Annotated in this window: 55 protein-coding genes (2 of these 55 only partly in view); 12 read left to right on the plus strand and 43 right to left on the minus strand. The window is 70.3% G+C overall.

The genetic code is table 11. From position 1 onward, the window contains the following. Positions 1-49, plus strand: partial view of an IclR family transcriptional regulator C-terminal domain-containing protein gene (locus IPG65_RS15715; protein ID WP_293191590.1) — the 3' portion only. Its footprint begins 755 nt before the window's first position; the window shows 49 of its 804 coding nt (coding positions 756-804); its start codon lies beyond the left edge, outside the window; it ends in the stop codon at positions 47-49. 142 nt (positions 50-191) lie between these two features. On the opposite strand, the gene IPG65_RS15720 is transcribed toward IPG65_RS15715, so the two are convergent. The 6 genes from IPG65_RS15720 to mltG are packed head-to-tail and all read right to left on the minus strand — an operon-like array spanning position 192 to position 4,844. Continuing rightward, positions 192-866, minus strand: coding sequence for an ankyrin repeat domain-containing protein (locus IPG65_RS15720; protein WP_293191592.1), 675 nt, complete (start codon positions 864-866; stop codon positions 192-194). Continuing rightward, positions 863-1,669, minus strand: coding sequence for a TatD family hydrolase (locus IPG65_RS15725; protein ID WP_293191594.1), 807 nt, complete (start codon positions 1,667-1,669; stop codon positions 863-865). The genes IPG65_RS15720 and IPG65_RS15725 overlap by 4 nt, the downstream gene beginning before the upstream one ends. Before the next feature lie 33 nt (positions 1,670-1,702). Next, a complete protein-coding gene (locus IPG65_RS15730) occupies positions 1,703-2,074 on the minus strand; it encodes a PilZ domain-containing protein (RefSeq protein ID WP_293191596.1) in 372 nt (123 codons plus the stop codon). A 21-nt stretch (positions 2,075-2,095) separates the two neighbouring features. Further along, on the minus strand, positions 2,096-3,106 hold the full coding sequence (locus tag IPG65_RS15735; protein WP_293191599.1) for a DNA polymerase III subunit delta': 1,011 nt from the start codon (positions 3,104-3,106) through the stop codon (positions 2,096-2,098). Beyond that, positions 3,097-3,840 carry a dTMP kinase gene (gene tmk / locus IPG65_RS15740; RefSeq protein WP_293191601.1) on the minus strand — a complete coding sequence of 248 codons (744 nt, stop codon included), beginning with the start codon at positions 3,838-3,840 and terminating at the stop codon, positions 3,097-3,099. Before tmk ends, IPG65_RS15735 begins: the two co-directional genes overlap by 10 nt. Beyond that, the gene (mltG, locus tag IPG65_RS15745; protein WP_293191603.1) at positions 3,837-4,844 is read right to left on the minus strand and encodes an endolytic transglycosylase MltG; all 1,008 of its coding nucleotides are present in this window, start codon (positions 4,842-4,844) and stop codon (positions 3,837-3,839) included. Before mltG ends, tmk begins: the two co-directional genes overlap by 4 nt. 33 nt (positions 4,845-4,877) lie before the next feature. On the opposite strand from mltG, the gene IPG65_RS15750 reads away from it, so the two are divergent. Further along, entirely contained in the window at positions 4,878-5,825 is a 948-nt protein-coding gene (locus IPG65_RS15750; RefSeq protein WP_293191605.1) for a folate-binding protein, read from the plus strand. A 21-nt stretch (positions 5,826-5,846) separates the two neighbouring features. On the opposite strand, the gene IPG65_RS15755 is transcribed toward IPG65_RS15750, so the two are convergent. The 3 genes from IPG65_RS15755 to IPG65_RS15765 all read right to left on the minus strand — a co-directional run bounded on the left by IPG65_RS15755 (position 5,847) and on the right by IPG65_RS15765 (position 8,837). Continuing rightward, on the minus strand, positions 5,847-6,911 hold the full coding sequence (locus IPG65_RS15755) for a porin (protein ID WP_293191607.1): 1,065 nt from the start codon (positions 6,909-6,911) through the stop codon (positions 5,847-5,849). A 66-nt stretch (positions 6,912-6,977) separates the two neighbouring features. Continuing rightward, positions 6,978-7,838 (minus strand): YbgC/FadM family acyl-CoA thioesterase, encoded by an 861-nt coding sequence (locus tag IPG65_RS15760; protein ID WP_293191609.1) that lies wholly within the window; start codon positions 7,836-7,838, stop codon positions 6,978-6,980. Between the two features lie 84 nt (positions 7,839-7,922). Beyond that, positions 7,923-8,837, minus strand: coding sequence for an alpha/beta hydrolase fold domain-containing protein (locus tag IPG65_RS15765; protein ID WP_293193025.1), 915 nt, complete (start codon positions 8,835-8,837; stop codon positions 7,923-7,925). 201 nt (positions 8,838-9,038) lie between these two features. Between IPG65_RS15765 and IPG65_RS15770 the strand changes: the two genes are divergently transcribed. Next, entirely contained in the window at positions 9,039-10,175 is a 1,137-nt protein-coding gene (locus tag IPG65_RS15770; RefSeq protein WP_293191611.1) for an iron-containing alcohol dehydrogenase, read from the plus strand. A 164-nt stretch (positions 10,176-10,339) separates the two neighbouring features. Here the strand turns inward: IPG65_RS15770 and IPG65_RS15775 are convergent, their stop codons facing one another. The 14 genes from IPG65_RS15775 to IPG65_RS15840 form a co-directional block, all read right to left on the minus strand. Next, on the minus strand, positions 10,340-11,101 hold the full coding sequence (locus IPG65_RS15775) for a DUF3011 domain-containing protein (RefSeq protein WP_293191613.1): 762 nt from the start codon (positions 11,099-11,101) through the stop codon (positions 10,340-10,342). Between the two features lie 51 nt (positions 11,102-11,152). Beyond that, complete coding sequence (locus IPG65_RS15780) at positions 11,153-12,751, minus strand: gamma-glutamyltransferase family protein (RefSeq protein WP_293191615.1); 1,599 nt, start codon at positions 12,749-12,751, stop codon at positions 11,153-11,155. A gap of 6 nt (positions 12,752-12,757) precedes the next feature. Beyond that, on the minus strand, positions 12,758-13,786 hold the full coding sequence (locus tag IPG65_RS15785) for a tripartite tricarboxylate transporter substrate binding protein (RefSeq protein WP_293191617.1): 1,029 nt from the start codon (positions 13,784-13,786) through the stop codon (positions 12,758-12,760). Between the two features lie 136 nt (positions 13,787-13,922). Continuing rightward, positions 13,923-16,322 carry a Tex family protein gene (locus tag IPG65_RS15790; protein ID WP_293191619.1) on the minus strand — a complete coding sequence of 800 codons (2,400 nt, stop codon included), beginning with the start codon at positions 16,320-16,322 and terminating at the stop codon, positions 13,923-13,925. A gap of 278 nt (positions 16,323-16,600) precedes the next feature. After that, complete coding sequence (locus IPG65_RS15795; protein ID WP_293191621.1) at positions 16,601-17,512, minus strand: SDR family oxidoreductase; 912 nt, start codon at positions 17,510-17,512, stop codon at positions 16,601-16,603. A gap of 44 nt (positions 17,513-17,556) precedes the next feature. Further along, positions 17,557-18,495: a glutathione S-transferase family protein gene (locus tag IPG65_RS15800; protein WP_293191623.1), complete on the minus strand. Its 939-nt coding sequence runs from the start codon at positions 18,493-18,495 to the stop codon at positions 17,557-17,559. A 22-nt stretch (positions 18,496-18,517) separates the two neighbouring features. Continuing rightward, entirely contained in the window at positions 18,518-20,164 is a 1,647-nt protein-coding gene (locus tag IPG65_RS15805; protein ID WP_293191625.1) for an isovaleryl-CoA dehydrogenase, read from the minus strand. A gap of 89 nt (positions 20,165-20,253) precedes the next feature. Then, entirely contained in the window at positions 20,254-21,270 is a 1,017-nt protein-coding gene (locus IPG65_RS15810; RefSeq protein ID WP_293191628.1) for an NADP-dependent oxidoreductase, read from the minus strand. 82 nt (positions 21,271-21,352) lie between these two features. After that, positions 21,353-21,772 (minus strand): PaaI family thioesterase, encoded by a 420-nt coding sequence (locus IPG65_RS15815; RefSeq protein ID WP_293191631.1) that lies wholly within the window; start codon positions 21,770-21,772, stop codon positions 21,353-21,355. A 20-nt stretch (positions 21,773-21,792) separates the two neighbouring features. After that, positions 21,793-22,587 carry an SDR family oxidoreductase gene (locus tag IPG65_RS15820; protein WP_293191633.1) on the minus strand — a complete coding sequence of 265 codons (795 nt, stop codon included), beginning with the start codon at positions 22,585-22,587 and terminating at the stop codon, positions 21,793-21,795. Positions 22,588-22,604: 17 nt separating this feature from the next. Further along, positions 22,605-24,434, minus strand: a complete 1,830-nt coding sequence (locus IPG65_RS15825; protein WP_293191635.1) for an acyl-CoA dehydrogenase — start codon at positions 24,432-24,434, stop codon at positions 22,605-22,607. Positions 24,435-24,504: 70 nt separating this feature from the next. Beyond that, positions 24,505-24,969 (minus strand): PaaI family thioesterase, encoded by a 465-nt coding sequence (locus IPG65_RS15830; protein ID WP_293191637.1) that lies wholly within the window; start codon positions 24,967-24,969, stop codon positions 24,505-24,507. 1 nt (position 24,970) lies between these two features. Beyond that, positions 24,971-26,146, minus strand: a complete 1,176-nt coding sequence (locus tag IPG65_RS15835) for an acetyl-CoA C-acyltransferase (RefSeq protein ID WP_293191639.1) — start codon at positions 26,144-26,146, stop codon at positions 24,971-24,973. A 60-nt stretch (positions 26,147-26,206) separates the two neighbouring features. Continuing rightward, positions 26,207-28,309 (minus strand): 3-hydroxyacyl-CoA dehydrogenase NAD-binding domain-containing protein, encoded by a 2,103-nt coding sequence (locus IPG65_RS15840; RefSeq protein ID WP_293191641.1) that lies wholly within the window; start codon positions 28,307-28,309, stop codon positions 26,207-26,209. A gap of 431 nt (positions 28,310-28,740) precedes the next feature. On the opposite strand from IPG65_RS15840, the gene xth reads away from it, so the two are divergent. Further along, positions 28,741-29,526 (plus strand): exodeoxyribonuclease III, encoded by a 786-nt coding sequence (gene xth, locus IPG65_RS15845; RefSeq protein WP_293191643.1) that lies wholly within the window; start codon positions 28,741-28,743, stop codon positions 29,524-29,526. 99 nt (positions 29,527-29,625) lie between these two features. On the opposite strand, the gene ntrC is transcribed toward xth, so the two are convergent. The 11 genes from ntrC to IPG65_RS15900 form a co-directional block, all read right to left on the minus strand. Then, complete coding sequence (gene ntrC, locus IPG65_RS15850) at positions 29,626-31,152, minus strand: nitrogen regulation protein NR(I) (RefSeq protein WP_293191645.1); 1,527 nt, start codon at positions 31,150-31,152, stop codon at positions 29,626-29,628. 37 nt (positions 31,153-31,189) lie between these two features. Beyond that, positions 31,190-32,215 carry a nitrogen regulation protein NR(II) gene (gene glnL, locus IPG65_RS15855; RefSeq protein WP_293193028.1) on the minus strand — a complete coding sequence of 342 codons (1,026 nt, stop codon included), beginning with the start codon at positions 32,213-32,215 and terminating at the stop codon, positions 31,190-31,192. Positions 32,216-32,309: 94 nt separating this feature from the next. Further along, positions 32,310-32,819 carry a hypothetical protein gene (locus IPG65_RS15860; protein ID WP_293191647.1) on the minus strand — a complete coding sequence of 170 codons (510 nt, stop codon included), beginning with the start codon at positions 32,817-32,819 and terminating at the stop codon, positions 32,310-32,312. A gap of 131 nt (positions 32,820-32,950) precedes the next feature. Further along, the gene (gene glnA, locus IPG65_RS15865; RefSeq protein WP_293191648.1) at positions 32,951-34,366 is read right to left on the minus strand and encodes a type I glutamate--ammonia ligase; all 1,416 of its coding nucleotides are present in this window, start codon (positions 34,364-34,366) and stop codon (positions 32,951-32,953) included. Between the two features lie 194 nt (positions 34,367-34,560). Continuing rightward, positions 34,561-35,394: a molybdopterin-binding protein gene (locus IPG65_RS15870; protein WP_293191649.1), complete on the minus strand. Its 834-nt coding sequence runs from the start codon at positions 35,392-35,394 to the stop codon at positions 34,561-34,563. After that, complete coding sequence (locus tag IPG65_RS15875) at positions 35,384-36,271, minus strand: EI24 domain-containing protein (protein ID WP_293191650.1); 888 nt, start codon at positions 36,269-36,271, stop codon at positions 35,384-35,386. Before IPG65_RS15875 ends, IPG65_RS15870 begins: the two co-directional genes overlap by 11 nt. Before the next feature lie 17 nt (positions 36,272-36,288). Then, positions 36,289-37,257 (minus strand): sterol desaturase family protein, encoded by a 969-nt coding sequence (locus IPG65_RS15880; RefSeq protein ID WP_293191652.1) that lies wholly within the window; start codon positions 37,255-37,257, stop codon positions 36,289-36,291. Between the two features lie 6 nt (positions 37,258-37,263). Then, the gene (locus IPG65_RS15885) at positions 37,264-38,070 is read right to left on the minus strand and encodes a polysaccharide deacetylase family protein (protein ID WP_293191654.1); all 807 of its coding nucleotides are present in this window, start codon (positions 38,068-38,070) and stop codon (positions 37,264-37,266) included. Positions 38,071-38,083: 13 nt separating this feature from the next. Next, the gene (locus IPG65_RS15890; protein WP_293193030.1) at positions 38,084-39,049 is read right to left on the minus strand and encodes a YncE family protein; all 966 of its coding nucleotides are present in this window, start codon (positions 39,047-39,049) and stop codon (positions 38,084-38,086) included. Between the two features lie 44 nt (positions 39,050-39,093). Further along, positions 39,094-39,309 carry a hypothetical protein gene (locus tag IPG65_RS15895; RefSeq protein ID WP_293191656.1) on the minus strand — a complete coding sequence of 72 codons (216 nt, stop codon included), beginning with the start codon at positions 39,307-39,309 and terminating at the stop codon, positions 39,094-39,096. Between the two features lie 20 nt (positions 39,310-39,329). After that, positions 39,330-40,058: a 16S rRNA pseudouridine(516) synthase gene (locus IPG65_RS15900; RefSeq protein WP_293191658.1), complete on the minus strand. Its 729-nt coding sequence runs from the start codon at positions 40,056-40,058 to the stop codon at positions 39,330-39,332. Here IPG65_RS15900 and IPG65_RS15905 point away from each other — a divergent pair. Next, positions 40,057-40,350 (plus strand): hypothetical protein, encoded by a 294-nt coding sequence (locus IPG65_RS15905; RefSeq protein WP_293191661.1) that lies wholly within the window; start codon positions 40,057-40,059, stop codon positions 40,348-40,350. The two genes, IPG65_RS15900 and IPG65_RS15905, sit on opposite strands and share 2 nt — an antisense overlap. Before the next feature lie 2 nt (positions 40,351-40,352). Here IPG65_RS15905 and orn read toward each other — a convergent pair whose 3' ends face one another. Further along, positions 40,353-40,943, minus strand: coding sequence for an oligoribonuclease (gene orn / locus IPG65_RS15910; RefSeq protein ID WP_293191664.1), 591 nt, complete (start codon positions 40,941-40,943; stop codon positions 40,353-40,355). Between the two features lie 95 nt (positions 40,944-41,038). Between orn and IPG65_RS15915 the strand changes: the two genes are divergently transcribed. From IPG65_RS15915 to IPG65_RS15935, 5 genes are all read left to right on the plus strand, one after another. Beyond that, entirely contained in the window at positions 41,039-42,343 is a 1,305-nt protein-coding gene (locus tag IPG65_RS15915; RefSeq protein ID WP_293191666.1) for a M48 family metallopeptidase, read from the plus strand. Positions 42,344-42,399: 56 nt separating this feature from the next. Further along, a complete protein-coding gene (locus tag IPG65_RS15920; RefSeq protein WP_293191668.1) occupies positions 42,400-42,684 on the plus strand; it encodes a 4a-hydroxytetrahydrobiopterin dehydratase in 285 nt (94 codons plus the stop codon). Between the two features lie 122 nt (positions 42,685-42,806). Next, positions 42,807-43,724, plus strand: coding sequence for a ribosome small subunit-dependent GTPase A (gene rsgA / locus IPG65_RS15925; protein WP_293193032.1), 918 nt, complete (start codon positions 42,807-42,809; stop codon positions 43,722-43,724). A 125-nt stretch (positions 43,725-43,849) separates the two neighbouring features. Continuing rightward, positions 43,850-44,059 carry a hypothetical protein gene (locus tag IPG65_RS15930; RefSeq protein WP_293191670.1) on the plus strand — a complete coding sequence of 70 codons (210 nt, stop codon included), beginning with the start codon at positions 43,850-43,852 and terminating at the stop codon, positions 44,057-44,059. 40 nt (positions 44,060-44,099) lie between these two features. Further along, on the plus strand, positions 44,100-45,017 hold the full coding sequence (locus IPG65_RS15935; RefSeq protein ID WP_293191672.1) for an SdiA-regulated domain-containing protein: 918 nt from the start codon (positions 44,100-44,102) through the stop codon (positions 45,015-45,017). Here the strand turns inward: IPG65_RS15935 and IPG65_RS15940 are convergent. The 3 genes from IPG65_RS15940 to IPG65_RS15950 all read right to left on the minus strand — a co-directional run bounded on the left by IPG65_RS15940 (position 44,966) and on the right by IPG65_RS15950 (position 47,474). After that, positions 44,966-45,601, minus strand: coding sequence for a hypothetical protein (locus IPG65_RS15940; RefSeq protein WP_366819645.1), 636 nt, complete (start codon positions 45,599-45,601; stop codon positions 44,966-44,968). The two genes, IPG65_RS15935 and IPG65_RS15940, sit on opposite strands and share 52 nt — an antisense overlap. Before the next feature lie 68 nt (positions 45,602-45,669). Next, positions 45,670-46,656 (minus strand): MlaD family protein, encoded by a 987-nt coding sequence (locus tag IPG65_RS15945; protein ID WP_293191676.1) that lies wholly within the window; start codon positions 46,654-46,656, stop codon positions 45,670-45,672. 5 nt (positions 46,657-46,661) lie between these two features. Continuing rightward, positions 46,662-47,474: an ABC transporter permease gene (locus IPG65_RS15950; protein ID WP_366932141.1), complete on the minus strand. Its 813-nt coding sequence runs from the start codon at positions 47,472-47,474 to the stop codon at positions 46,662-46,664. 258 nt (positions 47,475-47,732) lie between these two features. On the opposite strand from IPG65_RS15950, the gene phaZ reads away from it, so the two are divergent. Together phaZ and rsxB are read left to right on the plus strand one after the other, a co-directional pair. After that, a complete protein-coding gene (gene phaZ, locus IPG65_RS15955) occupies positions 47,733-49,052 on the plus strand; it encodes a polyhydroxyalkanoate depolymerase (protein ID WP_293191678.1) in 1,320 nt (439 codons plus the stop codon). Between the two features lie 205 nt (positions 49,053-49,257). Further along, complete coding sequence (gene rsxB / locus IPG65_RS15960; protein WP_293191680.1) at positions 49,258-49,923, plus strand: electron transport complex subunit RsxB; 666 nt, start codon at positions 49,258-49,260, stop codon at positions 49,921-49,923. Positions 49,924-49,929: 6 nt separating this feature from the next. On the opposite strand, the gene IPG65_RS15965 is transcribed toward rsxB, so the two are convergent. From IPG65_RS15965 to IPG65_RS15985, 5 genes are all read right to left on the minus strand, one after another. Then, positions 49,930-51,492: a DHA2 family efflux MFS transporter permease subunit gene (locus IPG65_RS15965; RefSeq protein ID WP_293191682.1), complete on the minus strand. Its 1,563-nt coding sequence runs from the start codon at positions 51,490-51,492 to the stop codon at positions 49,930-49,932. A 94-nt stretch (positions 51,493-51,586) separates the two neighbouring features. Next, positions 51,587-52,834: an efflux RND transporter periplasmic adaptor subunit gene (locus IPG65_RS15970; RefSeq protein ID WP_293191684.1), complete on the minus strand. Its 1,248-nt coding sequence runs from the start codon at positions 52,832-52,834 to the stop codon at positions 51,587-51,589. Positions 52,835-52,865: 31 nt separating this feature from the next. Further along, positions 52,866-54,857 (minus strand): efflux transporter outer membrane subunit, encoded by a 1,992-nt coding sequence (locus IPG65_RS15975; protein ID WP_293191686.1) that lies wholly within the window; start codon positions 54,855-54,857, stop codon positions 52,866-52,868. Between the two features lie 100 nt (positions 54,858-54,957). Then, the gene (locus IPG65_RS15980) at positions 54,958-55,419 is read right to left on the minus strand and encodes a VOC family protein (RefSeq protein WP_293191688.1); all 462 of its coding nucleotides are present in this window, start codon (positions 55,417-55,419) and stop codon (positions 54,958-54,960) included. A gap of 93 nt (positions 55,420-55,512) precedes the next feature. After that, positions 55,513-55,779 carry the final stretch of a serine hydrolase gene (locus IPG65_RS15985; protein ID WP_293191690.1) on the minus strand. 765 nt of this gene lie beyond the right edge of the window, so 267 of the gene's 1,032 nt are visible here — the last part of the coding sequence; its start codon lies beyond the right edge, outside the window; the stop codon is at positions 55,513-55,515.

The raw sequence follows: 55,779 nt of genomic DNA on the forward strand, positions 1-55,779 counted from the left end.
GGCAGCGGATGAGGTGTCCAGGCTGGTGGCGATGCAGCCGCGCCGATGAGTTCAGCCACGGTCATTGTGCAAGCGAGCATGTGATAACGCCATGGTATATTGACATAATAAACATCGTATGAAGTAAAACCAATGCCCGGCGCGTAGCCAGATTTGCGTACGGCCCCGTCAGCTCCCGGAAATTTCTTCCATCACCACTTCCCGCGCTGGCTGCGCGGACTGGCGCGCAGCGCCGTGGTGATGAGTTCGACGGCATCGCGGCGTTCGGCGCCCTGGGCGAAGTCCAGGGCGGTCAGGCCTTTCTGGTTGCGCATGTGGATGTCGGCGCCGGCTTCGATCAGCAGCTTGACGGCTTCGGGCGAGCCGTAGGACGCGGCCATCATCAGCGGCGTGGTGCCGTTGGGCGACTGGGCGTCGATGAAGGCGTGCTCTTCCAGCAGCAGGTCCATCACCTGCAGATGGCCATGGGTAGCGGCGTAGTGCAGCGGCGCCCAGCCCGGCTTGTTGACGTCGGCGCCCTTGGCGATCAGGCGCTTGGCGATGTCGAGCTGGCCCTTGAGGGCGGCCATCATGAGCGGGCTCTCGTCGGTGGCGTTGCGCTGCTCGGGCTTCAGGCGCGGCGAGTCGATCAGCACGCTGGCCACCTTCAATGCGCCGTCCTGCAACGCGACGTAGAGGCCGGGCGCGCCCCTGTCGTCGCGGAGGTTGGGGTCCAGGCCCTCGGCCAGCAGGCTGCGCATGGCCCGGTCGTTGTCCTGCTTGATGGCGCGAAAGAAGTCGCCGGCATCGGCGGCGAGCGCCAGCGGCGCCAGGCCGGCGGCGAGGCACAGGGCGGCGAGGCGTTTGGAGAGGATGGACTGCTTCATGGCGAAACCCTCGTGAACAGACGGGTGAAGTTGGCGCTGGTCTGCGCCGCGATGTGCGCCACGCTGGCGCCGCGCAGTTCGGCCAGGCGCGCCGCCACGTAGGGCACGTAGGCGGGCGTGTTGGTCTTGCCGCGAAACGGCACTGGTGCCAGGTACGGCGAATCGGTCTCGATCAGCAGCCGGTCGTCCGGGACCAGCGTGGCCACCTCGTGCAGCTCGCGCGCGTTCTTGAAGGTGACGATGCCCGAGAGCGAGATGTAGAAGCCCTTGTCCAGCGCCGCGCGCGCCACCTCGCGCGTCTCGGTGAAGCAGTGGAACACGCCGCCCGCGCTGCCCGGACCACCGTCCTCGCCCTCCTCTCCCAGGATGGCCAGCGTGTCGGCGGAGGCCGCGCGGGTGTGGATGACCAGCGGCACGCCGGCGCGCCGCGCGGCGCGGATGTGGGTGCGGAAGCGCGCGCGCTGCCACTCGAGATCGGCGATGCCGCGGCCGCCCTTGCGCGCCTCCATCTGGTAGTAGTCCAGCCCGGTCTCGCCGATGGCGACCACCTTGGGCTGGGCGGCGGCGCGCACCAGTTCGTCCTCGGTCGGCTCGTGCACATCCTCGCTGTCGGGGTGCACGCCGGCCGTGGCCCAGAAGTTGTCGTAGCGCTCGGCCAGGGCCTGGACCTGGGGAAACTCTTCCATCGTGGTGCTGATGCACAGCGCCCGCGTGACCCGCGCCTCGGCCATGGCGGCGCGGATGGTCACTAGGTCGGCCGCGAGTTCAGGAAAGGTGAGGTGGCAGTGGGAATCGGTGAACATGCGGAAACAGATGGTCGCCGGGCGACCCCGGCGTCATATCGTCTGCGTCGGCCGGTCGGAGCCGAGCGAGGCGCCCAGGATCTGCTCGATCTTGACCTTGAGCTGCTCGGATTTCTCGTCCTTCGGGAAGCGGATGCCCACGCCCTGGGTGCGGTTGCCCAGGGCGCGCGCGGGCGTGATCCAGGCCACCTTGCCGGACACGGGGTAGCGCTGCGGGTCGTCGGGCAGGGTCAGCAGCACGTAGATGTCGTCGCCCAGGCTGTGGTCGCGCGTGCTGGGGATGAAGATGCCCCCTTCGGCGAACATCGGGATGTAGGCGGCGTACAGCGCGGCCTTCTCCTTGATGGCGAGTTGGATGACGCTGGAACGCGGCGCGTGGAGGGCGGCGTGCTGGCTGGTGGACATGGACGACGGGCGTGGGGGGCGTCAGGCTCTTGAGTTTAGGGCTTGACGGGCCGCGCTGACCAGGAATTCCGTCGCCAATCCGGGGTTCAAGGGGTGTTCGGCCGTGCGCGCGGACTGCGCCAATTGGTTCCACCAGCGCGTCAGCGCCAGCAGGGACAGCGGCTGCGGCGGCAGGTCGGCGGCGTCGAAGAAGCGCGGCGGCGCCCCCACCTGCCGCGCCAGCAGGTCGTGGCAGAGCTTTTGCAGCCGCGCCACGGCCTCGGGCAGCGGCACGCCGGCCAGCGCGGCGGCGTCGCCCCGGCCGAGCGCGCGCGGCAGCAGCGCCCACTGGCGCGCGCTGTCCTTGCCCGTGCCCAGCGCCAGCGCGGCGGCGGGGCGCCCGCCGGCGGCGCGCAACAGGGCGGCGCCCTGCTCCGCCGCCACGCCCTGCCCGGCCAGCCAGGCCAGCGCCTCGCCGGCCTCGGGCCAGGCCAGCGTGTGGACCAGGCAGCGGCTGCGGATGGTGGGCAGCAGCAGGTGCGCGGCGTCGGTGGCCAGCACGAAGCGCACGTCGCCGGGCGGCTCTTCCAGCGTCTTGAGCAGCGCGTTGGCGGTCACCGGGTTCATGCGTTCGGCCGGGTAGACCAGCACGGCCTTGCCGCGCCCGCGCCCGCTGGTGCGCTGGGCGAACTCGATCGCGTCGCGCATGGCGTCGACGCGGATGTCGCGGCTGGGCTTGCGCTTCTTGTCGTCGATGTCGGCCTGCGCCTTCTCGGGCAGCGGCCAGCCGCGCGCGAGCGTCTCGGTCTCGGGCATCAGCACGGCCAGGTCGGCGTGCGTGTGCACGTCGATGGCGTGGCAACTGGCGCAGTGGCCGCAGGCGCCTTGCGGCGTGCAGGCATCACACAGCCAGGCGCGCACCAGGGCCAGGCCCAACTCGAACTGGCCCAGGCCGGACGGCCCTTGCAGCAACCAGGCGTGGCCGCGCTGGGCCAGCAGGGCCTGCAGCTGGCGAGCGATCCAGGGCGCGGGCGGCGCGTCGGTCACAGCCATCCCCTGCCCTGCACCGCCGCGTGGACGGCGCGCGAGACGGCGCCCCGCGGCTGGTCGGCATCGATGCGGACGAAGCGCGCCGCGTCACCCGCCTGCCGGCGCGCGTAGCCGGCGCGCACGGCCTCGAAGAAGGCGGCGGGCTGCGACTCGAAGCGGTCGGGCACGCGCGCGCCGGCCAGGCGCTCGGCGGCGACGCCCGGCGGCAAGTCGAACCACAGCGTCAGGTCGGGCTGCAACAGCGATTCATGAGTCAAATCGACCTCCAGCCCGCGCGTATCCTGCGCCATAAGCTCCAGTTTTAATAGCGAATCCCAATCGAAGCCACGCCCGCCGCCCTGGTAGGCGAAGGTGGCGTCAGTGAAGCGGTCGCACAGCAGTACGTCGCCGCGCGCCAGCGCTGGGGCGATGACCTGGCGGATGTGGTCGCGCCGCGCGGCGAACATCAGCAGCGCCTCGGTCAGCGCGTCCATGGGCTCGTGCAGGGCCAGGGCGCGGATCTTCTCGGCCAACGGCGTGCCGCCGGGCTCGCGCGTGCGGGTGACCTGGCGGCCGGTGGCGGCGAAGGCGTCGGCCAGGGCGTCGATGTGGCTGGACTTGCCGGCGCCGTCGATGCCCTCGAAGCTGATGAACAACGCCCCCACGCTCCCCGCTGCGCGTGGTTCGCTGCCCCCCGAGGGGGCGCTCGCCGCCTTGGGGCGGCCCGGCGTCGGCTCGGGCGGCTGGGCAACGCTCATTGCTGGACGCCCCCGCGCTGGTACTTGTCGACCGCCCGGTTGTGCTCGGCCAGCGAACTGCTGAAGTGGCTGCTGCCGTCGCCGCGCGCGACGAAGTACAGCGCCTGGGTGCGCGCCGGCTGCACGGCGGCCATCAGCGCGGCCTTGCCGGGCATGGCGATGGGGGTAGGCGGCAGGCCGCGCCGGGTGTAGGTGTTGAAAGGCGTGTCCGAGATCAGGTGGCTGCGCTTCAGATCGCCGTCGAAGGCCTCGCCCAGGCCGTAGATCACGGTCGGGTCGGTCTGCAGCGGCATGCCGATGCGCAGGCGGTTGATGAACACGCCGGCGATCTCGGGCCGGTCGGCACGCTGGCCGGTTTCCTTCTCGACGATGCTGGCCAGGATCAGCGCCTCGTCGGCGGACTTGAGGGGCAGGTCGGGCGCGCGCGCCTCCCACGCCGCCGCCAGGCGCCGCTGCATCAGTTGCATCGACTGGCGCAGCACGGCCAGGTCGCCCGAATCCTTGGCGTAGTGGTAGGTGTCGGGGAAGAAGCGCCCCTCCGGCGCCACGCCGGGCTGGCCCAGCGCCTTCATGATGTCCTCGGGCGACAGGCCGGCGGTCTCGGGCTTCAGGTGCTCGGCGCGCGCCAGCGCCTGGCGCACCTGCCGGAAGGTCCAGCCTTCCACCAAGGTCACGGCCAGCACGATGCGGTCGCCGCGGATCAGCTTGCCGAGCAGGTCGCCCGGCGTCATGCCGCGCGTGACCTCGTACTCGCCCGGCTTGATGGTTTGCTGGCGCGCGGCGAGGCGGAAGTAGGCGTACAGCAGGCCGGCCGGGGCGCGCACGCCGCCCTCCACGGCCTTGTTGGCGGCGGTGCGCAATGAGGCGCCGTTGGGCACGCTGACCTCCACCTTGTCGGCGGCCAGCGCCAGCGGTTGCGTCGTCCACCACCAGGCACCGCCGGCGGTGGCGCAGGCCAGGATCAGCAGCAAAGCCAGGATTCGGCGCACAGCCCTTGTCGTCATGGTGTGAATGGGGCGGCCATGATAATTCAGGGCATGACCACCGCATCCCTCGTCCCCGACACCGCCGCCGCGCTGAACGGCGTGGCCGCCCTGCCCCACCTGGGCGTGATCCGCGCCACGGGCGAGCAGGCGGCGACCTTTTTACAGGGCCAGCTCACGCAGGACATGGCGCTGATGGCGCCCGGCCAGGCGCGGCTGGCGGCGTTCTGCAACGCCAAGGGGCGCATGCTGGCCAGCTTCGTCGCCTGCCGGCGCACGCCGGACGACTTCCTGCTGGTGTGCAGCCGCGATCTGCTGCCGGCCATGCTCAAGCGGCTGTCGATGTTCGTGCTGCGCGCCAAGGTCAAGCTGAGCGACGCGACGGAGGCCGTGGCGGTGCATGGCCTGATAGGGAGTGCTGCAAGTTCGATAGCTGACAGCGCAGATTCGGCGGGGGCTGAGAGCCAGTTTGATACTCCATTCGTCGCCGTCCTTCCCCCCGCCGACGGCGCGGCCCGCGCGCTGTGGCTGGCGCCCGCCGGCACGCCCGCGCCCGCGGGCGGACTGGTGACCGCCGCGCTGTGGGACTTCGCCGCCGTGCGCAGCGGCGTCGCCACCCTCAGCGCGCCGGTGGCCGAGGCCTTCGTGCCGCAGATGCTCAACTACGAATCGGCCGGTGGCGTGAACTTCAAGAAGGGCTGCTACCCCGGCCAGGAGGTGGTGGCGCGCAGCCAGTTCCGCGGCGTCATCAAGCGGCGCGCCTACGTGGCGCACGTGGAGGGCCAGGCGCAGGCGGGCCAGGAGGTGTTCTGGTCGGGCGAGCCGGCCCAGCCGGCGGGCCTGGTCGCGCAGGCCGCGCCGGCGCCGGGCGGCGGCAGCGAGGTGATCGCGTCGCTGCAGGTGGCGGCGGTGGCGGACGGCGGCGTGTTCACGCTGGGCGCGCCGGACGGGCCGGCGCTGTCGGCGCCGCGCCTGCCCTACCGGCTGCTGGACGACATCTGAGTCACCCGGCGCGCCGGGCCGTCAGAACCGGTGGCGCACGCCCAGCCCCAGGCTGGTGCCGCTGCTGGTGCCGGTGATGCGGTCGTGCATCACGTTGGCGTACAGGTCGGTGCGCTTGGACAGGCTGTGGTCGTAGCCCACGGTGAGGGTCTGGCGCGTGGCATCCAGCGCGGTGTTGCGGGTGCGCGCGTAGGCCGCCAGCAGCTTGCCGGCGCCAAGCGGCACCGAGGCGCCCAGCGACGCGGTCTTGGCCTTGGCGTCGGTCACGTTGTTCTTGGCCTGGCCATAGGTGGCGAAGAGCTTGACCACGGCGAAGTCGTAGAAGCCGCCCACCATCCAGTTGGTGCGCCGCGAGCCGTCGGCGAACGGCGCGGCCACCGGATTGGTGAGCTGGGCGCGCTCGTAGAAGGCGGTCAGGCCCAGCGGCCCGCTCATGTAGACCAGGTTGGCGCCCAGGTTGCGCTTGCCGTTGCCGATTGCGCCGTCGCCGAACTGGTACTGCAGCGTGGCCGTCAGCCCGCCGAAGTCGGGCGTGGTGTAGGCGAGCTGGCTGGACCAGCCGGTGTCGGCCGGCGTGGTGCCGGTCCAGCCGCTGCCGTTGAAGAGCGGCACGTTGGCGTGCAGCACCAGCGGCGAGAACGCGAAGGAGTCGCCAAAGGGGTTGAACAGGATGGTCGGCAGGAAGTTGGGCGCCATCCAGCGGCCCAGCCGCAGCGTGCCGAAGCCGCCGCCGAGGCCGACGTAGGCGTCGCGCGAGAACGGGGTGTCGCCCCCGAAGCGCCCCAGCGAGCCGTCGCCCAGGCGCATGAACGAGGTGATGGCGAAGATGGCCCGAGCGCCGCCGCCCAGATCCTCGGAGCCCGACAGGCCCCACCACGAGGTGGTCATGCCGCCGCTGCCCAGCGTGTTCTTGCGCGCGCCGTCGCCGGCCATGCGCATGGAGCCCACGTAGGCGTCGGCCAGGCCCGACAACTGCACCGAACTCTGCGCCCAGGATGGTGCACAGGCCAGCGCCGACAGGGCCAGCGCGACCCGAAGCGGGGCCGCGGCGCGGGGACGATAAGACGTTTTCATCAAATTCTTCATGCGGGACTCCTCTTCCGAATGGGGGATTGTGCGGCCGCCCGATGCGGCCATGCTGCGCGCCGGCAGTCACAGCAAGTTTCGCGCCATGCCGATGTGCGCGATGCCCACGTCCTGGTAGGGCTCGCCGCGCGGCTGGTAGCCCAGCCGGCGGTAGAAGCCCTCGGCGCTGGCCTGCGCGCTCAGGACGGCCTCGCGGTCGCCGCGCGCGCGGGCCGCGTCCTGCAGGCCGTTCAGCAGCGCCCGTCCGATGCCGGCGCCGCGCAACTGGTGCAGCACCGCCATGCGGCCGATGCGGGCGACGCCGGGGGCGTCCTGCAGCAGGCGCCCGGTGCCCACGGGCTGGCCCAGCCGGTTGTAGGCCACGGCGTGCAGGGCGGTGCGGTCGGCCTCGTCCCATTCGTCCTCGCGCGCGATGCCCTGCTCGTCGATGAAGACGGCGCTGCGCACCTGCGTCGCATCGGTGCCCAGCGCGTCCCAGGGGCCGGTGCACAACTCCAGCGTGGGCTCGCCGGCCTCGAAGCCCTCCAGCAGCGCGCGCAGCGCGGGCGGGATGGGGCGCGAGGTCTGCGTGGCCGGGTCGGCGAAAACGTAGACCAGTTCGCCGGTGATCAGCAACTGCTCGCCCCGGAAGATGGCGCCGGCGATGGTCATGGACGAGGTGCCGATGCGGTCGCAGCGCATGCCGATGTCGAGCCGGTCGTCCATGCGGGCCGAGGCGTGGTACTCGATGCCCGCCTTGCGCACGTACAAGTCGCCCTGCATCCGCGCCAAGGCCTCGGCGTAAGGCAGCGCCAGGGCGCGCCAGTAGCCGGTGACGGCGGTGTCGAAGTACATCAGGTAGTGGCCGTTGAAGACGATCTTCTGCATGTCCACCTCGGCCCAGCGCACGCGCAGGTGGTCGAAGAAACGGAAGTCCTGGCGTTTCATGTCGTGGATGAAGGTTTATGAATGAAATTGGCCTCCAGCCAGCATGAATGCTTCGCTGGAAGCTATGAAAAAGTGAGTATGTCGCTAGGCCTCGAAGGCCCGCCGCAGCGCCGCCGCCGCATCCAGGTGCAGCTGGCGCGCCTCCGGGATGGCGCGGCCCATGGCGATGAAACCGTGCACCACGCCGCGGTAGATCTCCAGGTCGACCGGCACGCCGGCCGCGCGCAGCTTGTCGGCGTACAGCACGCCCTCGTCCACCAGCGGGTCGCATTCGGCCAGGCCGAACCAGGCCGGGGCCGCGCCGTCCACGTCGTCGGCCAGCAGCGGGGCAAAGCGCCAGTCGCCGCGGTCGGCCGCGTCGATGTAGTGGCCGAAGAACCAGTCGATCAGCACCTTGTCCAGCACCGGGCCGTGGGCGAAGGCGGCGTGCGAGGGCGTGTCCTGGTGGGCGGTGGTGCCGGGGTAGATCAGCAGCTGCAGCGCCAGCGCCAACCCCTCGTCGCGGGCGTGCAGCGCGCTGACGGCCGCCAGCGTGCCGCCGGCCGAGTCGCCGCCGACGGCGATGCGCGCCGTGTCCAGCCCCAGCGCGCCGCCCTCGCCCGCCAGCCAGCGCAGCGCGTCCCAGGCGTCGTGCACGGCGGTGGGAAAGCGGTGCTCCGGCGCCAGTCGGTAGTCCAGCGACAGCACGGCCGCGCCGCTGTGCAGCGCCAGCACGCGGCACAGCGTGTCGTGCGACTCGACGCTGCCGATGGTGAAGCCGCCGCCGTGCAGGTACAGCAGCACCGGCAGGCCGCCCTCCGCGGTGGGCTCGTACAGGCGCGCGGGCAACGGGTGGCCGTCGCGCGCGGGGACGCGCAGGTCGCGCACCCGCGGCAGCGCGGGCTTGGGCACGTCGAGCACGCCGGCCGCCTGGGCGTAGGCCTGCTTGGCGGCCTGCGCGCTCAGCGTGTGCATGGGCGGGTACGGCGCCCGGGCCATGCGCTCGATCAGTTGGCGCATGGCGGGCGTCAGGCGGGCGTGGATCTCGGGGCCGTGGTTCATGGTCAAAACAAGCTACGGCCGTTACCAAATATACATTGGCCGCTATCAACGAAATAGCAATCGGAAGGCAGGCCCGGCGGAGATGGGCGCATCGGGCTCTCCTGCGGGAAGTTATGGTTAGGATCGTGAACTGATCGTAACTGCAAAGCTCCTTCCGCCATGGCCCTCATTCTGTACCTGACCCAGATCGAATTCGACTACGACGCCCTCGCCCAACTGCCGGCCCACTGCCAGCGTGTGGGCATCTCCCGCCCGCTCATCGTCACCGACGCCGGGGTGCGCGCCGCCGGCGTGCTCGACCCCGTGCTGGCGGCGCTGGGCGACCGGCCGCACGCCGTGTTCGACGCCACGCCCTCCAACCCGACCGAGGCCGCCGTGCGCGCCGCCGCCGCGCTGTATCGGCAGGAGGGCTGCGACGGTCTCATCGCCGTCGGCGGCGGCAGCGCCATCGACTGCGCCAAGGGCGTGGCCATCGCCGCCACGCACGAGGGGCCGCTCAAGACCTACGCCACCATCGAGGGCGGCTCGCCAAAGATCACCGAGGCCGTGGCGCCGCTGATCGCCGTGCCCACCACCGCCGGCACCGGCAGCGAGGTGGCGCGCGGTGCCATCGTCATCGTGGACGACGGGCGCAAGCTGGGCTTCCACAACTGGCACCTGATGCCGCGCGCCGCCATCTGCGACCCGGCGCTCACGCTCGGCCTGCCGCCCAAACTCACCGCCGCCACCGGCATGGACGCCATCGCGCACTGCATGGAAACCTTCATGGCCCCGGCCTTCAACCCGCCCGCCGACGGCATCGCGCTGGAGGGGCTGCGGCGCGGCTGGACGCACATCGAGCGCGCCACGCGGGACGGCGCCGACCGCGACGCGCGCCTGAACATGATGGCCGCCAGCATGCACGGCGCCATGGCCTTCCAGAAGGGGCTGGGCTGCGTGCACAGCTTGAGCCACAGCCTGGGCGGCATCGACCCGCGCCTGCACCACGGCACGCTGAACGCCGTCTTCCTGCCCGCCGTGATCCGCTTCAACGCCGACGCCGAAAGCGTGCGCGGCGAGCATCGCCTGGCCCGCATGGCCCAGGCCATGGGCCTGGAGGCCGGCGCCGACGTGGCCGAAGCCGTGAAGGACATGACCGCCCGCCTGGGCCTGCCCACCGGCCTGGCGGCGATGGGCGTGGGCGAGGCGCAATGGGATGCCATCATCGAACACGCCCTGCTCGACCACTGCCACAAGACCAACCCGCGCCTGGCCTCGGCCGAGGACTACCGGCGCATGCTGGCCGAGTCGATGTAGGAACGGTGCTCCGCTTGCAAAACGAAAGAGCCGCCTCCGGGCGGTTCTTTTGCGTCAGGGCCAGGAATCAAGAAAAATTGGCCTGAAACCCGCATGGATCATGCGCCATAAGCTATTAAAACAGAAGCAACCAGTGCTGGAGCGGCGCCTGTGCGGCCAACGGCTCAACGCCCCGCGAAGCGCCCGCGGCACCCCCGGCTGACCCAAAGCCGGCTGCGGCCATCGGTGCCCCACGAATAGCCTTCGCGGCACGGGCTTTCGGACAACTGCTGCACCAGGCGGGCGCGGCCCTGGCGCGCGTCCCAGGGGCAGGTGACGGTGCGCTGGCCCTCGCTGTTGCAGGTGACGGTATAGCCGCCGCCTTGCCAGTCGCCCGACCCGCCATTCCAGCCGCCGCCCGACCCGCCGCCCCAGCCGGACGTCGAGGCGAACTCGCCCCGGCAGCCGCCGCTCACCCAGACCCGGCCCGAGCGCTGGCCCCAGTTGCGGCCCTGCACGCACGCCGTCTCCGAGAGCTGGCGCACCAGTTGCGCGTCGCCGCGCGACGGCATGCTGCACTCGCGGTAGCGGTTGTCGTCGCTCTCGCAGCGCACCGTCTGCCCGTGGTAGCCCTGGCCGCCCCCGATGGGGCCGCCGCCATAGCCTTCGGCGAAGCTGCCGCGGCAGCCGTCGCGCACCCAGACCGAGCCGCGCCCCGTGCTGCCCCAGTTGCGGCCTTCGACGCAGCGGGTCTCGGACAGGTTCGCCCTCAGCACCGCCGGGCCGCGAAAGCCGGTGGCGCATTCCCGGTAATCGCCTTCCCGGCTTTCGCAGACCACCGCCCGGCCCTGGCCCGGCGGGTCGTCATAGCCCAGCTGGGCCTGGGCCAGCAGCGGCGCCAGCGCGGTGGCGGTGCTCAGGAGTGCAATGGTGGACAGGCGTGGCATGGTGGTGATCTCCTCGATGATTGATCCGCGGCCATGCTACACGGCGAGAGGCTAGAACGCCACCGCGCAGCCGTCCTTGCGCGGGTCGGAGCCGGCGATGTAGTGGTCGCCATCGCGCAGCACCAACTGCGCGCCGCCGAAGGCGAACACGCCATGGCCGTCCTCCACCGTGATGTCGTGCCCGCGCGCGCGCAGGGCCGCCACCACGGCGGCGTCGAAGGCGGGCTCCACCGCCACGCCCTTGCCGCCGGTCACGCGCCAGCGCGGCGCGTCGGCGGCGGCCTGCGGGTTCTGGCCGTGGCGCAGCACGCGCAGGGCCATCTGCAGGTGGCCCTGGCTCTGCATCGGGCCGCCCATCACGCCGAAGGCCATTTGCGGCGTGCCGTCGGCGTTCATCGCGAAGGCCGGGATGATGGTGTGCGAGGGGCGCTTGCGCGGCCCCACTTCGTTGGCATGGCCGGCCTGCGTGGTGAAGCCGGCGCCCCGATTCTGCAGGCTGATGCCGGTGTCCGGCACCACCACGCCCGAGCCGAAGCCCATGTAGTTGGACTGGATGAACGACACCATCATGCCGCTGGCATCCGCCGCGGCCAGGTACACCGTGCCGCCGGGTTGCGGCGCGCCGTAGGTGGGCAGGCTGGCTCTCTCGCGGTCGATCAACCGGGCGCGCTCCCGCAGGTAGGCTCGGTCCAGCAACTGCGCGGGGGTGACGCGCATGTGGTCGATGTCGGCGTTGTACTGGTGCAGATCGGCGAAGGCCAGCTTCATGGCCTCGATCTGCAGGTGCACGCTGTCCACGCCATCCAGCGGCTGGTCGCCGACGCCCAGCGCGTCGAGCATGCCCAGCGCCATCAGCGCGGCGATGCCCTGGCCGTTGGGCGGGATCTCGTGGACCACCGAGTCGCCGAAGGGCTGCGACACGGTGCCCACCCAGTCGGCCTGGTGCGCGGCCAGGTCGTCCTCGGTCATCACGCCACCGCAGGCGCGGGCGTGCGCGGCGATCTTCTGTGCCAGCGCGCCGCGGTAGAACGACTCGCCCATCGTCGCGGCGATCTCTTCGAGCGTGCGGGCATGGCCCTCGCTGCGGAACACCTCGCCTGCCCTGGGTGCCCGGCCGCCGGGCAGAAAGCAATCGGCGAAGCCGGGCTGCCCGCCCAGCTTCTTGCCGCCCAGGTCCCACAGCGTGGCGATGACGGGCGACACCGGGAAGCCATCGCGCGCACAGTCGATGGCGGGCTGCGCCACCTGCTCGAAAGGCAGCTTGCCGAAGCGCCGGGACAGCGCCACCCACGCCGACACGGCGCCGGGCACGGTGACGGCGTTCCAGCCTTTCTCGGGAATGCCGCCGAGCCGGGCGAAGTAGTCGGGCGTCCATGCCGCGGGCGAGCGGCCCGAGGCGTTGAGGCCGTGCAACTGTTGCCCGTCCCAGACGATGGCGAAGCCGTCGCTGCCGATGCCGCAGCCCGAAGGCTCCACCACCGTCAGCGTCATCGCGGCGGCCAGCGCCGCGTCCACCGCGTTGCCGCCGGCCAGCAGCATGCGCAGGCCGGCTTGCGCGGCCAGTGGCTGCGAGGTGCTGACCGCGTTGCGCCCCAGCACCGGCGAACGGCGCGAGGCGTAGGGGAAAGTCCAGTCCTGAATGCTTGCCATGGCGGGTTACTCCAGTGTGATGCGGTTATCCTTGATGACCTGGGCCCAGCGCGCGCTGTCGGCCCGCACCATGGCGGCGAACCGCGCCGGCGTCTGCGGCCGGGCCGGCTCCACGCCCTGCCGAGCCAGGTTGGAGGCCACCTCGGGGTTCTGGATGGCCTTGTTGAAGGCCTGGTTGATCTTGGCGGCGAGCTCCGGCTTCATCCCCGCCGGCCCGTACACGCCGAACCAGGTGACCGACGAATAGCCCGGCAGGCCGGATTCGGCCACCGTGGGCAGTTCGGGCGCGAGTGCGCTGCGCTTGTCGCCCGTCACGGCCAGCGCGCGCAGGCGGCCGCTGGCCACGTGCGGCAGGCCGGTGGGGATGGAGTCGAACAGCAGGTGCACCTGGCCGGCGGCCAGGTCGGTGATGGACTGGGCCGTGCCCTTGTACGGCACGTGGGTGAGCTGCACGCCGGCCCGCGCGGCGAAGGCGGCCGAGTTGAGGTGCACGATGGTGCCGTTGCCGCTGGTGGCGTAGTTGAGCTGGCCGGGGTGGGCTTTGGCGTGGGCGATCAGCTCCTGCACGTTCCTGGCCGGCAGCGCCGGCGTGACCAGCAGGATGCTGGCCGCGTCGGCCACGTGGGCGATGGGGGTGAAGTCCTTGTCCGCGTTGTAGGGCAGGCGCGGCATCAGGTGCGGCGAGATGGCGTGCGTGCTGCTGGTGGTGAACAGCAGCGTGTAGCCGTCGGGCGCGGCCTTGGCGGCCTCGGCCGCGCCGATGGTGCCGCCGGCGCCGGGTTTGTTGTCGATGACGAGCTGCTGGCCCAGCTCCTGCGACACGCGCTGCGCGATGACGCGCGAGACCAGGTCGGTCGCGCCGCTGGGCGGGAACGGCACGATCACCCGCACCGCGCGCGCGGGCCAGTCGGCGGCGCCCTGGGCGAATGCGCCGGTGGCCAGCGTCAGCCAGGCCAGGGCCACCAGGCCGGCTGGGCGCAAGCGGACGGAGAACGCAGGAAGAAAGGCGCGGCGGCCCAGGGGCAAGTCAGGCATGGCGGTATGAGGGTCGGGTGTGGGAAGAGCCTGAATCTTAGGCGGGATTTCCGCCGCTACAGCGGCAGCAGGCGCGCCGCGTGGGGCCGCTGCAGCCGCTCGACGTGGCGGCGCGCGGCGGGGCCGTCATCGCTGGCTACCGGGAGGACGGGCCCTTGAGCTTCTCGAACGCCGAGGCCATGGCGGTGGCGGTGGGCTGGTGGCCACCGCGCCCTGCCCCACCCGCGGGGCCCTTGCGCCCGCGCGGCGCGGACTCGAAGCGGTTCTCGCGCGGCTCGCCCGGGCGCGGGGCGGCGGTGTCCAGCTTCATGGTCAGGCTGATGCGCTTGCGCGCGGCGTCGACCTCCAGCACCTTGACCTTGACGATGTGGCCGGTCTTGACCACCTCGCGCGCGTCGCCGACGAAGCGGTGGGCCAACTGGCTGACGTGCACCAGCCCGTCCTGGTGCACGCCCAGGTCCACGAAGGCGCCGAACTGCGCGACGTTGCTGACGGTGCCTTCGAGCACCATGCCTTCCTGCAGATCCTTGATGTCTTCCACGCCGTCGTTGAAGCGCGCCACCTTGAAGTCGGGGCGCGGGTCGCGGCCGGGCTTTTCCAGCTCGGCCAGGATGTCCTTGACGGTGACGGCGCCGAACTGGGGCGTGGCGAACTGCTCGGGCTTGAGCCCTTTCAGCAGCTCGCCCCGGCCCATGATCTGGCCGATGGGCTGGCCGGTCTTGACGATGATCTGCTCGACCACCGGGTAGGTCTCGGGGTGCACGCCGGTCACATCCAGCGGGTTGTCGCCGCCGCGAATGCGCAAGAAGCCCGCGCTCTGCTCGAAGGTCTTGGGCCCCAGGCCGCTGACTTCGAGCAACTGCTGGCGATCGCGGAAGGCGCCGTGCTGCTCGCGCCAGCGCACCACCGCCCTGGCCACCGTGCCCGACAGTCCCGACACGCGCGCCAGCAGCGGCGCGCTGGCGGTGTTCAGGTCCACGCCGACGCCGTTGACGCAGTCCTCCACCACGGCGCCCAGCGTGCGCGCCAGCTCGCTCTGGTTCACGTCGTGCTGGTACTGGCCGACGCCGATGCTCTTGGGGTCGATCTTGACCAGCTCGGCCAGCGGGTCCTGCAGGCGGCGCGCGATGCTGGCGGCGCCGCGCAGGCTCACGTCCACGTCGGGCAGTTCCTGGCTGGCGTATTCGCTGGCTGAGTAGACGGAGGCGCCGGCTTCGCTGATAACTATCTTTTCGATAGCTGCTGGCACTTTATCCACGCCAGCCAGAGCCGCTTTTTGCACCAATTTGATCAAATCGGCCGCCAGTTTGTCGGTTTCGCGGCTGGCGGTGCCATTGCCGATGGCGATGAGCCGCACGCCGTGCTTGTCGACGAGCTTGGCCAGCGTGTGCAGGCTGCCGTCCCAGTCCTTGCGCGGCTCGTGCGGGTAGACGGTGGCCGTCTCGACCAGCTTGCCCGTGGCATCGCAGACGGCCACCTTCACGCCGGTGCGGATGCCGGGGTCGAGCCCCATCACCACCTTCTGGCCGGCCGGCGCTGCCAGCAGCAGGTCGCGCAGGTTGTCGGCGAAGACCTTGATGGCCACGGCCTCGGCGGCCTCGCGCAGGCGGGCGAATAAATCACGCTCGGTCGAGAGGCTGAGCTTGACGCGCCAGGTCCAGGCCACGCACTTGCGCAGCAGGTCGTCGGCCGGGCGGCCTTGGTGCGACCAGCCCAGGTGCAGGGCGACGCGGCCTTCGGCGAGGCTGGGCGCCGCTCCTGGTTGAATAGCTTCCGGCACACTATCCACGCTGGGTAGAGCCAGTTTTGCCTCCAGAATCTCCAGTTGCCGGCCGCGGAATACCGCCAGCGCGCGGTGCGAGGGCACGCGGCCGATGGGCTCGTCGTAGTCGAAGTAGTCGCGGAACTTGGCGACCTCGGGGTCGTTCTCGTTCTTGCCGGCGGCCAGTTTGCTTTGCAGCAGGCCCTCGGCCCACAGCCATTCGCGCAGCGACTGCACCAGCGCGGCGTCCTCGGCCCAGCGCTCGCTCAGGATGTCGCGCACGCCATCCAGCACGGCGGGCACGGTGGTGAAGTCCTCGCCGCCCTCCCCTTTCTCGTTTTTGACGAAGACTTGCGCTTCGGCCCGCGGGTCGCGCGCGGGGTCGATCCACAGCAGGTCGGCCAGCGGTTCAATGCCGAACTCGCGCGCGATCTGGCCCTTGGTGCGGCGCCTGGGCTTGTAGGGCAGGTACAGGTCTTCCAGCTCCTGCTTGGTCGGCGCGGCTTCAATCGCGGCGCGCAGCTCTGGCGTGAGCTTGCCCTGTTCGTCAATGCTTTTCAGCACGGCGGCGCGGCGATCGTGCAGTTCGCGCAGGTAGCCCAGGCGCGCCTCCAGCTCGCGCATCCGCACGTCGTCCAGGCCGCCGGTGGCCTCCTTGCGGTAGCGGGCGATGAAGGGCACGGTGGCGCCGCCGTCCAGCAGGTCGATGGCAGCCTGCACCTGCGCTGCGCGGACTTTCAGCTCGGACGCGATCTGGGACGTGATGTGCTGCATGGGGTCATGGCGCTCGCCGCCTCCAAAAGTCAGCCGGCGCCCATCGAAAAAACGGGCGAGTGTGCCACACGCCCGGCGCCGAGCGGGGCGCTACGCGGCCAACGTCCCGCCCTCCCAGCGCGCGGCCTGCAGGCGCGCCAGCGGTACCAGCAACAGCACGCAACAACAGGCGACGCCAGAGTGATCAGCGGATCACGCGCTGGATTTCAGGTGTTTTCAGGCGCGTGCCCGCGCTGGATCCATGCTGAAAGCTATCACCAATGAAGCAAACAAGCTTCTCAGGCCCCGCGCAGTTGCGCGCGCAGCTTGGCGCCCACTTCCGGGGCCTCCAGGAAGGGATCGGCCGGGTTCTGGATGGCGACGATGTTCTGCATGCGGCTGGTGATGTTGCCCAGCGCCCTGGGGCTTTCGTGGCTGAAGACGTAGAACTGGTTGTCGCTGATGGCCTTGAAGACCTTGTGCGCCACCTCGGCCGCGGTGACCTTGCCGCTGGTGACGGCCTTCTCGGTCATGGCCTGGCCGATGAGCTGGCTCTTGGTGAGTTCGCCCTGCCGCAGCGCGTTGGGACGGTTGCGCTCGCTGTGGGTGATGCCAGTGGGCACGAAGTACGGGCACAGCAGGCTGGCGCCGACCTGATCGGTGACCAGGTTCAGGTCCTGGTACATCGTCTCCGTCAGGCTCACCACGGCCGCCTTGGCGGCGTTGTAGATGCCCATGTTGGGCGGCGTCAGCAGGCCGGCCATGCTGGCGGTGTTGGTGACGTGACCGCGGTACGACGGGTCCTGGGCGGCGGCTTCCAGCATCATGGGCACGAACAGGCGCACGCCGTGGATCACGCCCCACAGGTCCACGCCCAGCACCCAATCCCAGTCGGCGACGGTGTTTTCCCACACCAGCCCGCCGTGGCCCACGCCGGCGTTGTTGAAGACGAAATGCGGCGCGCCGAAGCGTTCCTTGACGGCGGCGGCGAGCTGCTCCATCTGCTCGGCGCTGGAGACGTCCACGCGGCGCGCCATCACCTCGGCGCCGGTGGCCTTCATCTCGGCCTCGGCCTGGTCGAGCGCGTCTTGCTGCACGTCCACCAGCACCAGGTTCATGCCCAGCGCGGCCCCAATGCGCGCGCACTCGAGGCCGAAGCCGGAGCCTGCGCCGGTGAGCACGGCGGTCTTGCCTTGGAAGTCCTGGATCATGGTTGGCGTTCCTTTTGTGGTTTGTCGAATGTCGGTGGGAAGGTTCAGGCGTCGGCCCGGCGCAGCACGTAGCCGATGCGCGGGAAGTGCACGTGCACCGTGCCGGCGCGCGGGTCGGTGCGCTCCAGCGTGTAGTGCGTGCGGGTGGCGGCGACCAGGGTGCCTTCGGTGGCTTCGGGGCCGAAGCTCTCGCCGGCCACGGTGACCGGAGTGCCCAGCGGGATGCCGTGGTCGTCCTGGAAGGTGCTGTCGGTGAGCAGCGTGTGGGGCGTGGATTGCGCGGCGATGGCGATGGCGGTGGCCGAATCGGTTTCGGCCGGGTTGCCGTGGCCGATGGCGGCCATGCGCTCCAGCCAGGCCGCCACGGCCGGCGTCTGCTCCAGGATGCCGGCCATCGACGGCGTGCGCGTGCGGGTGAACCACAGTGGGTGGTAGCAGGCGAAGTCGGCCACGCAGGGCGCATCGCCCAGCAGGTAGCACTGGCCGTCCAACATGTCGGACAGGCGGCGCAGGTAGGAGCGGTAGGCGCCCGCGGCATCGCCGGGGCGCAGGCGCACCATGTTCGTGCTCATGGCGCGGCGGTCGTCGGCGAAGGACTTGGCCAGTTGGGGCGGCGCCTGGCCAAAAAGGTCGCCCAGGCCCCTGGGCGAGAAGCTGTACGCCATGGCCGCCCAGAACAGCGTGCCGTCGGCCCACTGCGCCACGGTGCGCGCCAGGCCCTTGCCCGGTTCGGGGTACAGCGCGGGCGCGGGCTGCAGGTGCTCCAGCACGTCGCAGATGAGCAGCGTGTCGCAATAGAGGTCGGCACCGACCTGCAGCACGGGCGTCTTGCGGTAGCCGCCGGTGAGCGCCGTCAGGTCGGGCTTGGGCATCACCTGCGGGATGATGACCGAGCGCCAGGGCAGCTTCTTGTAGCCCAGGACGGTGCGGATCTTCTCGGCGAAGGGCGAGGTGGGGTAGTGGTGCAGGATCAGGTCGGCCATGGCGGCTCCTTGGTTCAGGATGTCAGCGGGGCATGGCCCGCGCGATGATGGCGTCGGCATCGACGCCGGCGCCCAGCGTGCCGAAGGCGTGGCCCCAGTCGCCGCCCAGGCGCGAGGCGCAGAAGGCATCGTGCACCGCGGCTGGCGCGCCCTGCGTCAGCAGGGCGGCCTGCACGGCCAGGGCCACATCCCGCGCGAGGCGGCGCGCCTCCATTTCGGTGGCCATGGCGTCGACTCGCGCGGGCAGCGCGTCGGCCAGCCGGTCGAGCGCGGCGTGCTGGCCGCGCGCGGGGGCCAGCTCTTTCGCCAGCGCGGCCGCGGCGTCGCCCTTGCGCAGGCCGCGCAGCAGGTCCAGCGCCATGATGTTGCCGGCGCCTTCCCAGATGGAGTTGAGCGGCATCTCGCGGTAGACGCGCGCCATCACGCCTTCGCCGCCCTCCTCCACGTAGCCGTTGCCGCCCAGGCATTCCATCGCCTCCTGCGCCAGGTGGCTGCCGCGCTTGCAGATCCAGAACTTGGCGACCGGCGTGAGCAGGCGGGCCATCAGGCGCTCGTGCTCGTCGTCCTGATGGTCGAAGGCGCGCGCGAGGCGGATGGCCAGCGCCGTGGCCGCCTCGCTTTCGAGGGCGATGTCGGCCAGCACGTTCTTCATGAGCGGCTGCTCGATGAGCGGCTTGCCGAAGGCGCTGCGCTGCGACGTGTGGTTCAGCGCCAGCGCCACGGCCTGGCGCATCAGGCCGCTGGTGCCCAGCGCGCAGTCCAGCCGGGTCATGGTGCCCATCTCGAGGATCTGCGGCACGCCGCGCCCTTCGTCGCCCACCAGCCAGGCGCTGGCGCCGTGGAATTCGACCTCGGAACTCGCGTTGGCCTTGTTGCCCAGCTTGTCCTTCAACCGCTGGATGCGGATGGCGTTCAGGCTGCCATCGGGCAACACGCGCGGCAGGAAGAAGCACGTGAGGCCGGCCGGCGCCTGCGCCAGCACCAGGAAGGCGTCGCACATGGGCGCCGAGAAGAACCACTTGTGGCCGGTGATCTCGTAGCGCTCGCCCCAGGCGTCGCTGCCGGTGCGCACGGCCCGCGTGGTGTTGGCCCGCACGTCGGAGCCGCCCTGCTTCTCGGTCATGCCCATGCCCATCGTCACACCGGGCTTGTCGCGGTAGAGCTTGAGCTGCGGGTCGTAGGCCCGGCTTTGCAGCAGCGGCGCCCATTCGCCGTAAATGGCCGCGTTGCCGCGCAGGCCGGGCGTGACGGCGTAGGTCATCGAGATCGGGCACAGCATCGAGGGCTCCAGCTCGGTGAAGAGCATGAAGCCGGCCGCGCGCAGCACGTGGGGCGAGGCGCCCTCACCCGTCCAAGGCGTGCCGTGCAGGCCGGCGCCGATGGCGGCCTGCATCAGCGCGTGGTAGCTGGGGTGGAACTCCACCGTGTCGATGCGCCGGCCGAAGCGGTCGTGCGTGTGCAGTTGGGGCGCGTGCACGTTGGCGAGCCGCGCGTGCGCCTGCATCCCGGCGGTGCCGAGGATGTCGCCGAGATCGTGCAATGCGGCCGTCTGCAGCGAAGGCGCATTGAGCTTCACCGCATCGCGCAGCGCGCGGTTCGTCTCGAACAAGTTGTAGTCCACCAGCGGCGCGGGCTGGTTGAAGACTTCATGGGTTGTGACGCTGTTCATGGGCGCGGCCTCCAATCGATGCTCCGGAAACACCGCAGGGACCAGCATGGCCGAAGCCGCTGGCGTGGCCCGCGGTCGCGGGGGCGGGCTCAGACCAGCTTGACGAGCTGCTTGCCGAAGTTCCTGCCCTTGAGCAGGCCCAGGAAGGCCTCGGGCGCCGACTCGATGCCCTGCGCGATGGATTCGCGCGGACGCAGCTTGCCGCTGCCCACCAGCGCGCCCAGCTCCTTCAGCGCCTCGGGCCACACTTCCATGTGCTCGCTGACGATGAAGCCTTCGAGCTTGACGCGGTTGACCAGCAGCAGCGCCGGGTTGGCCAGCGGCAGCGGCTGGCCGTCGTAGCCGGCGATCATGCCGCACAGCGCGATGCGGGCGAAGGCGTTCAAGCGCAGCAGCACGGCGTCGAGGATGTAGCCGCCGACGTTCTCGAAGTAGCCGTCGATGCCCTTGGGGCAGGCTTCCTTGAGCGCCTTGCTCATGCTTTTCACGTCGGGGTGTTGGCGGTAGTCGATGCAGGCGTCGAAGCCCAGCTCCTCCGTCACGTACTTGCACTTGTCGGCGCCGCCGGCGATGCCGATGGCCCGGCAGCCGCGCGCCTTGGCCAGCGCACCGAAGGCGCTGCCCACCGCGCCCGAGGCCGCGGTGATGACGACCGTCTCGCCTTCCTTGGGCGCGATGATCTTGACCAGCCCGTACCAGGCCGTGACGCCCGGCATGCCGACGGCGCCGAGGTAGTGCGACAGCGGCACGTGGGTGGTGTCCACCTTCTTGAGCATGCCGGGCTGGCCGGCATCGACCACGCTGTATTCCTGCCAGCCGCCGAAGCCCGCCACCTTGTCGCCCGCGGCGTACTTGGGATGGCGGCTCTCGACCACCTCGCCCACCGTGCCGCCCTGGAACACCTCGCCCACCGGCTGGCTGGCGGCGTAGCTCTTGGAGTCGTTCATGCGGCCGCGCATGTACGGGTCCAGGCTCAGGTAGTGGTGGCGCACCAGCACCTGGCCGTCGGCCAGCGCGGGCGTGTCGTTGCTGACCAACTTGAAGTTGGCCGCGGTGGCTTCGCCCACGGGGCGGTTGTCGAGAAGGATCTGGCGATTGGTGGGCATGAGGTTCTCCTGTGGACTACGAAATCAATAGCTGTTGGCGCAGCACCCATGCGGGCTTTCGCCATTTTTCCTTCAAATTCATTCAATCCGTCGGCACGGACTGCTGCGCGCGCGGCACGTACTTGAAGGTGCCGGTGGACTGCGCGCACAACCGGCCCTCGGGGTCGAACAGCGAACCTTCGACGAAGGCCATGGTACGCGTGCGGTGCAGCAGCCGGCCACGCCCGACGAGGGCTGCGCTCGGCAGCGCTGGCGCGGGGCGCATGAAGCTGGTCTTCATCTCGATGGTGACCACGCCCGAGTCCTGTTGCACGCTGCGCGCGGCGGTGGCCATGACGACGTCGAGAAAGGTCATCACCGCGCCGCCGTGCGTGACGTGGAACGAGTTGCGGTGCTCGGGCCGCGGCGCGAAGTGCAGCGTCGATTCGCCGTCCTCGAAGCGCTCCAGCGTGAAGCCGAGGTGGTGGACGAACGGGATGGCGGCGCCGAACTCGAGGCTCATGATGCAGGGCCCCTGCCGGCTCAGGCCGCGCCCAGCACCACGCTGGTGCCGCCGTCCACCGCGAGCCACTGGCCGGTGATGTGCTTGCCCGCGTCGCTGGCGTACAGCAGCGCTAGGCCCTTCAGGTCCTCGTCGTCGCCCAGTCGCCCCAGCGGGGCGCCGGCCTTCATCTTGTCCTCGCCCAGGATGTCGATCAGGCCGGAGGCCATCTTGGTGCGGAAGAAGCCCGGGCAGATGGCGTTGACGGTGATGCCGTAATGGCCCCACTCGGCCGCCAGCGTGCGGGTGAAGCCGATGACTGCGGTCTTGGAGGTGTTGTAGGCCAGCGTCTTCATGTCCACCGGGTTGCCGTTCAGGCCGGCGATGGAGGCGACGTTGATGATGCGCCCGGTCTTCTTCGGGATCATGTAGCCCCTGGCGACCTGCTGGCTGAGGATGAAGTAGCCGCGCACATTGAGGTTCATCACCTTGTCCCAGGCGGCCACGGGATGCTCCTCGGCCGGGGCGCCCCAGCTCGCGCCGGCGTTGTTGACCAGGATGTCCACCGCGCCCATGCGCTCCAGCGTCTCGTCGGCCAGGCGGCGGGTATCGGCCTCGTTGGCGCAGTCGGCGGCGATCCAGCGCGCGTCGATGCCGGCGGCCTGCAACTCGGCGGCGGCCTGCTCCAGATCTTCGGCCTTGCGCGAGCTGAGCATGACGCGCGCGCCGGCCTCGCCCAGCGCATGGGCCATTTGCAGGCCCAGGCCGCGCGAGCCGCCGGTGATGAGGGCGGTCTTGCCGCTCAGGTCGAACAGTTGTTGAACGGTACGGGTCATGGCGGGTTGATCCTTTGTCAGAACGCTTCTTCGGGCAGTTGGGCGCAGGTCATGTCGCGCGACTCGACCACGCGCAGCCAGGCGTCGATCTTGGGCAGTTCGTAGCGGAAGAAATAGGCCGTGGCCCCCGCCACGCCTGCGCTGAACGCTTCATTTTTGGAAGCAGCGTCGATCAGCGCCAGGTCCAGCCAGACCCAGGCGATGACGACGTGGCCGAACGCCTGCATGTAGGGCACGGCGTTGGCCAGCGCCTCGGCGGGGTTGCTGCTGGCCCAGGCCGCCTGGGTGGCGCTGCCCACGCGCGCCAGCGCGGCCGCCAGGGCGTTGGCGTGGCCGGCCAGGGCCGGCTGCCGCAGCGCGCGCTCGATGGTGGCGTTGATGCGCCCAGCCAGCAGCGTGAGGCCGCGGCCGCCTTCCATCAGCACCTTGCGGCCCAGCAGGTCCATGCCCTGGATGCCGTGCGTGCCTTCGTGGATCATGTTCAGGCGGTTGTCGCGCCAGTACTGTTCCACGGGGAAGTCGCGCGTGTAGCCGTAGCCGCCGTGGATCTGGATCGCCAGGCTGTTGGCTTCCAGGCAGTTCTCGCTCGGCCAGCTCTTGGCGATGGGGGTGAGCACCTCCAGCAGCAGGCGCGCCTCGTCGGACTGCTCGGGCGAGCCGGTGTGCTGCTCGTCCACCAGCCGCGCGCAGTACATGAGCAGCGCCAGCGCGCCTTCGCAATAGCTTTTCTGAGCCAGCAGCATGCGCCGGATGTCGGCGTGTTCGATCAGGCGCACCTGCGGCTGGGCCGGGTCCTTGCCGGCGGGGCCGATGGGGCGGCCCTGTGGACGCGTCTTGGCGTAGTCGAGCGAGGCCTCGTAGCCGGCCAGGCCCAGCATGGTGGCGGCCATGCCGATGGCGATGCGGGCCTCGTTCATCATGTGGAACATGCACCGGAGGCCCTCGCCCGGCTTGCCCACGAGGTAGCCGATGGCGCCCGGCTGCCCGTCCACCTTGAACTGGCCTTCACCAAAGTTGAGTAGCGTATTGGTGGTGCCGCGCCAGCCGAGCTTGTGGTTCAGGCCCGCCAGCGCCACGTCGTTGCGCACGCCGGTGAGGTTGCCCTCGGCATCGACCAGCTTCTTGGGCACGATGAACAGCGAAATGCCCTTGACGCCCGGCGGCAGCTTGCCGTCGGCGCCGGGAATCTTGGCCAGGACGAGGTGGACGATGTTCTCGGTCAGCTCGTGCTCGCCGGAGGAGATCCACATCTTGTTGCCCTTGAGGCGGTAGCGGGGGCCCAGCGGGTCGCCCTCGTCCTCCAGCACGGCGCGGGTGGCCACGTCGCTCAAGCTGGAGCCGGCCTGCGGCTCGCTCAGGCACATGGTGCCGGCCCAGCGGCCGTTGAACTCGTTGGCGGCGAAGACGGCTTTCTGCAGCGCGGTGCCGTGCGCCATCAGCAGGTTGGCGTTGCCCACGGTGAGCAGGTTGGAGCTGATGCTGATGGACGCCTTGCCGAAGAAGGCGTTGGCCGCCGCCTCGGCCAGGTAGGGCAGCTGCATGCCGCCGTGCGCGTGGTCCTGCGCGGCGGACAGCATGCCGGAGTCGGCGTAGGCCTGGCGGGCGTCGTGCGTGGCCCGCGGCAGCACCACGCGCAGGCTGCCGTCGGGCGCCTGCTCGGTGCGCGGCTCCTGGGTATCGACCAGGCGATTGAAGGGCGCGTACTTCTCGCGCGCGATGCGCTCGCAGGTGTCCATCACCGCGTCGAAGGTCTCGCGCGAGTGCTCGGCGAAACGCGGGCGCTGGGTGAGCGATTCGGCGTCCAGCCAGTCGTAGAGAAGAAAGTCGAGGGTAGAGCGCAAACCCATGATGTTTATGAAGAAAAAATGGCCAGATTCCCGCGTGGAATATACGCCGATAGCTATGAATAAAGTAGCGCTAAGGCGCTTTGGCAGGCAACGCCGTGATGGTGCCCTGGGCGACGGCGCACAGCTTCTCGGCACCGCCATCGACCACGAACACGTCACAGCGGCACACCGCCTGCGTGCGGCCCACGTGCTCGGCCCGCGCGCGGGCGATCAAGCGTTCGCCGATGGCCGGGCGCACGTAGTTGATTTTGAACTCGGACGTCACCACCGGCACGCGCAGCGCGGTGCCGCCAGCGTAGGTCAGGGCATTGTCGGCGGCGTAGCAGACCACGCCGCCATGCACGAAGCCATGCTGCTGCTTGACGTGGTCGGTGACCGGCACGTGCAGTTCGCAGGCGCCAGACGACAGCGCCGCCAGCTCGGCGCCGATCAGCACGCTGAAGGGTTGCTGGGCCAACACCTCGCGGCCCATCCGCAGGAACGCCTGCGGCGACACCGCTACCGGCGGCGCGCCACCCTCCTCGCGCCGCGGCATGTCACAGCACTTCGAAGATGCCCGCGGCGCCCATGCCGCCGCCGATGCACATGGTCACCGCCACGCGCTTGGCGCCACGCCGCTTGCCTTCGATCAGGGCGTGGCCGGTCAGGCGCTGGCCGCTCACGCCGTAGGGGTGGCCCACGGCGATGGCGCCGCCGTTGACGTTCAGGCGGTCGGCGGGGATGCCCAGCTTGTCGCGGCAGTAGATCACCTGCACGGCGAAGGCTTCGTTCAGCTCCCACAGGTCGATGTCGCTGACCTTCAGGCCGAGCTTGTTCAGCACCTTGGGCACGGCGAACACGGGGCCGATGCCCATCTCGTCCGGCTCGCAGCCGGCCACGGCGAAGCCCAGGAAGCGGCCCAGGGGCTTGAGGCCCTTGCGGGCGACTTCATCCTCGTGCATGACCACGCAGGCGCCGGCGCCGTCGGAAAACTGGCTGGCGTTGCCGGCCGAGATCAGGCCGCCCGGCAGCGCGGGCTTGATGCCGCTGATGCCTTCCTTGGTGGTGCCTTCGCGGATGCCCTCGTCCTTGCCGCAGGTGACCTGTTTGGTGCGCAGGCCCAGCACCGGGTCGGCCACGCCGGCGGTGACGGTGATGGGGGCGATCTCGGCGTCGAACAGCCCGGCGGCCTGCGCCGCGCTGGCCTTCTGCTGGCTGGCGGCGCCGTACTCGTCCATGGCGTCGCGGCCGATGTTGTAGCGCTTGGCCACCAGCTCGGCGGTCTGCAGCATGCTCCAGTAGATGGCGGGCACCTTGGCCGCCAGGGCCGGGTCGGCCAGCATGTGCTGGTTCATTTCCTGCTGCACGCAGGAGATGCTCTCCACGCCGCCGGCCACGAACACGTTGGCCTCGCCGGCGATGATGCGCTGCGCCGCCAGCGCGATGGTCTGCAGGCCGGAGGAGCAGAAGCGGTTGACGGTCATGCCGGAGGTGGTGACCGGGCAGCCGGCCATCAGCGCGATCTGGCGGCCGATGTTGGCACCGGTGGCGCCCTCGGGGTTGGCGCAGCCCATGATCACGTCGTCCACTTCGCCGGCGTCGATGCCGGCGCGGGCGATGGCGTGCTGAACCGCGTGGCCGCCCAGGGTGGCGCCGTGGGTCATGTTGAAGGCGCCTTTCCAGCTCTTGGCGAGTGGCGTGCGGGCGGTGGAAACGATGAGGGCCGAGGTCATGGGGTGAACTCCTGGATCAGTGGACTAGCGAAGGGAGCGCGCCTGGCCGGCGCGCTCGTTTCAGTTGAAGGTCTTGCCTTCGTCGGCCAGCTTCCGCAGCAGCGGCGCGGGCTGCCAGAACTTGGCGTCGTCATGCGGGTTGCGGGCAAAGCGCTTCATGCTCTGCACCACGTTGAACAGGCCCACGGTGTCGGCGTACAGCATGGGGCCGCCGCGCCACAGCGGGAAGCCGTAGCCGGTGAGGTACACCATGTCGATGTCGCTGGCCTTGCTGGCGATGCCTTCTTCGAGGATGCGCGCACCTTCGTTCACCAGCGCGAACACCAGGCGTTCGACGATTTCCTGGTCGCTGATCTTGCGCGGGGTGATGCCCAGCGCCTTGCGGTGCTCGTCGATCAGCTTGTCCACCACGGGGCTGGGCAGGGCGTCGCGCTTGCCGGGCTGGTAGTCGTACCAGCCGGCGCCGGTTTTCTGGCCGTATCGGCCCATTTCGCACAGCAGGTCGGCCGCCTTGCTGTACTTCATGTCCGGGCGCTCGACGTAGCGGCGCTTGCGGATGGCCCAGCCGATGTCGTTGCCGGCCAGGTCGCCCATGCGGAACGGGCCCATGGCGAAGCCGAACTTCTCGATCGCCCTGTCGACCTGCTGCGGCGTGGCGCCCTCGTCCACGAGGAAACCGGCCTGGCGCGAGTATTCCTCGATCATGCGGTTGCCGATGAAGCCGTCGCACACGCCGGACACCACCGCCGTCTTCTTGATCTTCTTGGCCACGGCCATCACGGTGGCCATCACATCCTTGGCGGTCTTGGCGCCGCGCACCACTTCGAGCAGCTTCATCACGTTGGCGGGGCTGAAGAAGTGCAGGCCCACCACGTCCTGCGGGCGCTGGGTGAAGTTGGCGATCTTGTTCACGTCGAGCGTGGAGGTGTTGGAGGCCAGGACGGCGCCGGGTTTCATCACCGCGTCCAGCTTGGTGAACACGGCTTCCTTGACGCCGAGATCCTCGAACACGGCCTCGATCACCATGTCGACGTCCTTGAGGTCGTCGTAGCTCAGCGTGGTGCTGAGCAGCGCCATGCGCTGCTCGAGCTTGTCGGCCTTGAGCTTGCCGCGCTTGACCTGGGCTTCGTAGTTCTTGCGCAGGATGCCGACGCCGCGGTCCAGCGCGTCCTGCTTCATCTCGAGCATGACGACGGGAATGCCGGCGTTGAGGAAGTTCATCGCGATGCCGCCGCCCATGGTGCCGGCGCCGATGATGGCCACCTTGTTCACGGCGCGCGGCTTGACGTCGTCGCCCACGTCGGGAATCTTGGCGGCCGCGCGCTCGGCCTGGAACACGTGGCGCAGGGCGCGGCTCTCGGGCGTGAGCATCAGGTTCATGAAGATGTCGCGCTCGAAGGCCATGCCGTCGTCGAACTTGCGCTTGGTGGCCGCCTCGACCGCGTCCACGCACTTGGCGGGCGCCGGGAAGTTCTTGGCCATGCCCTTGACCATGTTGCGCGCGAACTGGAAGTAGGCGTCGCCCTGCGGATGGCTGCACGGCAGGTTGCGCACCAGCGGCAGCGGCGCGCCCTCGGCGGCCACCTTTCGGGCCAGCGCGATGGCCTCGTCGATCAGGGATTCGGGCGTGGCGGAGAGCTGGTCGAACAGCTTCTGGCCCGGCAGGCTGGCCAGCACCTCGCTGTTCACCGCGTCGCCGCTGACGATCATGTTCAACGCCGTCTCCACGCCCAGCACGCGCGGCAAGCGCTGCGTGCCGCCGGCGCCGGGCAGGATGCCCAGCTTCACTTCGGGCAGCGCGATCTTGGCGCCGGGTGCCGCGACGCGGTAGTGGCAGCCCAGCGCCAGCTCCAGGCCGCCACCCATGGCCACGCTGTGCACGGCCGCCACCACGGGCTTGGCTGAATACTCCAGCGCACGGATCACCGAGTTCAGGTTGGGTTCCTGCGTCGCCTTCGGCGTGCCGAACTCGCGGATGTCCGCTCCACCCGAAAAGGCCTTGCCGTCCCCCGTCAGCACGATGGCCTTGACGGCCGGATCGGCATTGGCCTTGTCCAGCCCCTGCGTGATTCCCACTCGCGTCGAATGGCCCAGGCCGTTGACCGGCGGATTGCTCAGGGAAATGATGGCGATGTCGCCTTGAACCTTGTATTCAGCGGTCATGCGGGCTCCTTTGTACGGGGAAGAAAGCAACTCGATCAACAGGGGCGCCCCCGGCTCATGATCCGGGGCGCCGCCATGGAACCGGACGAGTTTAGTGAGTTTGCGCGGCGCGTGGGATGGCCGCTGTCACGGGTGGGACGATAGGGCGCGGCACCGTTCCCGAGTGCCCGTCAACACACCTCAGGCATTGAGTTGAAATAAGTTGTTCCCACCGCGACGGCAGGCGGGAGGCTTGTAGCGCACCGCAGCTGATGTCGGCTCCAGAGCCGGCAGGCTGGACAGGCTCGGACGCGCCAGCAGGCAACGGACACCCCGCCAACAGTGGCGAAAATGCCATTGCCGCCCATCCGGGTAGCAAGGTGAATAGCCAGGTACCTCGAATAGGCTAAAAACTACACATAAGATCTTGATTTAATTGAGTTTTCATCAATATGAAAATCACCACCTGGAACGTCAACTCCCTCACCGCCCGTCTGCAGCACGTGCTGGACTGGCTGGCGGCCAACCCGGTCGATGTGCTGGCGCTGCAGGAGTTGAAGATGGGGGACGACAAGTTCCCCTTCGACGCGCTGCGCGAGGCCGGCTACGACGCCGCCGTGTTCGGCCAGAAGACGTACAACGGCGTCGCCCTCCTCTCTCGCGCGCCGGTGGCGGACGTGGCGCGCAACATCGCCGGCTTCGCGGACGAGAGCGCGCGCGTGATCGCGGGCACCGTGCCCGCGCCGGGCGGGCCGCTGCGCGTGATCAACGGCTACTTCGTCAACGGCCAGGCGCCGGCCACCGACAAGTTCGACTACAAGATGAGCTGGCTGCGGGGCCTGCGCGACTGGCTGCGCGATGAACTGGCCGCGCACCCGCGCCTGGTGCTGCTGGGCGACTTCAACATCGCGCCGGAAGACCGCGACAGCCACGACCCCGTGGGCCTGGCCGAGACCATCCACCACACCACGGCCGAGCGCGACCACTTCAAGGCGCTGCTGGGCCTGGGGCTGACCGATGCGTTCCGGTTGTTCGAGCAGCCGGAGAAAAGCTATTCGTGGTGGGATTACCGGCAACTGGGCTATCAGAAGAACCGCGGCCTGCGCATCGACCACATCCTGGTGAGCCACGCGCTGCGGCCGCAGGTGACGGCCTGCGCCATCGACCGCGCGCCGCGCAAGTGGCCCAAGCCCAGCGACCACGCGCCGGTGACGATGATCCTGGGCGACGGCGGCTGATTCGCCAGATTGCTATCGTTTAAATAGCTGTTGGCGCATATTCCATGCGGGCTATCGATTAAAAACGCTAAAAACCCGGGCGGCTGCGCCCGGCACGCCTCACCCCAGCCCCAGCTCCTGGATCTTGCGCGTGATGGTGTTGCGGCCGATGCCGAGCCGGTGCGCTGCCTCGATGCGGCGCCCGCGCGTGCTGGCCAGGGCGGCCAAGATCAGGCGCGACTCGGCGCGCAGGATCAACTGGTCCCACACCTCGGGCTGGCCGCTGGCCAGCAGGTGGGCGGCTTCGGCTTCGAGGCCGCGCTCCCAGTCGGCCAGGGCCACGGCCGTGGGCGGCGCGATCACTGCGTCCAGCGGCTCGGCTTCAGCATCGAATCGGCCTTTGACCAGCTCCTGGTCTAAGCTGTCAGCTCCTTTTTCAGGAGCAATTTCCGGCGCGGCGGATGCCACTGCGGGCGTCGCCAGCACCTCGGGCGGCAGATCCTTGACCTCGATCACCTGGGCCGGCGCCATCACCGTCAGCCAATGGCAGATGTTCTCCAGCTGGCGCACATTGCCCGGAAAGGCGAAGCCGGCCAGCCGCGCCAGCGCCGCGTCCGCCAGGCGCTTGGGCTCGACGCCGAGCTGGCGCGCGCTCTGCGCCAGGAAGTGGCGCGCCAGCGCGGGGATGTCTTCGCGCCGCTCGCGCAGCGGCGGCAGGCGCAGGCGGATGACGTTCAGGCGGTGGAACAGGTCTTCGCGGAACGCGCCTTCCTTCACGCGCCGCTCCAGGTCCTGGTGCGTGGCGGCGATGACGCGCACGTTGGCCTTGACGGCGCTGTGGCCGCCGACGCGGTAGAACTGCCCATCGGAGAGCACGCGCAGCAGGCGCGTCTGCAGATCGAACGGCATGTCGCCGATCTCGTCGAGAAACAGCGTGCCGCCGTCGGCCTGCTCGAAGCGCCCGCGCCGCATGGTCTGCGCGCCGGTGAAGGCGCCGCGCTCGTGGCCGAACAGCTCGCTCTCCAGCAGGTCCTTGGGAATGGCGGCGGTGTTGATGGCCACGAAGGGGCCGTTGCTGCCGGCGTCGCCGCGCGGCGAATGGCGGTGCAGCGCGCGCGCCACCAGTTCCTTGCCGCTGCCGGACTCGCCGGTGATGAGCACGGTGACGTTGCTTTGCGACAGCCGGCCGATGGCGCGGAACACGTCCTGCATCGCGGGCGCCTGGCCCAGCATCTCGGGCGCGGCGGCCTGCTGCTGCTCGGCCACTTCCTCGCGCTGGCTTTCCTGCACGGCGCGGCGTATCAACTCGACCGCGGCGGGGATGTCGAACGGCTTGGGCAAGTACTCGAACGCGCCGCCCTGGAAGGCCGACACGGCGCTGTCCAGGTCGGAGAAGGCGGTCATGATGATCACGGGCACGCCGGACAGGCGCTCCTTGACCTGGTCCAGCAGGTCCAGCCCCGAGCCGCCGGGCATGCGGATGTCGCTGACCAGCACCTGCGGGCCGGCGCCGTCGGGCTCGTCCAGCGCGGCCAGCACCTCGCGTGGCTGGGTGAACGATCGGGTAGGCAGACCCTCGCGTGACAAGGCCTTCTCGAGCACGAAGCGGATGGATTGGTCATCGTCCACGATCCAGATCGGCTTCATGTCGGGGGTGCTCCTTGTGTAGGTGATGTCAGGCCATTCAGGGCAGCGGAATCAGGATCCGGAAATCCGTCCGCCCGGGCCGGCTGTCCAGCTCGATCAGTCCGTGATGCTGCTGCACGAAGGTCTGCGCCAGGGTCAGGCCCAGGCCGCTGCCACCGTCGCGTCCCGACACCAGCGGGAAGAACACGCGATCCTTGATCGAATCCGGCACGCCGGGCCCGTTGTCGATCACATGCAATTCCAGTGCCAGACGATAGCGCTGCAGGCCGAAAGTCACCTGCCGCAGCACGCGCGTGCGCAGGATGATCTCGGCGTCCTTCCGGGCGATGCGCTCGGTCAGCGCCTGCGCGGCGTTGTGCGCGATGTTGAGCACGGCCTGGATGAGCTGCTCGCGGTCGCCCCGGAAGTCGGGGATGGAGATGTCGTAGTCGCGCACCACCTTCAGCCCGTTGGGGAACTCGGCCAGGATCAGCGCGCGCACCCGCTCGCACACCTCGTGGATGTTCACGTCGCTCACCATCGGCGGGCGGCGGTGCGGCGCCAGCAGGCGGTCCACCAGCGCCTGCAGGCGGTCGGCCTCGTGGATGATGACCTGGGTGTACTCGCGCAGCTCGCGGCCCTCGATCTCCATCTCCAGCAACTGCGCCGCGCCGCGGATACCGCCCAGCGGGTTCTTGATCTCGTGCGCCAGGTTGCGGAACAGCTCCTTGTTGGCCCGCGACTGGTGAGCCAGGCGCTCCTCGCGCTGCTGGCGCGCCTGCTGCGCCAGCGGCAGCAGCTCGACCACGGCCTCGTCCGCGTGCTCGGTCTGCGCCACGATCACGTGAACCGGCAGCAATTCGCCGCCGTGGCGCCGCAACTGCGCGTCGTAGCGCAGCGCCGCGAAGGCATTGCCCCGCGCGCCTTTCAGGGCATGCCGCAGCGTGCCGGGCTGCGAGAAATACTGCAGCAGCGAGGTGCCCTCGATGCTGCGCCAGGACAGGCCGACGGCATCTTCCAGCGCGGCGTTGGCGAACAGCACCACGCCCTCGCCATTGACGACGGCCACCAGGGTGGCCAGCAGGTCGAAAGCCGCGAAGCGCGGGGGATGGGGTCGGGAAGCACCCAGGATTCGGCTCTCCACGGTGCTCACCTGCCCGCTGCGGCGCTCAGGGGGGTCATTTGAAGCGGGCCAGTTCGCGCCGGATGCCGTCGATGTCGCTCTGGTTGCGCGCAATCGAGGCCTTCAGCTGAGCCACGCGGTCCAGGTACTTCTGGTAGTTGCGCGCCTCGCCGCCGATCTTGTCGGGCTCGCCGTTGTTGTATTCCTTCAGCAGCTCGGCGTGGTGCGACTCGGCGCGCCGCAGTTCCTGCTCCAGGATGGCCTTGGCATCGGCGTCGCGCGCGCGCTGCTCGGGCGAATCGACGCGCGGCGCCGTCGCCGGCGCGCTCACCACGCGCTGGCCGGACGAGCCGCCGCCAGCGGCGGGCGCCGCCGCGGCCGGCGTGGTGCCGCGCACCACGGTCACGTTGCCGCCTTCGACCACCTTGCAGTCCTTGCGGGTGCCGACGCGGTTGGTGTACTCGTTGCCGCAGCGGTAGATGCGGTCCTGCGCGGCCACGGGCACGGCCGCCAGCAAGCCGGCGGCGGTCATCAGGAAAGCCATCAGCGGAGCGAACTTTTTCATGCAGGTCTTTGGGGCGGGATGCGGACGAAAAGTCAAGTATGGGTCAATAGACCCCGCGCTCGCAGCCCCGTTCCCTCCAGGCAGCAAAAAGGGCGGCCCGAAACCGCCCTTCTTGGCGCCCCGGGCGCCGCTTACAGCGAATAGTACATGTCGTACTCGGCCGGGTTGACCTGCACGCGGATGCGGTTGACCTCGGTCATCTTCAACTCGATGTAGGCGTCCAGCATGGCGTCGGTGAACACGCCGCCCTTGGTCAGGAAGGCGCGGTCCTTGTCCAGTTCGTCCAGCGCCTGGTCGAGGCTGTGGCAGACGGTGGGCACCAGCTTGTCCTCCTCGGGCGGCAGGTGGTAGAGGTCCTTGGTGGCGGCCTCGCCGGGGTGGATCTTGTTCTCGATGCCGTCCAGGCCCGCCATCATCAGCGCGGCGAAGCACAGGTACGGGTTGGCCATGGGATCGGGGAAGCGCGCCTCGATGCGGCGCGCCTTGTCACTCATCACGTGCGGGATGCGGATGGAGGCCGAGCGATTGCGGCTGGAGTAGGCCAGCTTGACTGGCGCCTCGAAGTGCGGCACCAGGCGCTTGTAACTGTTGGTGGTAGGGTTGGTGATGGCGTTCAGCGCGCGGGCGTGCTTGATGATGCCGCCGATGTAGTGCAGCGCGGTGTCCGACAGGCCGGCGTAGCCCTTGCCCGCGAACAGGTTCTTGCCGCCCTTCCAGATCGATTGGTGCACGTGCATGCCGCTGCCGTTGTCGCCGTGGTAGGGCTTGGGCATGAAGGTCGCTGTCTTGCCGTAGCTGTCGGCCACGTTCCACACCACGTACTTCATGCGCTGCGTCCAGTCGGCGCGCTCGACCAGGGTGCTGAACTTGGTGCCGATCTCCATCTGGCCGGCGCCCGCCACCTCGTGGTGGAACACCTCGACCGGGATGCCCATGGCTTCGAGGATCAGCACCATCTCGGCGCGCATGTCGTGCGTGCTGTCCACCGGCGGCACGGGGAAGTAGCCGCCCTTGGTGGTGGGACGGTGGCCGCGGTTGCCGCCTTCGAGCTTGGCGCCGCTGTTCCAGGGCGCCTCGTACTCGTCGATCTTGTAGAAGCTGTGGCCAGGCTCGGTGCTCCAGCGCACGCCGTCGAAGACGAAGAACTCGGGCTCGGGGCCGAAGTAGGCGGTGTCGCCCACGCCGCTGGCCTTCAGGTAGGCCTCGGCGCGGCGGGCGATGGAGCGCGGATCGCGGTCGTAGGCCTTGCCGTCGCCGGGCTCCAGCACGTCGCAGGTCAACACCAGGGTCGATTCCTCGTAGAAGGGGTCGATGTGCGCGGTGGCGGCGTCGGGCATCAGCAGCATGTCGGAGGCCTCGATGCCCTTCCAGCCGGCGATGGAGGAGCCATCGAAGGCGTGGCCGTCGCTGAACTTGTCTTCATCGAAGGCGGACACGGGCACGGTGACGTGCTGCTCCTTGCCGCGGGTATCGGTGAAGCGGAAGTCGACGAACTTGCATTCGTTTTCCTTCACCAGTTTCATGACGTCGGCGACGGACTTTGCCATCAGTTTCTCCTATCGGAATGGGTTATTTAACAAGGGTGCGCTCAAGGAATGCAGCTTCCATGCCAGCCGGCCACCCGCGCACCACGGCGAAGCCCGGCTCGCCACGGCGGATTGTGCCCGCAATCTCGCGGGATTTGCCCCTTCGGAACGCACCATATTGGTTCTCTTGCGCCGATGCACCGGAATGGTGCCGTCTAGGGGCGCACTATTTCGGGGCCATAGCGCAGGCCGAACGGCGTGAGCCCGCGCAGCAGGTCGGCATAGGCTGGCGCCACGGCGTCGGGCGGGCCTTTCACGCCCAGGTCGATGTGACGGCCGAACGTGGGGTGGTCGACGCTGGGCAGGCTGAAGACCTTGACCCGCGGATGCGCTGCCTCGACCTGCTCCATCACCGGCGTCAGCGTGGCCTCCATGGCGCCGAAGATGATGATCGAGCGCTCCTGCCACGCCGCCTGGCGGAAGCAGTGCGCGTAGCGCTGGTCCAGCACCCACTCGATCATCGGCCAGGCCATGACCGGAAAGCCCGGCACGAAATGAATCGCACCGCCGCCCGGCCCGGCGCAGGAGAAGCCCGGGATCTGGTTGTAGGGATTGGGGATGATCTGCGCCCCCTCGGGGAACACGCCCATGTTCAGCCGGTGCCGGTTGTCGGCGCGCTCGGGCTCCCAGGGCACGCCTTCCCGGCGCGCGATCGACTCCAGGCGCCGCAGGATCAGCCGCCTGGCCTCGGGGTGCAGCGCCAGCGGCATGCCCAGCGCGGCGGCGGCGCACTGGCGCGTGTGGTCGTCGGGCGTGGCGCCGATGCCGCCGGTGGAGAACACCGTGTCGCCCGAGGCGAAGGCCCGCGCCAGCGTGGCCGTGATGCGCGCCGGCTCGTCGCCCACGTATTCAGCCCAGGCCAGCGCCAGGCCGCGCGCGGCCAGCAGTTCGATGACCTGGGCCAGGTGCTTGTCGGCGCGCCGGCCGGAGAGGATTTCGTCGCCGACGACGATCAGGCCGAAGGCCGGCGGGGTGGGCTCAGGGTTCATGGGGCAAGGCGATCGGCGCTCGGGGCGCCTGCGGCACGGCGTCGAGCACTTCGAATTCAGTAGCAGCCAGCGCTTGCTGGCGCTGGGCCTGCAGCGCCGCCAGGCAGTAATGCGTGAACCACAGCGCCGAGAAGGCGAACACCAGCGTGTAGATCCAGATCGCCACCGGCACCAGCACCGCGAAGGCGATGGCGAACAGCGCGAACGAGGCCCACACCAGGCCGGGCGCCGCCCCCAGGTAGCCGCACAGCACGCCCATGACCAGCAGCGGCGTGCGGTGGCGCTTGAGCAGGTCGCGGCGCTCCTCGGCGCTGGCGTGGACGTCCAGCGCGTCGTAGCTCATCACGCGGTAGGTCAGCCAGCCCCAGATCAGCGGCGGCAGCACCAGGATCAGCGGCGGCACGAACCACAGCGGCACCGACAACGCCAGCGCCACCAGCGCCAGCAGGGTGTGGCCGAGCGACCAGACGGCCGAGCCCAGCAGCGAGCCGCGGCCGCGCCGCTCCAGGTCGGGAAAGCGCCGCGATGCCACCAGCCGCAGCACGGCCGGCGCCATCATCAGCGCCACCAGCAGCAGCGACAGCACGACGATGACCGGCGTCAGCACCAGCACCAGCACCAGCACCAGCACCAGCGGCGGCAGCGCCTGGCTCAGCTCGCCGGCGCCGACGTGCGCCAGCCAGCCCCACAGCGTCGAGAACAGCGCCGACGCCTGGAGCCAGTCGCGCACGGCGGCCAGCGCGGCGTCCCAGTAGAAATAGCCCACGCCGAAGCTGAGCGCCACCATGACCAGCAGCGGCAGCAGCGACAGCAGGATCACCCGGGGGTGCAGGCAGTAGGCGACCGCGCGCCAGAAGGAATCGAGCAGGAGACCCATGGGGCGAGGATACGCGCTCAGTGGCCGCCCATCAGGCGCTTGAGCCCCAGCCACTGCTGCGCCCAGAAGCCGCGCCCGTAGTCGCGCCCCTGCTCCACCTGGTCGCGGATGCCAGTCGGCTCGCAGCGGCCGCCGAAGTCGGCCGAGCCCAGCAGCATGTCCCACCACGGAAACAGGACGCCGAAGTTGACGCCCTTGAGCGCGCCGCGCGCGCCCATCTCGTGGCCGATGCCGATGGCATGGTGACGGCGGTGAAAGCGCGGGCTGATCAGCAGCCGCTCGCCCAAGCGGCCGAAGGACCAGCGCAGGTTGGCGTGCTGCAGGCTTTCGATCAACTGGGTGGCGGCCACCAGCATCACGAACTGCGACGGCGCCACGCCGATCAGGATGGCCACCAGCACCTGCGCCACGTCGGTGATGACGCTGTCGAGCAGGTGGTTGCGGTTGTCCGACCACATCGTCATCTGGCGCTGCGAATGGTGCACGGCGTGCAGGCTCCACCACCGGTCCCACTGGTGCTGGGCGCGGTGGATCAGGTAGCCCACCAGGTCGAACACCAGCAGGTACAGCACGAAGCTGGCCAGCGGCCCGTCGGTCACGCCGGGCCAGAGTTGGTCCAGGTGCAGCGTGGGCATGCCGCGCGCGCGCAGCGCGCCCAGCGCCTGGGTCAGCCCTTCCTCGAAAGTGAAGAACATCAGCAGCTTGAACAGGCCCAGCCGGTGCAGCAGCGTGTAGAGCACGTCCACGCGGATGGCGGCGCGGTCGGTCACGGGCTCGGCCGGCCACAGGCGCTGCGCGGGGCCGATCAGCAGCAGCATCACCGCGATCTGCAGCAGCCCCGCCACCACCCAGCCGGCGGCGGCGTAGCCGTCTTCCAGCAGATGGCCGGCGCCCAGGGCGAAGGCGGCCGGGCCGATCACGGCCTCGAACAGCCACTGCTGCGCGGCGTCGAAGGCGCCGGAGAAAGCCGCCGTCAGGCCTTCCATGGAGCGTCAGCCCCCGTGCCGGGCGATCCAGCCCTGGTATTGGGGGTGCTCGCGCAGCGTCTTGAAGCAGAAGCCGCGCGTCTTCAGCCCGGCGATCAGCGGCTCCAGCACGGCCGGCGCCCAGGGATCCTGGCGCGACCAGATGCCCAGGTGGGCCAGCAGGATGTCGCCGGCGCGGATGTCCGCCAGCGCCTTCTTCAGCAGCGCATCGTTGGGGTACGCGGCGCTGGGCAGCTCGTCGCCCAGGAAGCCCGCCGGCGACCAGCCGACGTGCGCGTAGCCGCAGCGCTCGGCGGCGGCCAGCAGCCGGGGCGAGGTCTTGCCGCCCGGCGCGCGGAACAGGGGCAGCGGCTTGTGGCCGGTGACGGCGGCCAGGCGGTCGGCGGCCTGCCGGATCTCGCCGCAGTAGCGCGCCTCGGTCCACAGCAGGCGCTGGCCGGCCTGCGGCCCGGCGGAGGGCTGGATGCGAAAGCGCGCCTGGCCGTCCGCCGCCGGCGCGTCGCCGCGCCAATAGGCGTGGTGCCAGGTGTGCGAGGCGAACTCATGCCCCTCGGCCGCGCGCGCCTTCCACCACGGCGCCCAGTGCGCGCCCAGGCTGCCGTCGCCCTCCTGCGTGCGCTCGTCGGCGGCGAAGAAGGTCGCGCGCACCCGCTGGCGCCGCAGCACCTCGGCCACCAGCGGCGCCACGCCCATGTGGCCGGTGTCGAAGGTCAGGTACAGCGGCGCGGCGCAGGTTTCAGGGTCTTTTTGGGCATGAGCCGGTGTCCAACATGCGCCGGAAGCTATCAAAAAAATAGTGAATCCACGCCACATGATGGACCCCGCGTCACTGCCGTCCGGCGTGGTCCAGCGTCCACACGCCGTGCGGCGACTTGCCCACCTTGACCTGGTGCACCACCCGGCGGCGGGCCACGTCGATCAGGGTCAGCTTACCGGCCCAGCGCGAGCCGACCATGATGAGCGAGCCGTCGGCCGACACGTCCATGCAATCCGGCCCGGACGGCGCGGGGAAGCCATCCACCACCTTGAGGTCGACGTAGTCGATCTGGCTGATGGTGTTGGCCACGCGGTTGCTGACCAGCACGTGCCGCCGGTCGCCCAGCGCGCGGAAGGCGTGCGCGCCCTTGCCGGTGGGGATGCGGCGCAGCAGCGCGGGCGCCTGGCCGCCGGCCACGTCGTACACCTCCACGCCGTCGCCGCCGGTCAGGCCCAGCAGCAAGTGCCGGTCGTCGGGCGTGACGAACACGTCGGCCGGCATCGGTCCGGTCTTGACGCGGTGCGCGAGCTGCTGCGTGGCCAGGTCGATCGCCACCAGCTCGTCGCTGTCCTGCATGCTGGCCCACACGGTGGTGCTGCGGGTGTCGATCCACAGGTGGCTGGGCGTGCGGCCGGTGGGGATGCGTTTGGCCAGCTCGGGGTCGCGGCCGTCCCAGTGGTAGAGGTCGACGTGGTTCAGCCGGTTGGCCGCGGTGACGAACCACTTCATGTCGGGCGAGAAACGCAAGTGGTAAGGGTCGAGGATGCCGCGCAGCGTGCGCTGCACCTCGGCCGTGCGCGGGTCGATGAAGGTGAGCGAGTCGCCGCCGGCGTTGGCCACGATCACCGACTTTTCGTCCGGCGTCAGGTACAGGTGGTGCGGCTCCTTGCCGGTGGCGATGCGGCGGGTTTCGGTCCAGCTCGTGGCGTTGATCACGCTCACCGTGCCGTCCAGCGAGTTGAGAACCAGCACCGGCGCGCGCGGGTGCGCCGGCTGCGCCTGTACCGGCAGCGCGGCCGCACCCAGGGCCAGCAGTTGCCGGCGTGAAAAAAGCGCCGGCTGGCGCGAGGAGTTGGGGATCACGGAAAGACCTGGAAGTCGCGGGCGTCAATGGAATGCGGCGCGCGGGCGCCGCGGATGCCAAGACTTAACCCCCCAGCCCCTTGAACGGTGGACAGCGGCCGCACATTTATCCGGTTAGCGCGCATGGCCGACTTCAGGTTGATGCCGGTCGATTGGCCGGATGCTATTAAATAAATAGCTTCTGATGCAATACCCATACCGATTTCAGCCACTTTTCATGCAAATTCCGCCTTCAGGGCGCCAGCAGCGCCAGGTCCGCCGCCTCCAGCCAGCGCCACTGCCCCGACGCCAGGTCCGCCGGGAGATACAGGCCACCGATGCGCGAGCGGTGCAGCGCTTCGACCCGGTTGCCCACGGCGGCGACCATGCGCTTGACCTGGTGGTACTTGCCCTCGGTCAGCGTCAGCACCAAATGGCGCTCGGCCGGCGCCTCGCAGGCGGCGGCGCGCACGGGCTTCGGGTCGTCGTCCAGCACCACGCCCTCGCGCAGCCGGGCCAGTTGGCGGTCGTCCAGCGGGTGGCGGGTGGTCACCTCGTACACCTTGGGCACGTGGCGCCGGGGCGAGTTCATGCGGTGGATGAAGGTGCCGTCGTCGCTCAGCAGCAGCAGCCCCGTGGTGTCCTGGTCCAGCCGGCCGACGGCCTGCACGCCCGCCACCTTGCCCGGCGCCGGGCGCTGGCGCAGCGGCGGCGGCAGCAGAGTGTAGACGCTGGGCCAGGCGCCTGGCCGGTGCGAGCACTCGTGGCCGGTGGGCTTGTGTAGCATCAGGTAGGCGCGGGCGCGGTAGGGCCAGCGCTCGCCCTGCACGCTGAAGGCGAAGGCGGCGTCCAGCGCATCGACCTCCGCCGCCGGGTCGGTGCACGGCTGGCCCGCCACGGCCACGTAGCCCTGCTCGATCAGCCCGGCGCACAGGCGCCGGGTGCCGAACCCCTGGGAAAACAGCACATCGTCCAAACGCATGGGTTCAAGAAAATACGGAGGAATTCACATTTTGGCGGGTGTGGAGCAGCGTGCGGGCCACAGATTTGCCAAGCGTGATTTTGTGTACACCGGCCGCCGATTTCTTCATCAACGACTGATCTTTCCCTGGTTTTTGGCGCGCAGCAAGACTAAAGTCGCCTCCGCACCCCTATACAAAAATACGCTCAGGGAAATCGAAATGAATGCACTGTCGGGATCGCCAGGGGTGCTGGCCGTCTTCCGAGGCACCACGCCTTGGTCAAGCCATGGCAGCCGCGCGCCGCTGAGCTGACCTCAATCCGCCAGCCGGATGAAATGCTCGCGGTAGTGGGCGAGTTCGTCGATGGACTCGTGCACGTCGGCCAGCGCGGTGTGCGACTGCTGCTTCTTGAAGCCCTCCGCCACCGCCGGCCGCCAGCGGCGCGCCAACTCCTTCAGGGTGCTGACGTCGATGCTGCGGTAGTGGAAGAACGCCTCCAGCCGAGGCATGTACTTGACCAGGAAGCGCCGGTCCTGCCCGATGGTGTTGCCGCACAGGGGCGAAACGCCCTTGCCGACGTAGCGCGACAGGAAGGCGATGATCCGCTCCTCGGCCTCGGCCTCGGCCAGCGTGGAGGCCTTGACTTTCTCGATCAGGCCGCTGCGCCCGTGCGTGCCCTTGTTCCAGGCGTCCATGGCGTCCAGCACGTCGTCGGGCTGGTGGATCACCAGCACCGGCCCCTCGACGCGCGGCTCGAGCCGCGGGCCGGTGACGACGACGGCGATCTCGATGATGCGCTCCTTCTCGGGGTCGAGCCCGGTCATCTCGCAGTCGAGCCAGACCAGGTTCTGGTCGGATTTGGCCAGCACGGCAGCGGCCTCGGGGGTGGCAAGGGTCTCGGTCATGGGGCCGATTGTCCACACCGGCGCACGGGCCGGCCTTGCGCGCGCGCCGTTCGCCCTAAACTTCCGGCTTCATCCCCGCGCCACCGCCGACCATCTTGACCGACGCCCTGTCTCCTGCCCTGCTCGCCGCCCTCCTCTTCAGCGCCGCGCTGCTTGCCAACGCGGCGGTCAAGTTCTGGCTGGCCTCGCGGCAGATCCGCGCCGTCGCCGGGCACCGCGCCGCCGTGCCGGCCGAGTTCGCCCAAACCATCGCGCTGTCCGCGCACCAGCGCGCCGCCGACTACACCGTGGCCCGGCTGCGCTTCGGCCTGCTGGAGCTGCTGCTGTCGGCCGCCGTGCTGCTGGGCTGGACACTGCTGGGCGGGCTGGAGGCGCTCAACGCCGCGCTGCTGGACGCCCTCGGCCCCCGCCCGCTGCTGCAGCCGCTGGCGCTGCTGGCGGCCTTCGCCCTCGTCAACGGCCTGATCGACCTGCCGGTGGCGCTCTACCAGACCTTCGTGATCGAGGAACGCTTCGGCTTCAACCGCATGACGTGGCGGCTGTGGCTGGCCGACCTGGCCAAGTCCACCGTGGTCAGCCTCGTGATCGGCCTGCCGCTGGCCGCGCTGGTGCTGTGGCTGATGCAGGCCACGGGCAGCCTCTGGTGGCTGTGGACCTGGGGCGCGTGGATGGCCTTTAGCCTGCTGATGCTGGTGATCTACCCCACCGTCATCGCGCCGCTGTTCAACAAATTCCAGCCGCTGCAGGACGCGTCGCTGACCGAGCGCGTGACTCGGCTCATGGCCCGCTGCGGCTTTGCCGCCAAGGGCCTGTTCGTCATGGACGGCAGCCGCCGCAGCGGGCACGCCAACGCCTACTTCACCGGCTTCGGCGCGGCCAAGCGCGTGGTGTTCTTCGACACGCTGCTGCTGCAGCTCTCCCCGCCCGAGGTCGAGGCCGTGCTGGCGCACGAGCTGGGTCACTTCAAGCACCGGCACATCGTGCAGCGCATCGCCGGGATGTTCGCCTTCAGCCTGGCGGGCCTGGCCCTGCTGGGCTGGCTGTCGGGCCAGACGTGGTTCTACGCCGGGCTGGGCGTCACGCCCAACCTGCCCGCCGCCTTGGGCGGCGCCGTGCCCAACCACGCGCTGGCGCTGCTGCTGTTCATGCTGGCGGTGCCGGTGTTCAGCTTCTTCCTGTCGCCGCTGATGGCGCAGCTTTCGCGCAAGCACGAGTTCGAGGCCGACGCCTACGCCGCCGCCCAGGCCAGCGCGCAGGACCTGTCGAACGCGCTGGTCAAGCTGTACAAGGACAACGCCAGCACGCTCACGCCCGACCCCCTGTACGTGCGCTTCTATTACTCCCACCCGCCGGCCAGCGAACGCATCGCGCGCATGGGCGCGCGCGTGCTGCCGGCCTAGATTTCAAGCAAAAAATGGCTCCAGCCCCCACTCCATCTGCGCCAGAAGCTATTGATTTGGAAGCAGACCTGGCGCGGCTGCAAGGCTGGTCGCGCGTGCGCCAAGACGGCCGCGACGCGATCGAGAAGACCTGGCGCTTCGCCGACTTCCGGCGCGCCATGGCCTTCGCCAACGCCGTGGCCGAGCTGGCCGAGCGGCTGGACCACCACCCCGACCTGCAGGTCGGCTGGGGCCGCTGCGCCGTGCTCTGGACCAGCCACGACGCCGGCGGCCTGACGGCGCGCGACGTGCGCGCCGCGCGCGAGGTCGATGCGCTGCCGGCCACCTGGCCCTCCGCGTGAGCCGCCCGCGCCACGCTGCCCCGCCCGCCGCCGAGCCGCCGCCGGGCCGCCACGAGGCGGCGAGCGGCCCCACGGAGGGCAGCGAACCACGCGCAGCGGGGGAGCGTGGGGGCCGCGACCATCTGCGCGAGGGGCTCGTCCTCGCCAGCCACGGCCGCCACTGCCTTGTTGAAGCAGAAGACGGCACGCACGTCCTCTGCCACCCGCGCGGCAAGAAGCTGGGCGTGATCGCCGGCGACCGCGTGCGCTGGCTGCCCAGCCAGGACGAGGGCGTGATCGAGCAGATCCTGCCGCGTCGCAACCTGCTGCACCGCCAGGACGAGGTGCGCACCAAGTCCTTCGCCGCCAACCTGGACCAGGTACTGATCCTGGTGGCGGCCGAGCCCGAGTTCTCCGAGCACCAGCTCGCCCGCGCTCTCATCGCCTGCGAGGCCGAGCACATCGAGCCGCTCATCGTCCTCAACAAGGCCGACCTGGCCGAGCCCTTCGCGCGCGCCTGGCAGCGCCTGGCGCCCTACCGCGCCATGGGCTACGCGGTGCTGCCGCTGGCCGCCAAGCCGCGCGCGCCGGACGCCGCCCACGACGGCGCGCTGGACGCGCTGGACGCCCGCCTGCGCGACCGCGCCACCCTGGTGCTGGGCCCCTCGGGCGCGGGCAAGAGCACGCTCATCAACCGCCTCGTGCCCGGCGCCAGCGCGCTGACGGGCGAGATCTCGCAGGCGCTGGGCAGCGGCCGCCACACCACCACCGCCACGCGCTGGTACTGGATGGACGCGGCGCGCCAAAGCAGCCTGATCGACTCGCCCGGCTTCCAGGAATTCGGCCTGCGCCACATCGACCCCGCGCAACTGGCCGCCTACATGCCCGACATCAGGCCGCACGTGGCCGGGTGCAAGTTCTATAACTGCACGCACTTGCACGAGCCGGGCTGCGGGGTAATTCCAGCAGTCGAAAATGGCTCTAGCCCGCATGAAATAAGCACCAACCGCTACAAAATATACAGCGACCTGTTCCACGAGTTGAAGCAAGGCGGCGCCTGAACGCGGCCCAGACGCCGTGTGAATGCGCCATTCATCCCATGTTCGGGAGGGGGCCACAGACGCGCGGGGCACTGGCGGCCGGTCGATCCGGCGGCCATTTCCCATTGCTCTTTCCTCGGAGTCCCATGAATCCTCTTTGCACCGTTCCCCGCCCTGCCGCCTCCCACGTGGTCAGCATCGACGCCTCCGCCGTTCCGCGCCTGCCGTTCGGCCTGGGCGTGGGCAGCCTGGCCAAGGTCGAGGGCGTGCCGCGGGCACGCGAGGTCGAGTTGGAGGACGACCTGAACGCCGGCGACGGCAGAGCGCTGGCGGCCGCGACGGTCGCGTTCGACTGATGCCGCGGCGGCGCGCCACGGACCGCCAGGGCGGTTCCCGGTGACGGCGGCGCCGCGCCGGGCCGCGCTGATCCTGGTCCCGGTGGCGATGCTGCTGGCCTGGCACTTCCAGCTGCTGCCGCTGGCGTGGCACTGGGCGGGCATGCAGGGCCGCGCGGCCCAGTGGCAGCACCGCTCGCTGTGGCTGCCCCACTACCGCGTCGGCATCGAGGCGCGCCCCATCGAGGGGCTGGCCGACAACCTCTCCGGCCTGACCTACAACGCCGCCACCGGCACGCTGTTCACCGTCATCAACCGGCCGGCGCAGGTGGCCGAACTGACGACCGACGGCCGCCTGCTGCGGCGCATGCCGCTGGCCGGCGTGCCCGACCCGGAGGGCATCGCCCACGTGCGCAACGACCTGTACGTGATCGCCGGCGAGCGCGAAGGCCGCCTGCACTGGGTGCGGATCGGGCCCGGCCAGACCGAGGTGTCGGTGGCGCATGCGCCCAGCCTCGGCCTGGGGGCGGATACCTTGCTCAACCACGGTCTCGAAGGCGTGTCCTGGGACGAAGCCACGCGCCGGCTGTTCGTCGCGCAGGAGAAGTGGCCGCGGCGCGTGCTGGTGCTCGACGGCATGGACGACACGCCGGCGCGCCCGCGGGTGCGCGAATGGCACCCCGCGGGCTTCGGCGCCCTGCCGCTCGGCGACCTGTCGTCGCTGACCGTGCACGACCCCAGCGGCCACCTGCTGCTGCTGAGCGAGGAATCGGCACTGCTGACGGAGTACGCGCCCGACGGCACGCTGGTGAGCCTGCTGCCGCTGTGGCGCGGCATGCACGGCCTGCGGCACAAGGTGCCGCAGCCGGAGGGCGTGGCCGTGGGCGCCCGGGGCGAGCTCTACATCGTCTCGGAGCCGAACCTGTTCTACCGCTTCGAGAAGCCGGGCATGGCGCTGGCGGCGGCCGATCCGGCCTGATCGCGCGCGTCCTTCAGCGGCTGCACCAGGTCCATCCTGCGGCGGATGCGCGCCGCCTCCATGGCGTCGCCGCGCTCCTCGGCCAGCCGCGCCTGAACGCCCAGCCAGGCCAGCAGCGGCCGGCGCCAGCCCTGGCGCGAGGCGGTGTCCACGGCCTGCGCCACGGCGTCCGGCGTGGCGCGCGCCTGCCGCAGCAGCACGCCAGCGGCAACCAGCCGGGCGAAGGGATCGGCGATGCCGGCCACGTCGGCGCCGCCGGCGGCGATGGCGCGGTGCTGCGCGGGCAGCACCGCCGCGTCCTGGGCGCTGGCTTCGCCGGCCAGGTAGCGGGCGTAGGCGACCTCGGCCGCCCCGGCGTCGGCCCGCAGCGGCTCGAAGCCGGCGCAGGGCCCGAAATCGAGACTGGCGACCTGGGCGGCGCAGCGGTTCAGCTCGACGCGCGCCACCAGCACGGGCTGGCCGGTGCGGGCCGTCTCGGCGCGGGCCAGCTCGAACTCGCGCGCCGCGACGCGCGCGTCGCCCTTCAGGTGCGCTTCGGTGAAGCGTTCGACGTGGCCGACGGCGTTGATGCTCCAGTCGGGCACTTTCGGGCCGCCAGCGCAGGCGGACAAAGCGCCTGCAGCTGTCAAAACAAAAGCCGCACGGCAGAGGTTCATGGCAGACGCACCTCTTTTTCCTTCGGCGCGAAAGGCCACTTGCGGTTGATCTCGGTGACCAGCGCGTCGATCTTGCGCAGACTGCCTTCCACGTCGGCGCGCAGGTCGCCCAGGTCGGCCGTGGCCTCGCGCGCATTGCCGGCCACGCCCTGCGCGTCCTTCAGCACGGCATCGACCCTCAGCATGCTCTGGCGCACGTCCTGCAGCAGCGCGTTCAACTGGCGCACGGTGGCCTGGGCGTCGGTGACCAGGCCCTTGTCGCCCAGCACCTGCCGGTCGGCCTTCTGGACCACGCCGTCCAGGGTCTTGACGAGCTGGCTGGCGCGTTCGAGCAACTCGCCCACGCGCCGCGCGTCCTGGTCGTTGCCGGTCACGGCGGCCATCAGGCCGCCCTGGCTGCTGTTCAGGCGGCCGGTGAAGGCGCGCAGTTCGCCCAGGGTCTCGCTCAGCGCCGATTCGGCGGCGGTGAGGCGGTCGACGTTCTGCAGCACGTCGCGCGCGTCGGCCACCATCTTGGGGATCTCGGCCGACACGTCGCCGCGCAGCACCATGCGCTCGGCGTCGGTGGGCAGCGGCGGGTCGTCCAGCACGCCGGTGAAGGCGCGCAGCCGGGCGGCGCCGACCAGGCCCTTCTCCAGTGTGAAGACGCTGGAGCTGCGCAGCCAGTGCGCGTCCTTCACCGGCACGTCGACGTGGATGCGCACCGTGCCGCCGGTGGCCAGCTCGATGCGCCGCACGCGGCCGATGGGAAAGCCGGAGAAGGTCATGTCCATGCCGACGACCACGCCCTCGGAGTCGTCGGTGGTCAGGTACAGCGGCTGCGTGGCCTCGAACGCGCCGCGCGCCCACATCAGGTAGAGCGCCGCGCCGGTCAGCAGCGCGGCCATGAAGACCAGCAGCAGTGCCGCGCGCAGCTCCAGGCTGCGCAGCGAGCGGCGCGGGGCCAGCGGCTCGGGGGGGTCGGCGGGAGTCCTGTCGTCCATCGATCTCAATAGTAGTTGCCCACCAGCGACGCGATCTCGATGGCCAGCATCAGCACGAACATCTGCACCAGGCCCTGCAGCTCCACGCTGGTGCGCGAGGGCCGGCGCGGAATGTCGCGCAGCGCGTTGGCCACCGGCAGCAGGGCCACGGCGACGGCGAACAGCAGCGTCTTCATCGTGAAGATCAGCGACACCACGGGGTTGAAGATGTGGCCCACGGCCCGGTTGTACGACGGCACGCCCGCCAGGGTGAAGCCGTGCACGGCGACGTAGGCCAGCAGCAGCGAGGTCACGCAGCTCACCGCCGCCAGCAGCAACACGGCGAAGACGCCGCCCAGCACGCGCGGCAACACCTCGCGCCCCAGCGGGTCGATGCCCTGCCGGCGCATCGCCTCGAAGTCGCCGGCGCGGCGCAGCTTGTACAGCTCCGAGCCGCCCGGAATGCTGTATTCGACCGCCACGAACAGCGCCGCCGCCAGCGGGATCAGCTCCAGCACCAGCACGCGCACCACGGCGTCCAGCGCGTACTGCGTCAGCCCGTAGGCGAAGGCCGTCACCACCACGATGCGGATCACCACCACGTTGAACAGCGCCATCAGCATGGTGAAGCCCGGCAGCCCCGGCCCGGCGGCCTGGTAGATCTGGCGCAGCACCACGGCGCCCGAATAGCGCCGGTAGCTGGACGGCGAAAAGGCCAGCACCGCCAGCTGCGCGCCGATGAACAGCACCATCCACCAGCCAGCGAACCAGCGCAGCGCGCCACGTCCCGCGTCCAGCAGCCAGCCATGCAACGAAACCCCGGGAGTCATGAGGGGCATGATACCCGCGCGGCCTCCATCAAGGCCTCGGTTGAGGCTCTAATCTGACAAATTCCAGCGCCCACATTGCGCCGGCAGCTATTGAATTAGAAGCATCCTTGCCTGCGCAGCGCGGCGTGGACACGCGTGGAGTGTGGCGCCGCCGCGGCGCTGGCCGCGACTAGTTCCCGTCAAGGCAATTTTTAGAGGCGGGCACCCACTGCAGCGCGCCCGTTGCTGCGCTATATTGGGCCGCAACTTTTTCGCCCTGGTGACCCCATGCTTTATCAAATCTACGAAGCCCAGCGTTCCCTCATCGAACCCTTCGCCGACATGGCCGACGCGGCCGCCAAGCTGTACGGCAACCCCCACACTCCGATGGGGATGATGCCCATGGCGCAGCGCATGGCGGCGTCGTTCGCGCTGTTCCACCGCCTGGGCAAGGACTACGAGAAGCCCGAGTTCGGCATCCGCGGCGTCGACGTCGAAGGCGTGCACGTGGCCATCGACGAACGCGTGGAAGTGGACAAGCCCTTCTGCCAACTGCGCCGCTTCAAGCGTTTCTCCGACGACCCCGCCACGCTGGAAAAGCTCAAGGTCCAGCCGCCCGTGCTGATCGTCGCGCCGCTGTCCGGCCACTACGCCACCCTGCTGCGCGACACCGTGCGCACCATGCTGGAGGGCCACAAGGTCTACATCACCGACTGGAAGAACGCGCGCCTGGTGCCGCTATCCGAGGGTGAGTTCCACCTGGACGACTACATCAACTACGTGCAGGAGTTCATCCGCTACCTGCAGGGCGTGTACGGCAACTGCCACGTGGTCAGCGTGTGCCAGCCCACCGTGCCGGTGCTGGCCGCCGTGTCGCTGATGGCCTCCCGCGGCGAGACCACGCCCCTGACCATGACCATGATGGGCGGCCCCATCGACGCCCGCAAGTCGCCCACGTCGGTGAACAACCTGGCCACGACGCGCAGCTTCGATTGGTTCGAGAACAACGTGATCTACCGTGTGCCGCCCAAGTTTCCGGGCGCCGGCCGGCGCGTCTACCCCGGCTTCCTGCAGCACACCGGCTTCGTAGCCATGAACCCCGACCGCCACGCCACCAGCCACTGGGACTACTTCCGCGACCTCGTCAAGGGCGACGACGCCAGCACCGAGGCGCACCGCAAGTTCTACGACGAGTACAACGCCGTGCTCGACATGGACGCCGACTACTACCTGGAAACCATCAAGACCGTGTTCCAGGACTTCAATCTAGTCCACGGCACCTGGGACGTGCGCTCGCCCGGCGGCGAGCTGGAGCGCGTGCGCCCGCAGGACATCACCACCACCGCGCTGCTGACCGTCGAGGGCGAACTGGACGACATCTCCGGCGCCGGCCAGACCGAGGCCGCGCACGACCTGTGCACCGGCATCGTGCGCAAGGAGCAGCGCCACTTCGATGTGCCCGGCGCGGGCCACTACGGCATCTTCAGCGGCCGCCGCTGGCGCCAGCAGGTCTACCCGCGCGTGAAGGACTTCATCCTCGAGCACGCGCCCGCCCGCGCGGCAGCCGCCCGCCCGGCCCTCGCGGCCGAAGCGCAAGAAACCTCCTGAGAGCGTGTTTGCGATCCCGGCGTGAGGTGCGCGGGATGCGGATTGGGATGGGCTGCAAGGCGCGAGTCGCGGCCAGTGGCTTGTGCCACTGGCAAGGGTTGCAACGCCGCGGACCGCCCAAGCCCGCGCCCGCACGCCCGCGCCGGGATCGGAAATACGCTCTGACACCCGGCGCCGCGCGCGCCGCCGTCCTGGCGCCCCGCCCGTGACCCGGCACGCTCCCGCCGACCTCGCCCGCCGCCTGCTCGACGCGCTGCCGCAGACGCAGTGCACGCGCTGCGGCTATCCGGATTGCCGCGCCTATGCCGAGGCCATGGCCGCGGGCGAGGCCGGCATCAACCAGTGCCCGCCCGGCGGCGCCGAGGGCATCCGGCGGCTGGCCGCGATCACCGGCCGGCCGGCGTTGCCGCTTGACCCCGCGCACGGCGCCGAGGGCCCGCGCGCCGTGGCCTGGATCGACGAGGACTGGTGCATCGGCTGCACCCTGTGCATCAAGGCCTGCCCGGTGGACTGCATCGTGGGCACCCACAAGCTGATGCACACCGTGATCGAGCCGCAGTGCACCGGCTGCGAGCTGTGCATTCCGGCCTGCCCGGTCGACTGCATCCACCTGGACAACGTCACCGGCGAGCGCACCGGCTGGGGCGCGTGGTCGCCCGGCGACGCCGCAGCGGCGCGCCAGCGCTATGAATCCACGAGCGCCCGGCGCAAGCGGGACGCGGGTGAACACGCCCAAAGGCTCGAAGAAAAAGCCGCGCACAAGCTCGCCCACCTGCCCGAGCTGACGCAGGGCGCCAGCGGCGCCGAGCTGGAGCGCAAGCGCGCCGTCATCGAGGCCGCCCTGGCGCGCGCCAGGGCACGGCGCGGCTGACCTGCCTCAATGCGCGCCGGCCGCCGCGTCGGCGCCCGCGCCGCCGGTGGACGGGCGCCTGGCCAGCCACACCAGCCCGACCAGCGCCAGGAACAGCAGCGCCGAGCCGTAGAACAGCTCCTGCGTGGACAGCATGAAGGCCTGCTGCGTCAGCTGGTTGTTGACCACGCCCAGCGCCTGCTGGTGCGACAGCCCGCCCGCCTCCAGCGTCCCCAGCGTCCGCGTGAGCGCGGCGTTGCCGTGCTGCATGGATTCGGCCAGGTGCGCATGGTGCATGGCGCTGCGGTCTTCCCACAGCGTGGTGGCGATCGAGGTGCCCATGGCGCCGGCCGTGATGCGGGTGAAGTTGGACAGCCCCGAGGCCGCCGGGATGCGCGAAGGGTGCAGCCCCGACAGCGTGATCGTCACCAGCGGGACGAAGAAGAACGCCATCGCCACGCCCTGCACCACGGTCGGGATCATGATGGTGGTGAAGTCGGCCTGCGTGGTGAACAGCGCGCGCATCCCCAGCACCACGGCGAACACCACGAAGGCGAAGCTGGCGTACAGGCGCGGGTCGAACCGGTTGACCGTCAGCCCGACGATGGGCGAGAGCACGATGGCCAGCAACCCCACCGGCGCCAGCACCATGCCGGCCTGCGTGGCGGTGTAGCCCATGAACTGCTGCAGCCACAGCGGCAGCAGCACCACGTTGCCGAAGAACACGCCGTAGCCCACCGCCGTGGCCAGCGCGCCGGCCCAGAAGTTGCGCCGCTTGAACAGCGACAGATCGACCACCGGGTGCTCGTCCGTCAGCTCCCACACCAGGAAGAAGGCCAGGCCGACCACCGCCGTCACGGCAAAGCCCACGATCAGGGGCGAGTGGAACCAGTCGTGCTCCTTGCCCATGTCCAGCATCAGTTGCAGCGCGCCCACCCACACCACCAGCAGCGCCAGCCCGATGGCGTCGATGGGCACTTTGCGCGTGGCGCTCTCGCGCTCGCGGTAGATGCCCCAGGTGCAGGCGGCGGCCAGCAGGCCCACCGGCACGTTGATGTAGAAGATCCACGGCCAGCTCACGTTGTCGGTGATCCAGCCGCCCAGCAGCGGGCCCATGATGGGCGCCACCAGCGTCGTCATCGACCACATGGCCATGGCCAGCCCGGCCTTGGCCGGCGGGTAGCTGGACAGCAGCAGCGTCTGCGACAGCGGGATCATCGGCCCGGCCACGAAGCCCTGCAGCGTGCGGGCCGCGATCAGCAGCGTCATGTTGGGCGCCAGGCCGCACAGCCAGGACATCAGCACGAACAGCAGCACGCTGGCCACGAACAGGCGCACCTGGCCGATGCGCTGCGTCAGCCAGCCGGTCAGCGGCACGGCGATGGCGTTGGCCACGGCGAAGCTGGTGATGACCCAGGTGCCCTGCACCGGGCTCACGCCCAGGTCGCCAGCGATGGCCGGCAGCGACACGTTGGCGATGGAGCTGTCGAGCACGTTCATGAATGTGGCCGCCGACAGCGCCAGCGTGCCCAGCAGGCGCGCGCTGCCGGTGAGCGGAGGGTGCGCCAGCGGCGCTTGCGGAGGGCTCATGGGGTCGAGGCTGGCGGTGCCGCCTTATGCTCTCTTTTCAATAGCTTCTGGCGCAATATCCACGCGGGCTAAAGGCCAAAATTATTCAAAAAACTCAGGTGCGTGGCAGGTTGCGCGCGATGACCTGGCGCACCAGCGCCTGGGCCTCGCCGTCGAGCGCGTCGAACACCTGCGTCCGCGCCAGCGGCGCGCTGCGCGGCGCGTCGGACAGGCTGGCGCCGCCCTGGTCCGTCACGTCCACCCGGGCCAGCATCGACAGGCCCACGCGCAGCGGGTGCGCCTGGAGTTGCGCCGGCTCCAGCGCGATGCGCACCGGCACGCGCTGCACCACCTTGATCCAGTTGCCGGTGGCGTTCTGCGCCGGCAGCAGCGCCGTGGCGGCGCCGGTGGCCAGTCCCAGGCCGACGACGCGGCCGGTGTATTCGACCTGGCCGCCGTACAGGTCCGCTTTCAGGCTCACCGGCTGGCCGATGCGAATGTGGCGCAACTGGTTCTCCTTGAAGTTGGCATCGACCCACAACTGGTCCAGCGGCACCACCGTCATCAGCGGCGCGCCGGGCGCCACGCGCTGGCCGAGCTGCACGCTGCGCTTGCCGACGTAGCCCGACACGGGCGCGGGCAGCGTCACGCGCTGCGCGGCGATCCAGGCCTCGCGCAGGCGCGCGGCGGCCACCTGCACGCTGGGGTGCTGCTCGATGGAGGTGCCGTCGGTCAGCGCCTGGTTGCTGGCCAGTTGGTCGCGCGCCGCCGCGGTGGCGGCCTGGGCCGCGTCCAGCGCGCTCTGCGCCGCCGTCACCTGGGCGCGGGCGTGCGCCAGTTCCTCGCCCGACACCGCCCCGCCCTCGACCAGCCCCTGGCGGCGCGCCAGGTCCTGCTGCGCGGTGGCGAGCTGGCTGCGCGCCTTGGCCGCGTCGGCCTCGCGCAGCCGCACCTGCGCCGCCAGCGCGCCGTTGTTGGCGTACAGCGTGCGCGCCTGCCGCACCGCCTGCCCCAGCGCGGCCTCGGCCTGCGCCAGGGCGACGTTGGCGTCGGCGGCGTCCAGGCGGATGAGCGGCTGGCCGGCCCGCACGTGCTCGGTCTCGTCGGCGTAGATGGCCGTCACGGTGCCGCCCTGCTGCGGCGTGATCTGCACCACGTTGCCCTGCACGTAGGCGTTGTCGGTGTCCTCGTAGTGGCTGAGCACCAGCCACTCGTACAGGCCCCAGCCGATGGCGGCCACCATCAGCAGGCCACCCAGCACGGCCAGGCCGCGCCTACGGCGCGGGTCGGTGCGGGCCGTTGCTTCGTTTTCAATAGCTGCCGGCACAGTATTGGCGCGGGCCTGATCGTTGTTTTTGTCCATGATGCGGCGGTGATGCAGGGGGGCGCGGGAATCAATGGGCGGCGGCCTCGGCCGTGGGCCGCCAGCCGCCGCCCATGGCCTGGGCCAGGGCGATCTGGCCCGACAGCGCCTGCGCCGCCAGGTCGACCTGCTGGCGCCGCTGCGCCAGCACGGCGGTCTCGGCCGCCAGCACGTGCAGGTAGGTGCCCAGGCCGGCGCGGTAGCGGCGCTGGGCGATGTCGTGGGCGCCCTCGGCGGCGCGCAGGGCCTGGGCCTGCTCGCGCTGCTGGCGCGCGGTGGCCCGCAGGCCCTGCGACTGGTCGGCCACCTCGCGCATGGCGTCGATGACGGCGGCGTGGTAGCTCTCGATGGCGGCGTCCACGTCGGCGCTCCTGCCCCGGAGCTGGGCGCGCAGCCGCCCGGCCTCGAAGATGGGCAGGCGGACCGCCGGCCCCACGCCCCACTGGACGCTGTCGCCGTCCAGCAGCTTGCCGAAGCCCATGGCCTGGAAGCCGGCGAAGGCCGCGAGGTTGACGTTGGGATAGAACTGCGCCCGCGCCACCTGCACCTCGCCGCGCGCGGCCTCCACGCGCCAGCGCGCGGCGGTGATGTCGGCGCGGCGCGCCAGCCAGTCGGCGCTCAGTTCGGCCGGCACGTCGAGCGCGCGCAGCCCGGCCAGGCGCGGCGCCTGCAGCCCCTCGGGCAGGCGCGGCTGGCCCAGCAGCGCGGCCAGGGCGTTGCGGCTGGCGTCGATCTGCTGGTCCAGCGCGGCCAGGCTGGCGCGCGTGTCGGCGCGGCCGGTCTCGTTTTGGCGCACTTCGAGCTGGTTGTCGAGGCCAGCCTTCACGCGCTCCTGCACCAGCGCGAGCATCTGCTGGCGCTGCGCCAGGGTGCGCGCGGCCACGTCGCGCTGGTCCTCCAGGCGCGCCCACTGCACGTAGGCGCGGGCCACGTTGCCGGCCAGCAGCACGCGGGCGGCGTCGGCCTCGGCCTCGGCGGCGCGGATCTGGCCGATGGCGGCGTCCAGCGCGCCCTGGTGCTTGCCGAAGAAGTCCAGCTCCCAGCCGCCGCTGAGCTGCAGCGTGCCCAGGTTGCGGGTGGAGCCGCCCAGCGGCGGCGGGTAGATGTGGTTGGCGGAAAAGCGCTGGCGGGTCAGGTCCAGCGCGCCGTTCACCTGTGGCTGGGTGGCCGATTCGGCCACCTCCAGCGCGCCGCGCGCCTTGGCCACGCGCGCGGCGGCCACGCGCAGGTTGGGGTTGCCGGCCAGGGCCTGCGCGACCAGGCCGTCGAGCTGCGGATCGCCCAGCGCCGTCCACCAGTCGGGCGCCGGTCCGAGGGACGGCGCGCCGGCGGGCAGGCCCAGCGCGGCGGCGTCGCGCAATTCGGCCGTGGGCTGGATGCCGCGCATGTCGGCGCAGCCGGCCAGCAGGGCAGCGGCCAGCGCGGCGGCGGCGGGCAGGACGAAGGCGGGCTTCATGCCGCCCTCGCCTTGTCGCCGGCCAGGCGCTCGGCGTTGGCGGTCAGTCGCGCCAGCAGCCTCTGCAACTGCGCCCATTCGGCGGGCGTGAAGCCGTCCAGCGCGGCGTTGTACACGCGGCACAGCGCCTGCGGCACCGCGCTCGGCCAGGGCCACGCCGTCGGGCGTCAGCTCGATGCGCACCACGCGGCGGTCGTCGTCGCAGCGCACGCGGCGGCACAGGCCCTTGCGCTCCAGGCGGTCGAGCAGGCGCGTCATCGCGCCGGCGTCCACCGTGCACTTGCGCGCCAGGTCGGCGACGGTGTTGGCGTCGCCCCGGTGAATGCGGTAGAGCGGCACCCACTGCGGCAGCGTGGAGCCCTCCAGCGCCATCTCGTCGTTGACGAGTTGGCCCAGCGCCACCTGGGCGAGGCGCAACTGGTAGAGCACGCCGCTGTCGGCGTGGAAGGTGTCGGGGGAGAAGAACGGCGCCGCCGTCTCGTCGGGCGAGCGGGCGGCGCGGTGGCGCGGAGGTTTGGCGGCGTTGGTCATGCGGGCGCCCGGCTCGGTCGGCGAGGACTGGGGCACGCGAATTTATTTGCCGAGGCAAACATTGTCAAAGCAATGGATGCCATGGCACTGATCGGACTGGGGTCTTGGGGCGGTGCCTGCGCCGCCTTGCCCGTCTTCAACCCAGCGCCGCGATCACCTCGGGCGGCGCCTGCACCAGTTCGACCAGCACGCCCTCGCCCGCGATGGGAAATTCATCGTTGCTCCGGGGGTGCAGGAAGGTGATGTCATACCCCGCCGCGCCCTGGCGGATGCCGCCGGGCGCGAAACGCACGCCCTGCGCGGTGAGCCACGCCACCGCCTTGGGCAGGTCGTCGATCCACAGGCCGACGTGGTTGAGCGGCGTGGCGTGCACGGCCGGCTTCTTGTCGGGGTCGAGCGGCTGCATCAGGTCGACCTCGACCTTGAACGGGCCGCTGCCGATGGCGCAGATGTCCTCGTCCACGTTCTCGCGCTCGCTGCGGAAGGTGCCGGTCACCGTCAGGCCCAGCATGTCCACCCACAGCTTTTGCAGGCGCAGCTTGTCGGGGCCGCCGATGGCGATCTGCTGGATGCCGAGGACTTTGAAGGGACGGGTCATGGCGAGGCTCCTGGTGGGTGGGTTGCTGCGTTCAACAGAGTACTCAAGACATTTCGGGCCGCAGCCCGCGCCGGTATTTCGGCAACGGCTATCTTATCCATAGCGATCCAGCGCCGCCGCGAGGTCGCGCCGGATCAGGGTGGCGGCCTGGGCTCGGGCCATGCTCTCGGGCGTGCGGCGCGAGGTGGCGGCCACGACCAGCTCGCGCGCGGCGTCGATCCAGATCCACTGGCCGCCGTAGCCGCTGGCCATGACGACGGGCCGGGCGGACGCGGCGCCGCGCACCGGGCGCGCCACCCACCACAGGTAGCCGTAGGGCAGATCGAGCGGCGGGCCGCCCGCGTTCTGGCGCGACGTGGC

It is taken from the genome of Ottowia sp., assembly GCF_016703145.1.
GTDB lineage: Bacteria > Pseudomonadota > Gammaproteobacteria > Burkholderiales > Burkholderiaceae_C > Ottowia.

Bases quoted from the DNA above. Each gene is read 5' to 3' on its own strand.
- IPG65_RS15720 (WP_293191592.1), bottom strand. From the start codon at position 866: ATGAAGCAGTCCATCCTCTCCAAACGCCTCGCCGCCCTGTGCCTCGCC.
- IPG65_RS15825 (WP_293191635.1), bottom strand. From the start codon at position 24,434: ATGGGTTTGCGCTCTACCCTCGACTTTCTTCTCTACGACTGGCTGGAC.
- IPG65_RS15805 (WP_293191625.1), bottom strand. From the start codon at position 20,164: ATGAACAGCGTCACAACCCATGAAGTCTTCAACCAGCCCGCGCCGCTG.
- IPG65_RS15885 (WP_293191654.1), bottom strand. From the start codon at position 38,070: ATGTGGCGTGGATTCACTATTTTTTTGATAGCTTCCGGCGCATGTTGG.
- IPG65_RS15965 (WP_293191682.1), bottom strand. From the start codon at position 51,492: ATGAGCCCTCCGCAAGCGCCGCTGGCGCACCCTCCGCTCACCGGCAGC.
- IPG65_RS15775 (WP_293191613.1), bottom strand. From the start codon at position 11,101: ATGCCACGCCTGTCCACCATTGCACTCCTGAGCACCGCCACCGCGCTG.
- IPG65_RS15780 (WP_293191615.1), bottom strand. From the start codon at position 12,751: ATGGCAAGCATTCAGGACTGGACTTTCCCCTACGCCTCGCGCCGTTCG.
- IPG65_RS15785 (WP_293191617.1), bottom strand. From the start codon at position 13,786: ATGCCTGACTTGCCCCTGGGCCGCCGCGCCTTTCTTCCTGCGTTCTCC.
- ntrC (WP_293191645.1), bottom strand. From the start codon at position 31,152: ATGAAGCCGATCTGGATCGTGGACGATGACCAATCCATCCGCTTCGTG.
- IPG65_RS15900 (WP_293191658.1), bottom strand. From the start codon at position 40,058: ATGCGTTTGGACGATGTGCTGTTTTCCCAGGGGTTCGGCACCCGGCGC.
- IPG65_RS15815 (WP_293191631.1), bottom strand. From the start codon at position 21,772: ATGAGCCTCGAGTTCGGCGCCGCCATCCCGTTCGTCCACCACCTCGGC.
- IPG65_RS15980 (WP_293191688.1), bottom strand. From the start codon at position 55,419: ATGACCCGTCCCTTCAAAGTCCTCGGCATCCAGCAGATCGCCATCGGC.
- IPG65_RS15790 (WP_293191619.1), bottom strand. From the start codon at position 16,322: ATGCAGCACATCACGTCCCAGATCGCGTCCGAGCTGAAAGTCCGCGCA.
- IPG65_RS15770 (WP_293191611.1), top strand. From the start codon at position 9,039: ATGGCCCTCATTCTGTACCTGACCCAGATCGAATTCGACTACGACGCC.
- IPG65_RS15840 (WP_293191641.1), bottom strand. From the start codon at position 28,309: ATGACCGCTGAATACAAGGTTCAAGGCGACATCGCCATCATTTCCCTG.
- mltG (WP_293191603.1), bottom strand. From the start codon at position 4,844: ATGACGACAAGGGCTGTGCGCCGAATCCTGGCTTTGCTGCTGATCCTG.
- IPG65_RS15870 (WP_293191649.1), bottom strand. From the start codon at position 35,394: ATGAACCCTGAGCCCACCCCGCCGGCCTTCGGCCTGATCGTCGTCGGC.
- IPG65_RS15820 (WP_293191633.1), bottom strand. From the start codon at position 22,587: ATGACCCGTACCGTTCAACAACTGTTCGACCTGAGCGGCAAGACCGCC.
- xth (WP_293191643.1), top strand. From the start codon at position 28,741: ATGAAAATCACCACCTGGAACGTCAACTCCCTCACCGCCCGTCTGCAG.
- IPG65_RS15810 (WP_293191628.1), bottom strand. From the start codon at position 21,270: ATGCCCACCAATCGCCAGATCCTTCTCGACAACCGCCCCGTGGGCGAA.
- glnA (WP_293191648.1), bottom strand. From the start codon at position 34,366: ATGGCAAAGTCCGTCGCCGACGTCATGAAACTGGTGAAGGAAAACGAA.
- IPG65_RS15735 (WP_293191599.1), bottom strand. From the start codon at position 3,106: ATGGCTGTGACCGACGCGCCGCCCGCGCCCTGGATCGCTCGCCAGCTG.
- IPG65_RS15760 (WP_293191609.1), bottom strand. From the start codon at position 7,838: ATGAAACGCCAGGACTTCCGTTTCTTCGACCACCTGCGCGTGCGCTGG.
- IPG65_RS15860 (WP_293191647.1), bottom strand. From the start codon at position 32,819: ATGAAAAAGTTCGCTCCGCTGATGGCTTTCCTGATGACCGCCGCCGGC.
- IPG65_RS15930 (WP_293191670.1), top strand. From the start codon at position 43,850: ATGAATCCTCTTTGCACCGTTCCCCGCCCTGCCGCCTCCCACGTGGTC.
- IPG65_RS15765 (WP_293193025.1), bottom strand. From the start codon at position 8,837: ATGCGCCAACTGATCGAGCGCATGGCCCGGGCGCCGTACCCGCCCATG.
- IPG65_RS15970 (WP_293191684.1), bottom strand. From the start codon at position 52,834: ATGGACAAAAACAACGATCAGGCCCGCGCCAATACTGTGCCGGCAGCT.
- IPG65_RS15950 (WP_366932141.1), bottom strand. From the start codon at position 47,474: ATGCCCCTCATGACTCCCGGGGTTTCGTTGCATGGCTGGCTGCTGGAC.
- phaZ (WP_293191678.1), top strand. From the start codon at position 47,733: ATGCTTTATCAAATCTACGAAGCCCAGCGTTCCCTCATCGAACCCTTC.
- tmk (WP_293191601.1), bottom strand. From the start codon at position 3,840: ATGAGCGTTGCCCAGCCGCCCGAGCCGACGCCGGGCCGCCCCAAGGCG.
- orn (WP_293191664.1), bottom strand. From the start codon at position 40,943: ATGACCGAGACCCTTGCCACCCCCGAGGCCGCTGCCGTGCTGGCCAAA.
- IPG65_RS15725 (WP_293191594.1), bottom strand. From the start codon at position 1,669: ATGTTCACCGATTCCCACTGCCACCTCACCTTTCCTGAACTCGCGGCC.
- IPG65_RS15835 (WP_293191639.1), bottom strand. From the start codon at position 26,146: ATGACCTCGGCCCTCATCGTTTCCACCGCCCGCACGCCACTCGCCAAG.
- IPG65_RS15730 (WP_293191596.1), bottom strand. From the start codon at position 2,074: ATGTCCACCAGCCAGCACGCCGCCCTCCACGCGCCGCGTTCCAGCGTC.
- IPG65_RS15800 (WP_293191623.1), bottom strand. From the start codon at position 18,495: ATGGCCGACCTGATCCTGCACCACTACCCCACCTCGCCCTTCGCCGAG.
- IPG65_RS15795 (WP_293191621.1), bottom strand. From the start codon at position 17,512: ATGATCCAGGACTTCCAAGGCAAGACCGCCGTGCTCACCGGCGCAGGC.
- IPG65_RS15875 (WP_293191650.1), bottom strand. From the start codon at position 36,271: ATGGGTCTCCTGCTCGATTCCTTCTGGCGCGCGGTCGCCTACTGCCTG.
- IPG65_RS15755 (WP_293191607.1), bottom strand. From the start codon at position 6,911: ATGAAGAATTTGATGAAAACGTCTTATCGTCCCCGCGCCGCGGCCCCG.
- IPG65_RS15830 (WP_293191637.1), bottom strand. From the start codon at position 24,969: ATGCCGCGGCGCGAGGAGGGTGGCGCGCCGCCGGTAGCGGTGTCGCCG.
- IPG65_RS15945 (WP_293191676.1), bottom strand. From the start codon at position 46,656: ATGGACGACAGGACTCCCGCCGACCCCCCCGAGCCGCTGGCCCCGCGC.
- IPG65_RS15905 (WP_293191661.1), top strand. From the start codon at position 40,057: ATGGGTTCAAGAAAATACGGAGGAATTCACATTTTGGCGGGTGTGGAG.
- IPG65_RS15880 (WP_293191652.1), bottom strand. From the start codon at position 37,257: ATGGAAGGCCTGACGGCGGCTTTCTCCGGCGCCTTCGACGCCGCGCAG.
- IPG65_RS15750 (WP_293191605.1), top strand. From the start codon at position 4,878: ATGACCACCGCATCCCTCGTCCCCGACACCGCCGCCGCGCTGAACGGC.